General features: G+C 66.7%; 56 protein-coding genes (2 of these 56 running past the window's edge). 40 read left to right on the forward strand and 16 right to left on the reverse strand.

The window, feature by feature from the left end; translation table 11 throughout:
• The 4 genes from MSM1_RS18730 to MSM1_RS18745 form a co-directional block, all read left to right on the forward strand.
• Positions 1-223: the 3' portion of an SRPBCC family protein gene (locus MSM1_RS18730; protein ID WP_213445190.1), read on the forward strand. It extends 215 nt beyond the left edge of the window; the window shows 223 of its 438 coding nt (coding positions 216-438); its start codon lies beyond the left edge, outside the window; its stop codon occupies positions 221-223.
• The gene (locus tag MSM1_RS18735) at positions 216-1,478 is read left to right on the forward strand and encodes an ArsA family ATPase (RefSeq protein WP_213445761.1); all 1,263 of its coding nucleotides are present in this window, start codon (positions 216-218) and stop codon (positions 1,476-1,478) included. Before MSM1_RS18730 ends, MSM1_RS18735 begins: the two co-directional genes overlap by 8 nt.
• 46 nt (positions 1,479-1,524) lie before the next feature.
• On the forward strand, positions 1,525-1,887 hold the full coding sequence (locus MSM1_RS18740) for a hypothetical protein (protein WP_213445192.1): 363 nt from the start codon (positions 1,525-1,527) through the stop codon (positions 1,885-1,887).
• A gap of 193 nt (positions 1,888-2,080) precedes the next feature.
• Complete coding sequence (locus tag MSM1_RS18745; protein WP_213445194.1) at positions 2,081-2,806, forward strand: 1-acyl-sn-glycerol-3-phosphate acyltransferase; 726 nt, start codon at positions 2,081-2,083, stop codon at positions 2,804-2,806.
• A 96-nt stretch (positions 2,807-2,902) separates the two neighbouring features.
• Here the strand turns inward: MSM1_RS18745 and MSM1_RS18750 are convergent, their stop codons facing one another.
• Positions 2,903-4,201, reverse strand: a complete 1,299-nt coding sequence (locus MSM1_RS18750) for a glycosyltransferase 87 family protein (RefSeq protein WP_213445196.1) — start codon at positions 4,199-4,201, stop codon at positions 2,903-2,905.
• Between the two features lie 90 nt (positions 4,202-4,291).
• On the opposite strand from MSM1_RS18750, the gene MSM1_RS18755 reads away from it, so the two are divergent.
• The 3 genes from MSM1_RS18755 to MSM1_RS18765 all read left to right on the forward strand — a co-directional run bounded on the left by MSM1_RS18755 (position 4,292) and on the right by MSM1_RS18765 (position 7,156).
• Positions 4,292-5,173, forward strand: a complete 882-nt coding sequence (locus tag MSM1_RS18755; protein ID WP_213445198.1) for a hypothetical protein — start codon at positions 4,292-4,294, stop codon at positions 5,171-5,173.
• A 29-nt stretch (positions 5,174-5,202) separates the two neighbouring features.
• Positions 5,203-5,682: a polyadenylate-specific 3'-exoribonuclease AS gene (locus tag MSM1_RS18760; RefSeq protein ID WP_213445199.1), complete on the forward strand. Its 480-nt coding sequence runs from the start codon at positions 5,203-5,205 to the stop codon at positions 5,680-5,682.
• 85 nt (positions 5,683-5,767) lie between these two features.
• Positions 5,768-7,156: a class II 3-deoxy-7-phosphoheptulonate synthase gene (locus MSM1_RS18765; protein WP_213445200.1), complete on the forward strand. Its 1,389-nt coding sequence runs from the start codon at positions 5,768-5,770 to the stop codon at positions 7,154-7,156.
• Between the two features lie 73 nt (positions 7,157-7,229).
• Here the strand turns inward: MSM1_RS18765 and MSM1_RS18770 are convergent, their stop codons facing one another.
• Positions 7,230-8,492: a protein kinase gene (locus MSM1_RS18770; RefSeq protein WP_213445201.1), complete on the reverse strand. Its 1,263-nt coding sequence runs from the start codon at positions 8,490-8,492 to the stop codon at positions 7,230-7,232.
• A 94-nt stretch (positions 8,493-8,586) separates the two neighbouring features.
• Here MSM1_RS18770 and MSM1_RS18775 point away from each other — a divergent pair, with 94 nt between their 5' ends.
• Positions 8,587-8,991 carry an Rv2175c family DNA-binding protein gene (locus MSM1_RS18775; RefSeq protein WP_213445202.1) on the forward strand — a complete coding sequence of 135 codons (405 nt, stop codon included), beginning with the start codon at positions 8,587-8,589 and terminating at the stop codon, positions 8,989-8,991.
• Between the two features lie 21 nt (positions 8,992-9,012).
• Here MSM1_RS18775 and MSM1_RS18780 read toward each other — a convergent pair whose 3' ends face one another.
• Positions 9,013-10,557: an alpha-(1->6)-mannopyranosyltransferase A gene (locus MSM1_RS18780; RefSeq protein WP_213445204.1), complete on the reverse strand. Its 1,545-nt coding sequence runs from the start codon at positions 10,555-10,557 to the stop codon at positions 9,013-9,015.
• 5 nt (positions 10,558-10,562) lie between these two features.
• Entirely contained in the window at positions 10,563-11,612 is a 1,050-nt protein-coding gene (idsA2, locus tag MSM1_RS18785) for a bifunctional (2E,6E)-farnesyl/geranyl diphosphate synthase (protein WP_213445763.1), read from the reverse strand.
• A gap of 274 nt (positions 11,613-11,886) precedes the next feature.
• On the opposite strand from idsA2, the gene MSM1_RS18790 reads away from it, so the two are divergent.
• Positions 11,887-12,780, forward strand: coding sequence for a mycobacterial-type methylenetetrahydrofolate reductase (locus tag MSM1_RS18790; RefSeq protein WP_213445206.1), 894 nt, complete (start codon positions 11,887-11,889; stop codon positions 12,778-12,780).
• Between the two features lie 42 nt (positions 12,781-12,822).
• On the opposite strand, the gene MSM1_RS18795 is transcribed toward MSM1_RS18790, so the two are convergent.
• Positions 12,823-13,533, reverse strand: coding sequence for a DUF3153 domain-containing protein (locus MSM1_RS18795; protein ID WP_213445208.1), 711 nt, complete (start codon positions 13,531-13,533; stop codon positions 12,823-12,825).
• A 90-nt stretch (positions 13,534-13,623) separates the two neighbouring features.
• Positions 13,624-14,223 carry an N-acetyltransferase gene (locus MSM1_RS18800; RefSeq protein ID WP_213445210.1) on the reverse strand — a complete coding sequence of 200 codons (600 nt, stop codon included), beginning with the start codon at positions 14,221-14,223 and terminating at the stop codon, positions 13,624-13,626.
• A gap of 226 nt (positions 14,224-14,449) precedes the next feature.
• On the opposite strand from MSM1_RS18800, the gene MSM1_RS18805 reads away from it, so the two are divergent.
• The 9 genes from MSM1_RS18805 to MSM1_RS18845 all read left to right on the forward strand — a co-directional run bounded on the left by MSM1_RS18805 (position 14,450) and on the right by MSM1_RS18845 (position 23,879).
• Complete coding sequence (locus MSM1_RS18805; RefSeq protein WP_213445212.1) at positions 14,450-14,848, forward strand: DUF3040 domain-containing protein; 399 nt, start codon at positions 14,450-14,452, stop codon at positions 14,846-14,848.
• A 455-nt stretch (positions 14,849-15,303) separates the two neighbouring features.
• Positions 15,304-15,735: a division/cell wall cluster transcriptional repressor MraZ gene (mraZ, locus tag MSM1_RS18810; protein ID WP_213445215.1), complete on the forward strand. Its 432-nt coding sequence runs from the start codon at positions 15,304-15,306 to the stop codon at positions 15,733-15,735.
• Positions 15,710-16,891, forward strand: coding sequence for a 16S rRNA (cytosine(1402)-N(4))-methyltransferase RsmH (gene rsmH / locus MSM1_RS18815; protein ID WP_213445217.1), 1,182 nt, complete (start codon positions 15,710-15,712; stop codon positions 16,889-16,891). Before mraZ ends, rsmH begins: the two co-directional genes overlap by 26 nt.
• Positions 16,888-17,856 carry a hypothetical protein gene (locus tag MSM1_RS18820; RefSeq protein WP_236056900.1) on the forward strand — a complete coding sequence of 323 codons (969 nt, stop codon included), beginning with the start codon at positions 16,888-16,890 and terminating at the stop codon, positions 17,854-17,856. The genes rsmH and MSM1_RS18820 overlap by 4 nt, the downstream gene beginning before the upstream one ends.
• Before the next feature lie 164 nt (positions 17,857-18,020).
• The gene (locus MSM1_RS18825; RefSeq protein WP_374101744.1) at positions 18,021-19,886 is read left to right on the forward strand and encodes a peptidoglycan D,D-transpeptidase FtsI family protein; all 1,866 of its coding nucleotides are present in this window, start codon (positions 18,021-18,023) and stop codon (positions 19,884-19,886) included.
• A gap of 248 nt (positions 19,887-20,134) precedes the next feature.
• Positions 20,135-21,232, forward strand: coding sequence for a maleylacetate reductase (locus MSM1_RS18830; protein ID WP_213445222.1), 1,098 nt, complete (start codon positions 20,135-20,137; stop codon positions 21,230-21,232).
• Positions 21,229-22,140 (forward strand): intradiol ring-cleavage dioxygenase, encoded by a 912-nt coding sequence (locus MSM1_RS18835; protein WP_213445224.1) that lies wholly within the window; start codon positions 21,229-21,231, stop codon positions 22,138-22,140. Before MSM1_RS18830 ends, MSM1_RS18835 begins: the two co-directional genes overlap by 4 nt.
• 22 nt (positions 22,141-22,162) lie before the next feature.
• Entirely contained in the window at positions 22,163-22,945 is a 783-nt protein-coding gene (gene ygiD, locus MSM1_RS18840) for a 4,5-DOPA dioxygenase extradiol (protein ID WP_213445226.1), read from the forward strand.
• A gap of 139 nt (positions 22,946-23,084) precedes the next feature.
• Entirely contained in the window at positions 23,085-23,879 is a 795-nt protein-coding gene (locus tag MSM1_RS18845; protein ID WP_213445228.1) for an SDR family NAD(P)-dependent oxidoreductase, read from the forward strand.
• Between the two features lie 178 nt (positions 23,880-24,057).
• Here the strand turns inward: MSM1_RS18845 and benC are convergent, their stop codons facing one another.
• From benC to MSM1_RS18880, 7 genes are all read right to left on the reverse strand, one after another.
• Positions 24,058-26,637, reverse strand: coding sequence for a benzoate 1,2-dioxygenase electron transfer component BenC (benC, locus tag MSM1_RS18850; protein ID WP_213445231.1), 2,580 nt, complete (start codon positions 26,635-26,637; stop codon positions 24,058-24,060).
• Positions 26,638-26,647: 10 nt separating this feature from the next.
• Positions 26,648-27,172 (reverse strand): benzoate 1,2-dioxygenase small subunit, encoded by a 525-nt coding sequence (gene benB, locus MSM1_RS18855; RefSeq protein ID WP_213445233.1) that lies wholly within the window; start codon positions 27,170-27,172, stop codon positions 26,648-26,650.
• Positions 27,169-28,554 (reverse strand): Rieske 2Fe-2S domain-containing protein, encoded by a 1,386-nt coding sequence (locus MSM1_RS18860; protein ID WP_213445765.1) that lies wholly within the window; start codon positions 28,552-28,554, stop codon positions 27,169-27,171. The genes benB and MSM1_RS18860 overlap by 4 nt, the downstream gene beginning before the upstream one ends.
• Before the next feature lie 251 nt (positions 28,555-28,805).
• On the reverse strand, positions 28,806-29,876 hold the full coding sequence (locus MSM1_RS18865) for a 2Fe-2S iron-sulfur cluster binding domain-containing protein (protein ID WP_213445235.1): 1,071 nt from the start codon (positions 29,874-29,876) through the stop codon (positions 28,806-28,808).
• A 26-nt stretch (positions 29,877-29,902) separates the two neighbouring features.
• The gene (locus tag MSM1_RS18870; protein WP_213445237.1) at positions 29,903-30,754 is read right to left on the reverse strand and encodes an alpha/beta fold hydrolase; all 852 of its coding nucleotides are present in this window, start codon (positions 30,752-30,754) and stop codon (positions 29,903-29,905) included.
• A gap of 49 nt (positions 30,755-30,803) precedes the next feature.
• On the reverse strand, positions 30,804-31,892 hold the full coding sequence (locus MSM1_RS18875; protein WP_213445767.1) for an amidohydrolase family protein: 1,089 nt from the start codon (positions 31,890-31,892) through the stop codon (positions 30,804-30,806).
• Positions 31,893-31,946: 54 nt separating this feature from the next.
• Positions 31,947-33,017 carry an extradiol ring-cleavage dioxygenase gene (locus MSM1_RS18880; RefSeq protein ID WP_213445239.1) on the reverse strand — a complete coding sequence of 357 codons (1,071 nt, stop codon included), beginning with the start codon at positions 33,015-33,017 and terminating at the stop codon, positions 31,947-31,949.
• A 159-nt stretch (positions 33,018-33,176) separates the two neighbouring features.
• On the opposite strand from MSM1_RS18880, the gene MSM1_RS22170 reads away from it, so the two are divergent.
• From MSM1_RS22170 to MSM1_RS18915, 7 genes are all read left to right on the forward strand, one after another.
• The gene (locus MSM1_RS22170) at positions 33,177-33,803 is read left to right on the forward strand and encodes a MarR family winged helix-turn-helix transcriptional regulator (RefSeq protein WP_213445241.1); all 627 of its coding nucleotides are present in this window, start codon (positions 33,177-33,179) and stop codon (positions 33,801-33,803) included.
• A gap of 221 nt (positions 33,804-34,024) precedes the next feature.
• Entirely contained in the window at positions 34,025-35,491 is a 1,467-nt protein-coding gene (locus MSM1_RS18890; RefSeq protein WP_213445243.1) for an aldehyde dehydrogenase, read from the forward strand.
• A 21-nt stretch (positions 35,492-35,512) separates the two neighbouring features.
• Positions 35,513-36,610 (forward strand): NAD(P)-dependent alcohol dehydrogenase, encoded by a 1,098-nt coding sequence (locus tag MSM1_RS18895; protein ID WP_213445246.1) that lies wholly within the window; start codon positions 35,513-35,515, stop codon positions 36,608-36,610.
• A gap of 71 nt (positions 36,611-36,681) precedes the next feature.
• Complete coding sequence (locus MSM1_RS18900) at positions 36,682-37,815, forward strand: fatty acid desaturase (RefSeq protein WP_213445248.1); 1,134 nt, start codon at positions 36,682-36,684, stop codon at positions 37,813-37,815.
• Positions 37,816-37,938: 123 nt separating this feature from the next.
• On the forward strand, positions 37,939-39,204 hold the full coding sequence (locus MSM1_RS18905) for an SRPBCC family protein (protein WP_213445250.1): 1,266 nt from the start codon (positions 37,939-37,941) through the stop codon (positions 39,202-39,204).
• Positions 39,201-39,722: an aromatic-ring-hydroxylating dioxygenase subunit beta gene (locus tag MSM1_RS18910; RefSeq protein ID WP_213445252.1), complete on the forward strand. Its 522-nt coding sequence runs from the start codon at positions 39,201-39,203 to the stop codon at positions 39,720-39,722. Before MSM1_RS18905 ends, MSM1_RS18910 begins: the two co-directional genes overlap by 4 nt.
• Complete coding sequence (locus tag MSM1_RS18915) at positions 39,719-40,501, forward strand: SDR family NAD(P)-dependent oxidoreductase (protein ID WP_213445254.1); 783 nt, start codon at positions 39,719-39,721, stop codon at positions 40,499-40,501. The genes MSM1_RS18910 and MSM1_RS18915 overlap by 4 nt, the downstream gene beginning before the upstream one ends.
• 189 nt (positions 40,502-40,690) lie before the next feature.
• Here MSM1_RS18915 and MSM1_RS18920 read toward each other — a convergent pair whose 3' ends face one another.
• Together MSM1_RS18920 and MSM1_RS18925 are read right to left on the reverse strand one after the other, a co-directional pair.
• The gene (locus tag MSM1_RS18920) at positions 40,691-41,383 is read right to left on the reverse strand and encodes a Type 1 glutamine amidotransferase-like domain-containing protein (protein WP_213445255.1); all 693 of its coding nucleotides are present in this window, start codon (positions 41,381-41,383) and stop codon (positions 40,691-40,693) included.
• 301 nt (positions 41,384-41,684) lie between these two features.
• Entirely contained in the window at positions 41,685-43,994 is a 2,310-nt protein-coding gene (locus MSM1_RS18925; protein ID WP_213445258.1) for a molybdopterin guanine dinucleotide-containing S/N-oxide reductase, read from the reverse strand.
• Between the two features lie 452 nt (positions 43,995-44,446).
• Here MSM1_RS18925 and MSM1_RS18930 point away from each other — a divergent pair, with 452 nt between their 5' ends.
• Positions 44,447-44,872 carry a heme-binding protein gene (locus tag MSM1_RS18930; protein ID WP_213445260.1) on the forward strand — a complete coding sequence of 142 codons (426 nt, stop codon included), beginning with the start codon at positions 44,447-44,449 and terminating at the stop codon, positions 44,870-44,872.
• Between the two features lie 48 nt (positions 44,873-44,920).
• Here the strand turns inward: MSM1_RS18930 and MSM1_RS18935 are convergent, their stop codons facing one another.
• Positions 44,921-45,694 carry an IclR family transcriptional regulator gene (locus MSM1_RS18935; RefSeq protein WP_236056902.1) on the reverse strand — a complete coding sequence of 258 codons (774 nt, stop codon included), beginning with the start codon at positions 45,692-45,694 and terminating at the stop codon, positions 44,921-44,923.
• A 126-nt stretch (positions 45,695-45,820) separates the two neighbouring features.
• Here MSM1_RS18935 and MSM1_RS18940 point away from each other — a divergent pair, with 126 nt between their 5' ends.
• The 14 genes from MSM1_RS18940 to MSM1_RS19005 form a co-directional block, all read left to right on the forward strand.
• Complete coding sequence (locus MSM1_RS18940) at positions 45,821-46,639, forward strand: 2-keto-4-pentenoate hydratase (protein ID WP_213445264.1); 819 nt, start codon at positions 45,821-45,823, stop codon at positions 46,637-46,639.
• Complete coding sequence (locus MSM1_RS18945; protein WP_213445266.1) at positions 46,636-47,550, forward strand: acetaldehyde dehydrogenase (acetylating); 915 nt, start codon at positions 46,636-46,638, stop codon at positions 47,548-47,550. Before MSM1_RS18940 ends, MSM1_RS18945 begins: the two co-directional genes overlap by 4 nt.
• Entirely contained in the window at positions 47,550-48,596 is a 1,047-nt protein-coding gene (gene dmpG, locus MSM1_RS18950; RefSeq protein WP_213445268.1) for a 4-hydroxy-2-oxovalerate aldolase, read from the forward strand. The genes MSM1_RS18945 and dmpG overlap by 1 nt, the downstream gene beginning before the upstream one ends.
• Positions 48,593-49,375 (forward strand): 2-keto-4-pentenoate hydratase, encoded by a 783-nt coding sequence (locus MSM1_RS18955; RefSeq protein ID WP_213445271.1) that lies wholly within the window; start codon positions 48,593-48,595, stop codon positions 49,373-49,375. The genes dmpG and MSM1_RS18955 overlap by 4 nt, the downstream gene beginning before the upstream one ends.
• Position 49,376: 1 nt before the next feature.
• Complete coding sequence (locus MSM1_RS18960) at positions 49,377-49,586, forward strand: 2-hydroxymuconate tautomerase (RefSeq protein ID WP_213445273.1); 210 nt, start codon at positions 49,377-49,379, stop codon at positions 49,584-49,586.
• The gene (locus MSM1_RS18965; protein WP_213445275.1) at positions 49,586-51,028 is read left to right on the forward strand and encodes an aldehyde dehydrogenase; all 1,443 of its coding nucleotides are present in this window, start codon (positions 49,586-49,588) and stop codon (positions 51,026-51,028) included. The genes MSM1_RS18960 and MSM1_RS18965 overlap by 1 nt, the downstream gene beginning before the upstream one ends.
• Positions 51,029-51,153: 125 nt before the next feature.
• Positions 51,154-51,885, forward strand: coding sequence for a hypothetical protein (locus tag MSM1_RS18970; RefSeq protein ID WP_213445278.1), 732 nt, complete (start codon positions 51,154-51,156; stop codon positions 51,883-51,885).
• Entirely contained in the window at positions 51,882-52,682 is an 801-nt protein-coding gene (locus MSM1_RS18975) for an IclR family transcriptional regulator (protein ID WP_213445281.1), read from the forward strand. The genes MSM1_RS18970 and MSM1_RS18975 overlap by 4 nt, the downstream gene beginning before the upstream one ends.
• Before the next feature lie 263 nt (positions 52,683-52,945).
• Complete coding sequence (locus MSM1_RS18980) at positions 52,946-53,986, forward strand: phenol 2-monooxygenase (RefSeq protein WP_213445283.1); 1,041 nt, start codon at positions 52,946-52,948, stop codon at positions 53,984-53,986.
• Positions 53,983-54,279: an MmoB/DmpM family protein gene (locus MSM1_RS18985; RefSeq protein WP_213445286.1), complete on the forward strand. Its 297-nt coding sequence runs from the start codon at positions 53,983-53,985 to the stop codon at positions 54,277-54,279. Before MSM1_RS18980 ends, MSM1_RS18985 begins: the two co-directional genes overlap by 4 nt.
• A gap of 10 nt (positions 54,280-54,289) precedes the next feature.
• Positions 54,290-55,798 (forward strand): YHS domain-containing protein, encoded by a 1,509-nt coding sequence (locus tag MSM1_RS18990; RefSeq protein ID WP_307857440.1) that lies wholly within the window; start codon positions 54,290-54,292, stop codon positions 55,796-55,798.
• Positions 55,795-56,121 carry a phenol hydroxylase subunit P4 gene (locus tag MSM1_RS18995; RefSeq protein WP_213445288.1) on the forward strand — a complete coding sequence of 109 codons (327 nt, stop codon included), beginning with the start codon at positions 55,795-55,797 and terminating at the stop codon, positions 56,119-56,121. The genes MSM1_RS18990 and MSM1_RS18995 overlap by 4 nt, the downstream gene beginning before the upstream one ends.
• Positions 56,118-56,486 carry a 2Fe-2S iron-sulfur cluster-binding protein gene (locus MSM1_RS19000; RefSeq protein WP_213445290.1) on the forward strand — a complete coding sequence of 123 codons (369 nt, stop codon included), beginning with the start codon at positions 56,118-56,120 and terminating at the stop codon, positions 56,484-56,486. Before MSM1_RS18995 ends, MSM1_RS19000 begins: the two co-directional genes overlap by 4 nt.
• Positions 56,487-56,527: 41 nt before the next feature.
• Positions 56,528-56,676, forward strand: partial view of a catechol 2,3-dioxygenase gene (locus MSM1_RS19005; RefSeq protein ID WP_213445292.1) — the beginning only. The gene runs 763 nt beyond the window's last position; 149 of the gene's 912 nt are visible here — the first part of the coding sequence; it begins with the start codon at positions 56,528-56,530; its stop codon lies beyond the right edge, outside the window.

Consider the following 56,676-nt stretch of genomic DNA (forward strand, 5'->3'; position numbering starts at 1 on the left):
CCCAGATCACGGATCGGTGCGCTGGTCGCTGGTGTCCAGTTCGTTGCTGAAGTCACTCGACGGAGCGTATCGCTTGGTGCCCAAGGGATCTGGTACCGATGTCACGTATGAGCTCACGGTCGACCTGGCCATCCCGATGATCGGGTTGCTCAAGCGCAAGGCTGAGCGCAGGTTGATCGACACCGCGTTGAAGGACCTAAAGAAGCGAGCCGAGGCTGAGTGAGTCTGCAGCGCCCACCCCGGCCAGGATCAGTCTGTTCGTCGGCAAGGGCGGCGTAGGCAAGTCCACCCTGGCGGCCGCTACCGCGGTGCGGGACGCGCGCGCCGGTGGGCGCCTGCTGGTGGTGTCCACCGATCAGGCGCACTCACTTGGTGAGGTGCTAGGCGTGGAAGTGCCACCGACCGCTCAGCGTCAGCCGATCCGGGTGCTCACGCACGACCCCGGCGCCGGCGGCGGATTCCTCGACGCGCTGGCACTGGACACCCTCGCGCTGCTGGAGGCTCGCTGGCGCGAGGTCGTCGACATGCTGGGCTGGCGATTTCCCGAGTCCGAGTTGGCCGCCATCGCCCCTGAAGAGCTCTCGGCCCTGCCAGGCGCTCAGGAACTGCTCGGCCTGCATGAGGTCGGTGGGCTGGCCGCAACCGGACAATGGGATCGCGTCGTGGTCGACTGTGCTTCCACCGCCGACGCGTTGCGGATGCTGACGCTGCCGTCGACTTTCGGGCTGTACGTGGAACGGGCGTGGCCGCGACATCGCAGACTGTCCATGACCGTCAACGACGCTCGGTCGGCCGCCCTGGTGGAGTTGGTCGAGCGCATCAGTGCCGGCCTCGAGCGGCTGAGCGCCCTGTTGACCGACGGTGAGATGGTCGGTGCGCATCTGGTGCTGACCGCTGACCGCGTCGTGGCGGCCGAGGCGCTGCGGACGCTGGGCGCATTGGCGCTCATGGGTGTACGCGTTGAGGAGCTAATCGTCAATCAGGTTTTGCTGCAAGATGATTCCTACGAGTACCACAATCTGCCCGACCACCCCGCGTTCGAATGGTATGCCCAACGTCTCGGTGAGCAGCGCGCGGTGCTCGACGAGCTGGACGCCAGCATTGGTGACGTGGCACTGGTGCTGGCTCCGCATCTGGCCGGCGAGCCGATCGGCCCCAAGGCGCTCGGCGAGCTGCTCGACAGCGCCTGGCGCCGGGGCGGATCGGCTCCGCCGGGGCCGATCCGCCCCGTCGTCGACCTGGAATCGGGGTCGGGGTTGGGATCGGTCTACCGGCTGCGGCTAGAGTTGCCCCAACTCGATTCCGGCGCGCTCACCCTGGGCCGGGCCGGCGACGACCTGATCATCGGTGCCGGCGGGGTACGACGCAGGGTCCGGTTGGCATCGGTGTTGCGCCGATGCACGGTGGTCGATGCGCACCTTCGAGGGAGTGAGCTGACGGTGCGCTTCCGACCCGATCCGGAGGTGTGGCCGAAGTGACCGCCGGCAACGAGGCAGAGCGCAGGGATGAGGAGGAGCGGCGCTGGTGACCGACGCCCACCGCGAGGTTGGCCCGGAGCTGCAAAAGCTGGCGCAGGCCATCCTCGACGGCATCGACCCCGCCGTGCGGGCAGCAGCGGTGCGGATGGTGGCCGGCGGCGCCGGCACCGGGAAATGTCAGCGGGCGTGGTGCCCGGTGTGCGCGCTGGCCGCGCTGGTGACCGGCGATCAGCACCCGTTGCTGACGGTGATCGCCGAACATAGCGTCGCGCTGCTGGAGGTGATCCGCGCCATCGTCGCCGACATCGAGCGATCGGGGCCTCCGCCCCCCGACCATCCGCGTGGCTGCGCCGCCGAGGACACCCCGAAGAGCCGATACCAGCCCATCCCGATCACCGTCGAGGACTAGGTTGCCCGCGCGGCGGTGAGGTGGACCCGATCGGTCTGGCGAGGCGCCGGCCCGGCGCGGGGTGGCCAACCCCGGCTGCGCCCAGCGGTTCACCGCAAAGCGGCGTCGAGCTTTTGTGGCAGGTGGTCGCCGCCACGCTAGGTGGGTACAGTTGGCGCAGAGCACCATCCGGTGTGGGTTCGAGGGAGGGTCCATGTGGTACTGGCTATTTAAGTACATCTTCATGGGCCCGTTGCTGGCCCTGCTCGGTCGACCGAAAGTCGAAGGGCTGGAGCATGTTCCGCGTTCGGGACCGGCAATTCTGGCCAGCAACCACTTGGCGGTGGCCGACAGTTTTTATTTGCCGCTGGTGGTGCCGCGCCGGATAACGTTTCTGGCCAAGAGGGAATATTTCACCGGCACCGGGCTGAAGGGGTGGTTCCTCCGCTGGTTTTACAGCACCACGGGGCAAGTACCGATCGACCGCTCCGACGCCGATGCCGCGCAGGCCGCGCTGGATACCGCTCAGCGGCTGCTGAACGAGGGCAAGTTGCTGGGGATGTACCCGGAGGGCACTCGCTCGCCCGACGGGCGGCTGTACAAAGGGAAGACCGGGCTGGCCAGGCTGGCGTTGCACACCGGAGTGCCGGTGATACCGGTGGCCATGATCGGCACCGACACAGTCAACCCGCCGGGAAAGAGGATGTGGCGGTTTGGCCAGGTCACTATACGGTTCGGCAAGCCGATGGACTTCTCGCGGTTTGACGGGCTGGCGGGCAATCGGTTCATCGAGCGGGCGGTCACCGATGAAGTGATTTACGAGTTGATGGGGCTCTCCGGCCAGGAGTACGTCGACATCTACGCCGCCAGCGTGAAAAACGGCTACCGCGGCACCGAATCGAACGACGAGGTCCGGATCCCCGAAACAGCGGCCGGCTAGCGGCGTGGGTCGATGACGCGGCGCAATGGTCCGACGCCGGCGGAGAAGGAACCGGCAATCGAGCAGGGCTACCCGTAACCTCGCTGCCCGCGAGGGTCAACCGGGTGCCGACACCGGTGTGGCGCGGGGCACAACAGATGCCCGGGACGCCGTGCGCGCGGCGAAGGTGAACCCGGTGGTGACGATCACCCCCAGCGCCCACCAGACGTACGAGGCCCCAGCGAGCTGACGCCACCAGGACGCGGCCGCCTCGTGGTGCTTGGGAAGCAGATCAATGGGCGTCCACACCATCAGCGCTATTCCCGCGGCGCTCACCGCGGCCATGACGGCGCTGCGCCGTCGCCAGGCCAGCGCCGAGGTCACCACCACCGATGGCAGCATCCATACCCAGTGGTGTGACCATGACACCGGCGAAACCACCAACCCGAACAGCGCGACCACGATCACCGCCAGCATCGGCTCACCGGCTCGCAGCGCGCGGCGCGCCGCCCACGCGGTGATCGCCAGGACAAGCAGGCACATCGCGGCCCATAACACGAACCGTTCCTGGTCCCCCAGCCGAAGCCGCGCCAGGACGCCGGCTACGTTTTGGTTGGTGTTCAACGATGCCGCCCCGATCCGCTCGGTGTTGCGCACCGTGTCGGTCCAGTATTCCCACGAGTCGCGCCAAGCCAGCATGAAACCCACCAGGGTCGCCGCCCCGAACGATGCGCCGGCCCGCACTATCGCGCCGAGGTCCCGGCGCAGCAGGAAGTACAGCAAAAACACCGCCGGGGTGAGTTTCAGTGCGATGCCCAATCCCAGCGCAATGCCGCGCGGCCACGGGGTGCGGCGCGGCACACAGTCGGCGATCACCAACGTCATCAGCACCACATTGATCTGACCGAACGCGAAGTTCGACCTGATCGGTTCCAGCCAGATCGCAGCCGGTGCGACGATGACGCCGGCCAGCCAGCATCGTCGCAACCACGCGGGTCCCGCAGCCAGCCGCGAGGTGGTCCAGACGCCGAGTCCGGTCAACACCATCACCATCGCCGCGATCAGCAGCACCAAGGTCAGCACCGTGATAGCCACACTGGCGGCCGGCATCTGCAACCACGCGAAGGGGCAGAACACGACCGCCGCGAGCGGGGGATAGGTGAACGGCAGGTTCAGGCCGATCGGAGTGTGAAACAGTGCGTCGTCGCTATACAGTGGACGGCCGTCCAGCCAAGCCTGACTGCCCATCCGGTAAATATCGACATCGATGCGATAGGGGGTGCGTCCCAGCAACCGCCAGGCGGTGTAGCCCAGCGCGGCGATCGCCGGCAGCCACAGCGCCCCCCACACCAGAGCCTGCCGAACGGCTAACCGCCCGCGTCGACTGCCCACGTCGGGCGACCGCCATTCACTCATGTTGGACAACAGCCTATCGGCGCCCCGGCGACGAGCCGAGCGGTATCGGGGTACGCCACCGGTGCGCAGGACGGGCGTACGTTTTTTAACGTGCTCCGCTGGCTGCAGCATGACATCATCGAGCGTGGCCGGCTGCCGCTGTTGTGTTGCCTGGTCGCATTCATTGTGACGTTTTTCGTGACGCGTACCTTCGCCCGCTACATCCGCTACCGCACCGAGCGGGGCCTGCCGGCAAAATGGTGGCAGCCCCGGAATATTTACATCGGGTCGCGCCACATCCACCACGTGGTGTTCGGGGTGGTTCTGGTGATGATCTCCGGCGTGACGTTGGTGTCGATTGCCGTCGGGGGCACTCAAACCGAATTCACCATCGCCGGGATTGCTTTTGGCATCGGCGCGGCGCTGGTGCTGGATGAATACGCGTTGATTCTTCACCTTTCCGACGTGTACTGGGAGGAGGATGGGCGCAGTTCGGTGGATGCGGTGTTCGCTGCGGTCGCGGTGACGGGACTGCTGTTGCTGGGTTTGCACCCGCTGATGCTTTTCATCGCGCTGTGGCACGACACCCGCGAGCCGCTGATGCGCGCGGTCGCGATTGCCGGCAGCGTGCTGACGTTGCCGCTCGCGGTGCTGGTCTTGCTCAAGGGCAAGGTGTGGACCGGCTTGCTGGGCATGTTCTTCGCTCCGCTGCTGGTCATTGGGGCAATCCGGTTGTCGCGTCCGCACGCCCCGTGGGCGCGTTGGCGCTACACCAAGCAGCCGGAGAAGATGCGCCGTGCGCTGGAGCGTGAACGCCGGCTGCGCCGCCCCATCGTGCACGCCAAGCTGTGGCTGCAGAACGCGGTCGCCGGCACGCCACGCTTTGCCGACGAGGTCACCGTCGACGCCCAGCTGGACCGCGAAGTCCACCCCGCGCCACCGCCCGACGCAACCCCGCACGCCCTGACGGCCGGTGGCATTGGCGGCGGCTGAGCGCCGTGCCGCCGGGTTAGGCTGCGCAGGTGCGGTACTTCTATGACACCGAATTCATCGAAGATGGCCGCACTATCGATTTGATCTCGATCGGGGTGGTGGCCGAGGACGGCCGTGAATATTACGCCGTGTCCACGGAATTCGATCCCGATCGGGCCGGGCTGTGGGTGCGGACTCATGTGCTGCCGAAATTGCCGCCGCCCGCTTCGCCGCTGTGGCGATCGCGCAGCCGGATCCGCGCCGATCTGGAGCAGTTTTTCGGTGTCGACGGCGCCGATCCGATCGAGCTGTGGGCCTGGGTGGGTGCCTACGATCACGTCGCGTTATGTCAGTTGTGGGGCCCGATGACGGACCTGCCGCCGGCGATGCCCCGCTTTACCCGGGAGCTGCGCCAGCTGTGGGAAGACCGTGGGTGCCCACCGATGCCGCCGCGCCCTCGTGACGTTCATGACGCGCTGGTTGATGCCCGCGACCAGCTGCGCCGCTTCCAGCTCATCACCGCCCGGTGATGCGGGCGGGCCGGGACGGCCCGGGGGCCGGGTACGGCCGCGCTGTGCGCCCGCTCGGCCCGCGGCGCCCGGTTACCATGGACCGATGAACTGGACCGTCGACATCCCCATCGACCAACTGCCGCCGCTGCCGCCGTTGCCGCCGGATCTGCGGGCACGGCTGGACGCCGCGCTGGCCAAACCGGCCGCTCAGCAACCCAGTTGGCCGGCCGACGAAGCCCGGGCGATGCGCACGGTCCTGGAGAGTGTGCCGCCGGTGACGGTGGCGTCGGAGGTCGTGCGGCTGCAGGGCCTGCTGGCCCAGGTGGCAAACGGCCAGGCTTTTCTGCTGCAGGGCGGTGATTGCGCGGAGACGTTCGTCGACAACACCGAACCCCACATCCGCGGCACCATCCGCACCCTACTGCAGATGGCGGTGGTGCTGACCTACGCCGCCAGCGTGCCGGTGGTGAAGGTGGCCCGGATCGCCGGTCAGTACGCCAAGCCGAGGTCGGCCGACATCGACGCGCTGGGTCTGCGCTCCTACCGCGGGGACATGATCAATGGCTTTGCCCCGGACCCCGCGGCCCGAGAGCATGACCCGTCGCGGCTGGTGCGGGCCTATGCCAACGCCAGCGCGGCAATGAACCTGGTGCGCGCACTGACGTCGTCGGGCCTGGCGTCGCTGCACCTGGTGCATGACTGGAACCGGGAGTTCGTCCGGACCTCCCCGGCCGGGGCGCGCTACGAGGCGCTGGCCACCGAGATCGATCGTGGCTTGCGATTCATGAGTGCCTGCGGGGTGGCCGACCGCAACTTGCAGACCGCCGAAATCTATGCCAGCCATGAGGCTTTGGTCCTTGACTACGAGCGCGCCATGCTGCGGTTGTCCGACGAGCCCGAGGGGGCGCCCAAGCTCTACGACTTGTCGGCGCACTACTTGTGGATCGGGGAGCGCACCCGGCAGATCGACGGCGCGCATATCGCGTTCGCGGAGGTGATCGCCAACCCCATCGGCGTCAAGATGGGGCCGGCGATGACCCCGGAGCTGGCTGTGGAGTACGTCGAGCGCCTCGATCCGCACAACACCCCGGGCCGGTTGACGTTGGTGAGCCGGCTGGGCAACAACAAGGTGCGCGATCTGCTGCCGCCCATCGTCGAGAAGGTTCAAGGCACCGGTCATAAGGTGATCTGGCAGTGCGACCCGATGCACGGCAACACCCACGAGTCATCCACCGGATACAAGACGCGGCACTTCGACCGGATTGTCGACGAGGTGCAGGGTTTCTTCGAGGTGCACCGGGCGCTGGGAACCCACCCGGGCGGTATCCATGTCGAGATCACCGGCGAGAACGTCACCGAATGCCTGGGTGGCGCGCAAGATATCTCCGATGCCGACCTGGCCGGCCGCTACGAGACCGCGTGCGACCCGCGGCTAAACACCCAACAGTCGCTGGAGTTAGCGTTTCTTGTCGCCGAAATGCTGCGCGATTAACCCGCCCGGCTGGCCGTGAAGCGTCCCCGTTGCCCATCCTTGGGCGGCCCGCGCTAACCCACCAGCTGACCCACTATTGGAGCCGCTGGTGAATCCCGCTACCGAAAATCAGCCCGCTGCCGGCCGGTTCGAGCAGAGCGCTCAGGTTGCTGCCGATGGTCCACGCGGCGGCGGCGACCAGCCCGGTGACCGCGAGCACGACCGCCACCCACACCCACACCATCCGCCGGGCGTGTTGTCGTGCCCGGACGAACTCGCCCATTGCGATACCGGCAAACGTGTCCGATGCAGCGTGGTATTCGGGGCCCGGCGGCTCATCGTGCTCGCCCGGCCAGTCCCGCGGACCACGGGTCAGCCTCCGGGTGGGCTGCGGTGTCGATGTCCTGCCGGTGGGACGTGGGATGTGGTCGGCGGCCTGTGGTTCGCCAAGACGGCTGCCAGACAGCGCGGCCGCGCGGTGCTGGGCGGAGTTGCGCGGCGCGGGAACCCGGAATTCCGGTAGCGCCAGCTCTTCGGCGATTGCATCTAGTTCGGCGCCCAACTCGATCGCGTCGGCGTACCGGTCGGCGGGGTCGCGGGCGGTCGCACGCGCCACCAATTCGTCGAATTGCTCGGGCACACCGGGGATCACCGCGCCGGGCAAGGGCACATCGGTATCCAGACGCTGGTAGGCCACCGACAGTGCCGAGTCACCGGTGAATGGGGCGTGCCCGGTCAGTAGCTCGTAGACGAGTATCCCCACGGCGTAGACATCGCTGCGGAAACTGGCGGTTCCGTCGCGGATCTGCTCAGGGGCGAGATACGCCGCCGTGCCGAGCATCACGTTGGAGGATGTGATCGCGGCCGCCGCGACGGCGCGCACCAGCCCGAAATCGGCGATCTTCACCTCACCCTCGTCGGAGATCAGCACGTTTTCCGGCTTGACGTCGCGATGGACCAGGCCCGCTCGGTGCGCCGCCGCCAGCCCGCCCAGCAGGGGGCGCAGGACCGCGGCGACCGCATGCGGTGGCATGGGACCGCGTTCGCTGAGCAGCTCGCGCAGCGTGCCGCCCTCGATCAGCTCCATCACCAAAAACGGATGGCGGACATCCAGGCCCTGGTCGTACACCGCGACCACCCGGGGATCCCGCAGCCGGGCGACCGCGCGTGCCTCCCGCCGGAACCGGATCAGAAAGTGCTCGTCGTCGGCGTAGCGCGGATCCATCACCTTCAGTGCGACCGGGCGATCTAGCCGGACGTCAAGGCCGCGGTAAACCGTTGACGTGCCACCGGAAGCGATCTTCGTCAACACCCGGTACCGGCCGTCCAGCAATGCGCCGCACGCAAGGTCCGACATCACGGGGCTTATCGTAGGGGCGGCGCGATTGCGGTGCGCAAACCTGCGTGCAGTGTGCGCGCGGTAGTGGGGGCGGCGTTCTACACTAGGCGCGGTGAGCAGCATTCCGGCCGGCGACGACGTTCTGGATCCTGACGAGCCCACCTATGATCTGCCCCGGGTCGCCAAGCTTCAAGGTGTGCCGGTCAGCAAGGTGCATCAGCAGCTGCGGGAAGGTCAGCTGATCGCGATCCGGCGCGGTGGCAATGTGGTGGTGCCGCAAGCGTTTTTCACCGAGTCCGGTGAGGTGGTTAAAAGCCTGCCGGGGTTGTTGATGGTGCTGCGCGACGGTGGTTACCGCGACACCGAGATCATCCGCTGGCTGTTCACCCCCGACCCGTCGCTGACCCTCACCCATGACGGGACGCGTGAAGTCGCCGGCAACGTCCGCCCGGTGGACGCATTGCACGCCCATGAGGCTCGTGAAGTGGTGCGCCGGGCGCAGGCGATGGCTTACTAAGCCCGTACCAGCCATGGCCGATTAAGCCATGGCCGGCGGCCCGGTGGGCGCGGTGGCGGCGCGGTGCGGCTGCGGCGCTCGATAGAGCGCCCACCAGGCGACCACTGCGCAGGTGGTTGCCAGCACGACGTGGATCCACGAGTACATGCCGTGCGCTCCATCGGGTTTGAAGATCACCATGACCCAGGTCGAGGCCCCGGCGATGGCCGCGAGCGCCGCGTGCGAGCGAACCAGCGGGGCCACCACGGCCAGCGGCCAGCTGTAGTACCACGGCAGCGCCGCGGGCACGAACAGCACCACGATCAGCATCGACCACGCGATGCCGGTGAGGGCCGCCCGGTCGCTGTGCCGGAATCGCCACCACAGCAGCGGCAGGGAGACCGCAATGATCGCGATTCCGGCGATCCGGGTGACGTGCAGCACGGCGTAGAAGTTGACCGGAAAGAGCCACCTACCGACCGCGTGCAGCACGTTCGCCGTTGCCGTGGGCACGGTCAGCCAGTTGATGATCTTCACCGAGCCGGCCAGCGCGGTCAGCCATCCAAGGCCAACCCCTGCCAGCGCGGACAGCGCGGCGAACACCACCACGAAGATCGCCGTGGATGTTGTGGTGGCCGCGGTGAATGCCCGTGGGGGCCGGTATCCCCTGCGCTCGCGCAGGTGATGGGTCCACACCCACACCAGGAACGGCAACGCGATTCCCGCGGTGGCTTTGACCGCCGCGGCCACCGCGACCAGGGTGACGCCCGAGAGATGACGCCCCGCGAAGGTCAGCGCGATACCCGCGGCCAGCAGGCCCACCATGAGCATCTCGTTGTGTACGCCGCCGACCAGATGAATGATGACCAGCGGGTTGAGTGCGCAAATCCACAGCGCGGTCGGGCCGTCGGCGCCAAGATAGCGGGCCATCCGCAGGGTTGCCCACATCAGCAGCGCCATCCCGGGCAGCATGCACAACCTCAGGAGCATGGTGCCGGCGATCACGTGGTTGCCGCACACCGTCGTGACCAACCGCGCGACCAGGATGAACGCCGGGCCGTATGGCGCGGTGGTGATGGTCCAAATCGGACTTACGTTGTCCAGCAATTGATTCGGGTTATCGACGGGGGCAACTACATAGGGGTCTAAGCCATCGCGCAGCAGTGCGCCCTGGGCAAGATACGAGTAGGTGTCGCGGCTGAAGACCGGCACCGACAGCAGCAACGGCGCCAGCCAGAAGCCGGTGGTCGCCACCGTGGCGTATTCGCCGATCCGGCCGGCAATGACCCGACGGCCAAGGGAAAGCCATGCGAGCAGCATGAGCGCGACACCGAGCCACAACAGGATCGAGGAGAGCACCAGCCCATGCCCGAAACGCAGCCAGGACAGGTGGATCGACTCCAGCAGCGGGTCGTGCGGCTTTGTGCTGCCAGCGCCAAGCCCGCCCGCCGTGATGAGCACCGCGCCCAGGCATCCCCACAGCGCCGGCCGGCCTTCGGGCGCGACAGCAAACCTGTTCAGACGTGAGAGGTGTTGAGTCACAAGGGTTGCCGAGGCAGCCGTCGGTGTCGGCACGGGGGTGGCCATCAGTGTCAGGAGGATCGGTTCGCGGCCAGCCTGGCCAGTTCCGACAGGCCCGCCTTGGCCACCGGGTTGATCGGGGCGGCGTCCAGCGTCACCAGCGCCCGCCGGGTGAGCACGTCGATACGGTCCTCCACCGCGGCCAGCGCACCCACCGACTCGATGACGTCGCGCAATTCGCGCACTTGCCCATTCGTCAGCTCAGTGCCGATGGATCTGCGTAACAGGTTGGCCGCCACAGGATCCGACTTATCGGCTAACTCCAGCGCTTCCGCCACCAAGACGGTGCGCTTGCCGGAGCGCAGGTCGTCTCCGGAGGGCTTTCCGGTGACCGCCGGATCCCCGAAGACACCCAGCACGTCGTCGCGCAACTGGAACGCCAGGCCGAGGTTGTGACCGAGCTGATGAAAAACGGCGTGGACGTCGGGCCGATCCGCGGCCGCGGCCGCCCCCAGTTGCAATGGCCGCGACACCGTATAGGAGGCGGTCTTGAACGTGTTGACGGTCATCGCCGAGGCGATCGACGGGGCGGCGCTGGCCGCGGCGACGATGTCGAGGTATTGCCCGCCCAGCAGTTCGGTGCGGATATCGGCCCACACCCGCCGGACCCGGGCATGTGCATCAGGCGGAAGATCCACAGCGGTGACGATGTCGTCGGCCCAGGCCAGCGCCAGATCCCCGAGCAGGATGGCCGCCGATACGCCGAACCGCTCCGGTGAGCCGCGCCAGCGCCGGCCTTGATGCAGGTCCGCGAACTGCACGTGGGTGGTCGGCCGGCCGCGGCGTGTCGCCGATCCGTCGATCACATCGTCGTGCACCAGCGCGCTGGCGTGCAGCAGCTCCAGCGCCGAAAACAGCAGCAAGACACCGGGATCAGCGTCGCGGGTGGTCACCGCGCGCCAGCCCCAGTAGGCGAAAACCGGCCGGAGTCGTTTGCCGCCATGCAGCACAAACTCTTCAAGGCCCGCGATCAGGCTGTCGTAGTCGGCGCCGATGGGGCGGGCATCGCGACGGCGGCCGCGCAAATATTCCCTCAACCGATCGGTGATCACGCCGGCCAACTCCGCGGTTGCCGGTGCTTCGACGCTCAGCGCGGCGCCCCTTTCCGCCATGGACGGCCCCGGGCTTAGGGCCCACATATCTTCAGCGTAGAGCGTAAGACCAAGTCGCCCTAATCCAGATTGCCCAGCTCATCGAGTTGTCGTGTCAAGCCCGAGGGCGAGACGCTGCCGCTTCGACGGGCCGGCGCCCGCGACACCTATGCTGGCCGACGAGGTACGCCAATTGCCGCGGCGGCTTCGGGCGTTGCCGCCGAATGAGACGTGGAGGAGCCCTGTGGGTCTGAACACCGTAGCCCTCGAGCTTTTGCCGACGGCCGTGGCGGGTGGTCGGGAGCGGGCCGTCGAAGATGCACGCAAAGTGCTGCGAGTCGCCGCGGAAACGGGTCTCGAGGGCCGTATCGGTCATGTGATGATCCCCGGGATCATCGCCGAGGAAAGCGATCGGCCCGTCGAGATGAAGCCCCGGCTGGACGTGCTGGAGTTCTGGTCGATCATCAAACCGGAGTTGCCCGGGATGGGCGCGCTGTGCAGCCAGGTCACCGCTTTCACCGACGAGCGGTCCTTGCGCCAGCGGCTCACCGATCTGGTGGCCGCCGGGATCGAGGGTGTCGTTTTCGTCGGTGTGCCCCGCACCATGCACGACGGTGAGGGCCCGGGCGTCGCGCCGACCGACGCGCTGTCGATCTATCGGGATCTGGTGGCCAACCGCGGGGTGATCCTGATTCCCACCCGGGAGGGCGAACACGGCCGGTTCGGTTTCAAGTGCGATCGGGGTGCGACCTTCGCCCAGACCCAGCTGCTGTATTCCGATGCGATTGTGACTTTTTTGACCGAGTTCGCGCGGCGCAGCGATCATCGGCCGGAACTGTTGCTGTCATTTGGCTTCGTGCCGAAGGTGGAGAGCCGGATCGGCCTCATCAATTGGCTGATCCGGGATCCGGGGAACGCCGCGGTGGCCGATGAGCAGGAGTTTGTCAAGAAGCTGGCCGGCAGTGAACCCGCGGAAAAACGCCGGCTCATGGTCGACCTGTACAAGCGGGTGATCGATGGCGTCGCCGACCTCGGTTTCCCGTTGAGCATCCACCTCGAGGCGACCTACGGCGTTTCGGTTCCGGCTTTCCAGACGTTCGCGGAAATGCTCGCCTATTGGTCGCCCGCCAAGTCCTGAACGGACCTCCGAGCAGCAGGTGGCAATGGGGCTCAGCCCGGGCTAATCGGCCGATCGGGTAAACCGTGGGGAGCGGTCGCGGCTGTGCCAGGCCAGCACCGCCACGACAGCGGCGACCGCGAACGCGGTGATGCCCAGCCACATGGCCGCACGGGTGAACGAGCGGGTGCTGGGGTCGGTGTAGCGCGCCTGAGCGGTCATGGTGCTCACCACGCCGGGTTTGAGTTTCCATTGCACCACTTCGGGTTCAGCGCGATCCCCGTTGGTTGAGGTCACCGTACCGGGGAAGGCGACGCTCAACTCGATGTCGGCGTCCGGATCATGCAACGAGGTCAGATCGGCGCGGCCCTCCAGGATCACCAAATCGCCGGCCCGCCGCAGGTCGAGATTGACTCCCTGGGCGTCGGGATTCATGTTGGCCAACTGCGGCAGTTCGGCAAAGGTCAGGCCGGAAAACCACGCCTCGGATCCCACATAGCCGTCGCGGTCATACTTCGAGACCGCCACTTTCTGGCTGAACGGCAGGCTGTTCGGATCAAGCTGTGGCCCGGGATCTTTATTGTTGCGTGGTTTCGCCGCAGCGACAATCTGCCCGGACACCAGGTCATCGGGGGAGATGGTAAGGGATGTCTTGACGCGCACGCATCCGGTGGCGATGGGCAGTGCCAACAGCAGCGCCGCGCCCGCCAGCACGCGGCGGCGCCGGTGGGGATCGCGCCCTCGTCTGGCACACCGGGGCAATGTCGTGCGCATCAGGTCATCGTGCCAGACATCACTCGCCGCGGGCATCGAGCCGAGCCCCCTGACCGCTGAGCGCCGAGACATTGCCAACGGTGAGTCGCATCACAAGGGCAGCGTGCGGCCCAGGATCGCGAACGCTCGAGGATCGCCCGCGAAGTGGTGCCCACGGATGATGTCGGTGAAGCCCAGCCGCCGGTACAACCGCCACGCGCGGTTGGCTTCACCGTTGATCTCCGGCGTCGAGAGCAGCACGTGTGCCTCGCCACGCCGCGCGAGCAGGCGCCGGGTCAACGCTTCACCCAGGCCGCGACCTTGGGCGCGGGGGTGAATGTGCAATTCGGTCAACTCGAAGTAGTTGGACATCAGCCGGGCGATCTCCGCGTGCGCAAACCCGCCGCGCTGCAAGCCCCGCACCACCTGCTGCTGCCACCACTGATCGGGCGCCCCGCAATAGCCGTAGGCCACACCCAGCAGGGGCGCATTGCGCAACTGCGCGGCCGACGGCAGGTCATCGGCGTCGCCGTCGGCTTCCACGGCGGCCACGGCCTGCCAGCCGCTCCGACGGGTGTGCTCCAGCCACATTGCCGCGCGCTGACTCTCGGTGCCGTGCGGATAGCGCATCGCGTCGACGTACACAGCGAGGGCGTCATCGAGGCGGCGCTGCATATCTTGCGGGGCCAGATCGATGAGGAACGTCGTCAACTCGCGTTGCCCTCCTCGGCAGGTAATTGTGGTGCGGGCCTTCCCCATTATCGGACCGGATTACCGGACTGGGTGGCGGCTTTCGACGCACGTGGGGCCGCCGCTAGAATCGCTGGCGAACCAGTGGTATGGCGCTGGCTGACCTCGTATCATCTGAGTTAGTTGTTCACAGCGGGCGGGCACGTGCGGCGGTGGTGCGTGACAGCCTTTCGGCAAGGAGGGACGAATGCCACTCTCCGATCATGAGCAGCGGATGCTCGAGCAGATCGAGAGCGCTCTCTACGCCGAAGATCCCAAGTTCGCCTCGAGTGTTCGTGGGGGTGGGCTGCGTGCGCCGACCACACGGCGGCGACTGCAGGGTGCGGCGTTCTTCGTCATCGGCCTGGGGATGCTCGTCTCCGGGGTGGCATTCAGGGCCACGATGATCGGAAGCTTCCCTATTCTTAGCGTCTTTGGTTTCGTCGTGATGTTCGGTGGCGTGGTGTTCGCCATCACCGGTCCGCGGCTGCCCGGTAGGCGCGATCATTCCGGCGCGTCGTCGGCACGCCAGCGGCGCAGCAAGGGCGCCGGCGGCTCCTTCACCAGCCGCATGGAAGATCGGTTCCGGCGCCGCTTCGAACAGTAGCCGGACTCCGGGCGGAAGGGGCCTCACGTGCCGGGGGCGGCGAAGGCCGCCCCCGCTCGTTACCCAGGTGGCTCCCTAAACCGGATCGCCCGGTGCTACGGGAGCGGAGCCCGGAAATTGCCCCACTTTCCCCCACCCAAGGCCACACTTGCGTCCAGCCTTGACCGGTTGGGGGTGGATTGGGTTGTGCTCGGCGGGTGTTTTCCCGGAGTTCGTGCGAATCCAGGGCGTTAGCGGACCCGACCAAAGCAGCACGGGAGTCGGGACCGCTCCCCAAGAGCTAACCCGAAACCCGCCCGAGACTAGCGCAAAAACAGCCCCAGAGCAGCCAGAAAGCATTGCATTAACGATCTGTTACCCCGAAAATGGGGAGAAGTGGGGAAGTGTGGGGTATGGTGGCAGAAGTCGGGTGAGTGGGAGCGCAGTCGCTTCGTGTCGCGGCGGGAGGTGGCCTGATGTTTCTGGGCACCTATACGCCCAAGCTCGACGACAAGGGGCGGCTGACACTGCCCGCCAAGTTTCGCGACGCACTAGCAGGAGGGTTGATGGTCACTAAAAGCCAAGACCACAGCCTGGCCGTCTACCCGCGGGCGGAGTTCGAGCAGTTGGCGCGCCGCGCTAGCAAGGCGTCGCGGAGCAACCCCGGCGCGCGGGCGTTCCTGCGCAACCTCGCCGCCGGCACCGACGAGCAGCATCCCGACGCCCAGGGCCGGATCACGTTGTCGGCCGATCATCGTCGCTACGCCAACCTGTCGAAGGACTGCGTCGTGATCGGGGCGGTCGACTATTTGGAGATCTGGGACGCCCAGGCGTGGCAGGACTACCAGCGGACCCACGAAGAGAACTTTTCCGCGGCCAGCGATGAAACGCTCGGCGACATCATCTAAGGCGCATGCCGGTGCAGCGTGGCCTCTGCCCGAACCGACCCTGACGTACTTCCCCAACGCCAGGTTCGCGCTATCGGACAGGGACCTCGATGCACAGGCGGCCCGTCGGCCCGCCGGTAGCCAAAGCGGGGGAGGTGTGCCCGTGGCCGACCAGCCAGGCGATTTCGGGCATGTGCCGGTGCTGCTGGCCCGTTGCGTCGAGTTGCTCACCCCGGGGCTCACCCGGCATCATCCAGACGGGTCGGGGGCGCTTCTCGTCGACGCCACCATCGGCACGGGCGGACACGCGGAGCGCTTCCTTACCGGGCTGCCGGGCCTGCGCCTGCTCGGCCTCGACCGCGACCCGGCCGCGCTCGACATCGCTCGCACTCGGCTGGCCCGATTCGCCGACCGGGTGACGCTGGTGCCGACCCGCTATCACGACATCGCCGCAGCGTTGACTGGAGCTGGCTACGCCGCAACGGAATCAGTGGACGGGGTGCTGTTCGACCTCGGTGTGTCGTCTATCCAGCTCGACCGCGTCGAGCGAGGGTTTTCCTATTCTCACGATGCGCCGTTGGACATGCGGATGGATCCCGGCTGCCCATTGACCGCGGCCGACATCGTCAACACTTACGACAAAGCCGCTCTGGCCGACATCCTCTGGCGCTACGGCGAGGAGAGGTTTGCCCGACGAATCGCCGCGCACATCGTGCGCCGCCGCACGCGTGCGCCGTTCACCTCGACCGCTGAGTTGGTCGAGGTTGTCTACCAAGCGGTCCCGGCACCGGCCCGGCGCGCCGGCGGGCATCCGGCCAAGCGCACATTTCAGGCGTTGCGCATCGAGGTCAACGACGAGTTGGGTTCGCTGGGAAACGCGCTGCCTGCGGCGCTGGACGCGCTGGCCGTTGGCGGCCGGATGGTGGTGTTGTCCTATCAGTCACTGGAGGATCGCATGGTCAAGCGGGTGTTCAGCCGGGCGACCGCCGCCCGCACCCCGGAGGGTTTGCCGGTTGAGCTGCCCGGTCACGAACCACGATTCCGGTGGTTGACTCACGGCGCCGAGCGCGCCGACGCGGCCGAGGTGAAACGCAACCCGCGCAGCGCGTCGGCGCGGTTGCGCGCGGTGCAGCGCGTACAACCGGGGCCGTGGGCCGCACGGAGGGGCGATCGATGAGAGTCAAGCACGAGCCGCCAAGCCGCCGCAGCAAAGAGCGCCGGCGCGCAGAGCGGGTCGCCGCACCCGCCCGCGAGCCCCGAGGGGTGCGTTCGGGACCGCAGACTGCGCCGATGCCCCGCCCCGCCGAGCGATTGGCCCGGCCCAAAAACACCCGCCAAGCCAAGGCACGCGCAAAAGCCCGGAAAGCTAAGGCACCCAGGGTTGTTCGGGTTCCGCTGCGGGAGCGTCTCATCGCCAGGCTGGCGTCAATCGACCTACGGCCGCGCGCGCTGGTGAGCAAGGTGCCCTTTGTGGTGCTGGTGATCGGTTCCCTCGGTGTTGGGTTGGGTGTCACGCTGTGGCTATCCACCGATTCCGCGGAACGCTCCTATGAGCTGGGCAACGCCCGTGAGCAAGCCCGGATGCTTCGACAGCAAAAGGAAGCGCTCGAACGCGACGTGCTGCAAGCCCAAGCCGCACCGGCGCTGGCCGAGCAGGCCAGAAACTTGGGCATGATCCCGACGAGGGACACCGCGCACCTCGTCCAAGACCCCGCCGGTAACTGGGTGGTTGTCGGGACTCCCAAGCCAGCGGAGGGGGTTCCGCCGCCACCACTGAACACCAAGCTGCCCGACGAAAACCCGACGCCGCCACCGCGGCAGGTGAATTCGGTGGAGTTGCCGGTGCGGGTGTCGCCGGGCGCGGCCGCGCCCCCGCCGGAGGTGCTGGTTCGCGCTCCGGACGGCGCGACGACACTGGGAATCCAGCACCTTCCGGCTCCGGCGGGTTCCCCGGGGCCCTCGCCGTCAGATGGGGCTCCGGGAGGGCAACCGGGTTCCTTGCCGGCCGCCGGCGGGCCGGACCCGGGCGCCGGGGTGCCGGCCCCGGCTGCCGCCGCCCCGGACGGTGGCGCCCCCACCGTCTCGCCCGGTGGCGAACAGTTCGGTCCGCTGACCATCACAGCCCCCGGTGACCGCCGATGAGGCATGGCGCGAAAATAGCCAGCCGCCCGGTGCCGCGGACATGGCCGGCGCGCCGCGTTCGCAACGCGGCAGACGTTCAGGACAGCGACGGGTACAAAGCGAAACGCAACGGGGCAGGTGGGTCGGCAAAGCCGAAAAAGCAGCGCCGGCAAGGGCACGGCAGCATGGTTGCGCACGGCCACCCGGCATCCGACCGGCGTACCCGGCACGCGGTCGATCTAGGCGCCCGCGGTGCCTCGTTCGTGTTTCGGTACCGAGCCGGAAATGCGGTTATTTTCACGGCGCTGATTGTGGCGGTGGCGCAGTTGTTCTACCTGCAGGTGCCGCGCGCGGCCGGGTTACGCGCCGAGGCCGCAGGGCAATTGAAGGTCACCGACATTGAAAAGGCGGTGCGCGGCGCCATTATAGACCGCAACAACGACCGGTTGGCCTTCACCATCGAAGCACGCGCGCTGACGTTTCAGCCCCGCAGGATCGGCAAGCAACTGGCCGAGGCGAAACGCAAGAACGCCACCGCCCCCGACCCGCAACAGCGGCTGCGTGAGATCGCCACGGAGGTCTCGGCGCGGCTCAACAACAAGCCGGACCAGGCCACCGTGCTGAGAAAGCTGCGCAGCAACGAGACGTTCGTCTACCTGGCCCGTGCCGTGGACCCCGCGATCGCCAGCGCGATCACCAAGAAATATCCCGAAGTCGGCGCCGAGCGCCAGGACCTGCGCCAGTACCCGGGCGGATCACTGGCGGCCAATATCGTCGGCGGCATCGACTGGGACGGTCACGGCCTGTTGGGTCTGGAGGACGCGATGGATGCCGTGCTGGCCGGAACCGACGGCTCGGTCACCTACGACCGGGGCTCCGACGGGGTTGTCATCCCGGGGAGTTACCGCAACCGGCATAAAGCGGTCAACGGGTCGACCGTCCAGCTCACCATCGACGACGACATCCAGTTCTATGTGCAGCAGCAGGTACAGCAGGCCAAGAACGCCTCCGGCGCGCGCAACGTGTCGGCCGTGGTGCTGGACGCCAAGACCGGCGAGGTGCTGGCCATGGCGAACGACAACACCTTCGACCCCTCGCAGGACATCGGGCGCCAGGGTGATAAGCAGCTGGGCAACCCCGCGGTGTCCGCACCATACGAGCCGGGCTCGGTGAACAAGATCGTGACCGCGTCCGCGGTCATCGAGTACGGGCTGAGCGATCCCGGCGAGGTGCTCTCGGTGCCCGGCTCAATCCACCTCGGCGGAGTCACCGTGCATGATGCCTGGGGTCACGGTGTGATGCCCTATACCACCACCGGGGTATTCGGCAAGTCGTCTAACGTGGGCACGCTGATGCTGGCGCAGCGCGTCGGCCCGGAACGCTATTACGACATGCTCAAGAAGTTCGGGCTGGGCCAGCGCACCGGGGTGGGGCTGCCGGGGGAGAGCGCCGGGCTGGTACCTCCGATCGACCAGTGGTCAAGCAGCACGTTCTCCAATCTTCCTATCGGCCAGGGACTTTCGATGACATTGCTGCAGATGACCGGGATGTATCAGGCCATTGCCAACGACGGGATGAGGATTCCGCCGCGGATCATCAAGGCGGTCATCGCGCCCGACGGCACCCGAACCGAAGAGCCGCGCCCGCAGGGGGTTCGGGTGGTCTCCCCGCAGACCGCGCAGACCGTGCGCAACATGCTGCGCGCGGTCGTGCAGCGCGACCCGCGCGGCTACCAGCAGGGTACCGCGCCGGCGGCCGCGGTCGACGGCTATCAGATTGCCGGCAAAACCGGTACCGCACAGCAGATCAACCCGGCCTGCGGCTGCTACTACGACGACGTCTACTGGATCAGCTTTGCCGGCATGGCGCCCGCCGACGACCCGCGCTATGTCATCGGGATGATGATGGACAACCCACGGCGTGCTGCCGACGGGTCCCCGGGATCCTCAGCGGCACCGCTGTTCCACAACATCGCGGGCTGGCTCATGCAGCGCGAAAATGTCCCGCTGTCACCGGATCCCGGACCCCCCCTGATACTGCAAGCCGTGTGAAGGCGCCAGGGGACACGCTGGATGGCGTGGCCGCGACCCCGTCCCGTCGGCAGGAGTTGGCTGTTTTGTTCCGCGTGCGGGAACAACTACCCTGGTGACCGTTGTCAACCCGTAAGTTATCTGGCAGCGTGCGCATCTGACGGCGAGGTTTGCCGGTGCCCAGTGCCCACACACCACTCATCGGATCAACCGTAGCCGACTGGCTCAAGCGCGCAACGCTGCTCGGTCGTGTGAAAGGGTTGTGCGTATTGCGTTTCCAGCACGAATTTCTGCCACAGCGAGTGTGCTTCGCCTCGGGTGAGGCGCAGTCGATGCTGGCGCGCGAGGTGACAAGGCTGGGCGCTTCGCGGGTGATGGTGATCGCCTCGCCGGGCGCGTTGCGGCGGGCGGGCAGGATTACCGCCGGCCTACCGGTGGCGCATCGTCACGAGGAGGTGGTGATGCATGTGCCGGTCGAGGTGGCCCAGCGGGCCCGCGACGCCGCTGCCCGCCACGGGGCGGATGTGCTGGTCGGCATCGGCGGTGGTTCGGCGATCGGACTGGCGAAAGCCGTCGCGCTGACCAGCGCACTGCCGATCGTTGCGGTGCCTACGACCTACTCCGGCTCGGAGGCCACGAACGTGTGGGGGCTGACCGATGGCAACGGCAAGACCACCGGGGCGCACGTGGGGGTGTTGCCCCGCGCGGTGATCTACGACGCGGAGCTGACCCGTTCGTTGCCGGTCGCGATGAGTGTGGCCTCGGGGATGAATGCGTTGGCGCACTGCGTGGATTCGATGTGGGGACCGCACGCGGACCCGATCGGTCAAGTCCTGGCGCAAGAGGGGATCCGCGCGCTCGGGGTTGCGTTGCCGCGGATCGCGGCCGACCCGATGGGCTTAGGCGGCCGCGAGCATGCCCTGTACGGGGCGTACCTGGCGGCGGTCGCGTTCTGCTCGGCCGGATCGGGGCTGCATCACAAGATCTGTCACGTCCTCGGCGGCGTCTACAACCTTCCGCACGCCCCAACCCACGCCATCGTGTTGCCTTACGTACTGGCGTTCAACGCCAGCGCCGCACCGCAGGTCGCACAGCGAATCGCGACCGCGCTGGATGCAACGACCGCGATCGAGGGCCTGCAACGCTTGCGGGTGCGGCTTCGGGCGCCGCGGGCGTTGCGCGACTACGGGTTTGACGAACGCGACATCAGTGGTGCCGTGGACGCAATCTTGCCGGTGGTGCCGCCGGGTAATCCGCGCCCGGTCCACGCCGACGATCTGCGCCGCCTACTCACCGCGGCATGGCGGGGAGCCGATCCGAAAATCGTCATTGATGACACCACGAAAGACATGGAGAAGACACGATGAACACGCCGGGCAGCACCGTCACCGGAATCTCCCCTGAGCAGCAGGCCGTGGAGGACGACGTCGTCGCCCGGGTCGTCGATGCATTTGCCGCTGCCCCAGACCCGCGGCTGCGCCAGCTGATGCAGGCGCTGACGCGGTATCTGCACGCCTTCATCCGCGAGGTCCGTCTCACCGAGGCGGAGTGGGCGAAGGCGATCGAGTTTCTCACCGCTGTCGGGCACATCACCGACGACAAACGTCAGGAGTTCATCTTGCTCTCCGATGTGTTGGGCGCCTCGATGCAAACGGTGGCCGTCAACAACGAGATTTACAAAGGAGCCACCGAGGCGACGGTGTTCGGACCGTTTTTCGTCGCCGACTCCCCGCAGATCCCCCTGGGGGGCGATATGGCCGGCGGCGCTCCCGGGGAGCCGTGCTGGGTGGAGGGCAGCGTCACCGACACCGACGGCAACCCCGTGGCGGGCGCCCGCATCGAGGTGTGGGAAGCCGATGCGGCCGGCTTCTACGATGTGCAATACCCCGACGGCCGGGTCGCTGCCCGCGCCCACCTGTTCACCGATTCCGAAGGCGGATACCGCTTTTGGGGGCTCACCCCGACTCCGTACCCGATTCCGCATGATGGGCCGGTTGGCGCGCTGCTGGCGGCCACGGGACGCTCCCCGATGCGCCCGGGGCACCTGCATTTCATGGTCACCGCCGACGGGTTGCGCACCCTGGTCACACACGTATTCGTCGCTGGAGATCCCCAGCTTGAGATCGGCGATGCGGTCTTCGGTGTCAAAGATTCGCTGATTAAAGAGTTCACCCGCCACCGCCCCGGCACCCCTACCCCGGATGGCCGGGATGTGGGCGATCGCGAGTGGTCGCGGGTGCGTTTCGACATCGTCTTGGCCCCTGCGGCCGCCTGATCGGCTAGCGGGAGTGTCAGACATGCAAACCGCGCTGATGCCGGCCGTGTTCGTCGGGCACGGCAATCCGATGAATGCGATTGAGGATAACCCCTACAGCGCGGCCTGGCGGCGATTGGCCGCCGCGCTTCCCCACCCGCGGGCGATCCTGGTGGTCTCGGCGCACTGGTATGGCCCGGGCGGGCGGGTCACGACCGCCGAGAAGCCGGTGACCCTGCACGACTTCGGCGGCTTTCCCCGCGCGCTGTTCGAGGTCAGCTACCCAGCCCCGGGTTCGCCCGAACTCGCCGGGCGGGTAGCGGACATGCTGGCGCCCACCCCCATCGAACCCGACACCGGCTGGGGGCTGGACCACGGCACCTGGTCGGTGCTGGTGCAGATGTACCCGGCCGCCGACATTCCGGTGCTGCAGCTGGGTATCGATGAAACCCTCACCCCCGAGCAGCATTTCGATATCGGGTACCGGTTACGCCGGCTGCGCGAGGAGGGGATCCTGATCCTGGGCTCCGGCAACGTCGTGCACAATCTGCGCGTCTACGCGTGGGACCGGCGCCCCGTCGCCCCGTTCGAGTGGGCGGTTCGCTTCGAAGCCTGGCTGCGGGAGGCGATCATGGCGCGCCGCTTTGACGACGTGATCGCCTACGAGCGCGCCGGCGCGGATGCGGCGTTGGCCGTTCCCACCCCCGAGCACTACCTGCCGCTGCTATATGTGCTGGGCACATGTGCCGAAGACGAGCCCATCTCCTTGCCGGTCGAGGGCTTTGACGGGGGCTCACTCTCCATGCTCGGCGTCCGGGTGGGGTAACTGCACACTGCTCAAGCCGCTGGGTGGGCTCACCGGTGCGAGCGTTCCGGTGCCCGGAATGCGCCCCCAAGGGCCCGCTGGTGTTCGGGATGATTACCGCGGGCTGCGGCTATCGGGGGTCTTCGCGGAAGGAGCAAGCATGCGGATCGATTTGTCGGGCCGACGGTCGCTGGTGACCGGGTCAACCGCCGGGATCGGCTACGCGATTGCCCGTGGGCTTGCCGGGGCGGGGGCTGCGGTAGTCATCAACGGCAGGACAGATGACCGTGTCCACCAAGCGGTGACCCGGTTGCAAGACGAGGTTCCCGGAGCCCGGGTTTGCGGTGTGGCGGCCGATGTCGGTACCGCCGGTGGGGTTGCCAAACTGCTCGACCACGAGCCCGACGTCGACGTACTCGTCGCCAACGCCGGGATTTTCGCACCGAAGCCGTTCGCGGAGATCACCGACGAGGAGTGGCAGCGCTTTTTCGATGTCAACGTCATGGGGGCGGTTCGGCTGGCCCGCCACTACGTGCCGCGGATGGCAAAGCGCGGGTGGGGGCGTGTGGTGTTTATCAGCAGCGAGTCCGCATTGCACATCCCCGTGGAGATGGTTCATTACGGGATGACGAAGACCGCCTTGATCGCCGTCGCTCGGGGCCTGGCCGAGTCCTACCCGGCGAGCGGGGTGACGGTGAACTCTGTGCTTCCCGGGCCGACGCGATCTGAGGGTGTCGTCACATTCCTGGAAGAACTGGCCGGCCGGCGGGGTCAAAGCACCGAGGATGTCGAGAAGGAGTTTCTTGCCACCATGCGACCGACCTCGTTGCTGGGCCGATTTGCGACCACCGAGGAGGTGGCGAACCTGGTGGTCTACGTCTGCTCACCGCAGGCCGCGGCGACCACGGGCGCGGCCCTGCGGGTGGATGGCGGTGTCGTGCGGGCCATTCCGTAACGCATGTCGTAGAAATCGGTGACGTCAGTGACGGCTGAGTCGTGGCGGTAGACCAGACCGATTTAGCCTGATCAGGGAAACGCTCGAAGATCGTGCCATAACTGCCGCTAAAGCCGCCCTAGAGCAATTGGCCACGCACCCCCGGGCACCCACCCCCCGCGCCGTCCGGCCCCAGGGGTCATCCCTGGTCACCACCGGCCACGGGGAGTACGGTGCCGGTGATATAGGAGGCCTCCTCGGAGGCCAGGAAACAGATCGCGGCGACCTGTTCGTCAAGGGTGCCGTAGCGCTTCATCAACGATGAGTCGAGCGTCTGGTCGATGTGGGCCTGGAACCAGGCGCGCTCGGTGTCGGTGCTCGGCTCTGGGGTGCCACGCGAGATCCGCCGCGGCGGTGCCTGCGTGCCCCCGGGAGCGGTGGCCACCACGCGAATCCCCGCTGCGGCGTACTCCATGGCCAGCGAGGCGGTGAGCGCGTTGACCCCGCCCTTGGCTGCCGAGTACGGGATGCGATGAATGCCGCGGGTGGCAGCCGAGGAGATATTGACGATGACCCCATGACCGCGCCGCACCATCGACGGCAGCACCGCGTGGCAGCAATACAGCGTAGTCAGCAGCGAGCGTTCGATCTCCGCACGGATCTCGGCGTCGGTGAACTCGGTGAACGGTTTGAAGTTGATCGCACCACCCACGTTGTTGATCAGCACATCGACGCGTCCAAACGCGGCCAGCGCCTGCTGGATCAGGTTTTCGGCCCCGTTCGCCGATTCGAGGTCAATCGTGACCGCCAGCGGATGCGCCCCGAAGCACGACAGCTCCTCGGCGAGTTCCTTCACCAGCGCGGAGCGGTCGGCCAGCACCAGGGTGCCGCCCTCGGCACTGATCCGCCGGGCCGTGTGCTCGCCGATGCCTTGGGCCGCTCCAGTGATGATGACGACCTTGCCGGTGAAACGACCGGGTGTGGCGAATTTCGGGTGCCGCTCGGCATGCGCGTCCGCGATGGCGCGGCGCATCGTGCGCTTGGATCGCTCGGCGTGGGCGATGATGAGCGCCCGCGCGGCCTCGCGGTCGCCGGCCTCGACCGCGTCGACGATGTCGACGTGGTCTCGGGCGATCAGCGGGTGACACCAGGTCGCGTCACGCAGCACTTCGCTCATCCGGCCCTTGATATCGAGGGCGTGGTAGGCCTGTAACAGGTGCTGGTTGCCGCTCAGCGTGAACAAATAGTCGTGAAACGCGGCGTTGGCTTCGGTGTATTGGGCGGCGTCGGTCAATCGGTCGCCGTCGACGTAGCGCAGCGTGGACTCGGCGAGCAACCGGTAGCCGGCCAGCTGCTGGCTGGTCAAACGGCCCAGGGTCAGGTCCAGCACGCCGAGTTCGAAGGCCTGCCGGGCTTCGAACAGGGCGTCGGAGGCGTGCACCGGCGGGTGTTCCTCGCCGATCTGGTAGCCATCCGGGCTGACCGTGGCAGGTAATGGGGGAAGCGTCGGTGGTGTGGCGGCATCGGGCGCCGACCTACCTGGGGGTGGGAAGATCTCCTGTCCCGCCACTTGGCGTATCGCGTGGCTGTCCTCGGTAACGGTTACCGGCCCGGCCCAGGCGCCGATGTCCTGGGCAGGCAGCATGATCTGACCTCCGACCGCTCGGGCATCGGCTGCGGGCAGCAGCTGTTCCTCATGCGAAGACGCGGCGGCAGAAGGCGCTGCGGCGGATTCGTCGGTGGCGGGCACGGCGAGCGCGAATTTCTCGTAGTAAAAGCCGAATGGTTCAAATCCGGCGGCGCTGAAGTGGTCCCGCACGGCGTCGACCATCGGCGGCGGGCCACACACGTACACGGCGACGTCGCCGTCGTTAAGATGCGCCGGCTGAAGCAGGCTGGTGACGTAGGCCTTGTCCGGCCCCTTGTTGGGCGCCGTGCTGCCCGGGTCGGCGACACAGTAGTCCCAGCTGAAGCCGGGTAGCTGGACGGAAAACCGGGCCAATTCGTCGAGCGCCACCAGATCATCGTCGGTGGTCACCCCATAGATCAACCGCACTGTGCGACGGCTGGACTGCTCGCGCAGCCCGCCCAGCATGGACAGGATCGGCGCCAGGCCGGTCCCGCCGGCCAGCATCAGCACCGGCCGGTCCGCCTCCCGCAGGAAAAACGAGCCATGCGGGCCGGTGAAGGTGATCGTGTCGCCGAGGGCGGCCGTGCCGGTCAGGTAACTCGACATCACACCGCCCGGCGTCAATTTGATCAGAAAAGTCAGCCGCCGTTCGGCCGGGGAGTTGCTGAACGAGTAGGACCGGGTGAGTTCGGTTCCGGGCACGGTGATGTTGACGTATTGACCGGGCAGGAACGCCAGCTCAGAGCGGTTGGGGATGTCGATGCCGATTTGCATAGTGGTCGCTGAAAGCTGGCGTAGGGCCGTGAGTGTGCCGCTGTAGCGGGCCGCCGCTATCTTGGCGGCCTCGGAGGTGCTGGCGATCTGTAGAACCAGATCCGAGCGGGGTTTCATGCTGCAGGGCAGGCAGTATCCGGCCGCGGCCTCCTCGGGGGACAACGCGTCGGCGATGTAGGCTCCGCCGTCGTAGCGGCCGGATTCGCAAAACGCCTTGCAGGTGCCGCAGGCGCCGTCGAGGCAGTCCACCGGGATGTTGACGCGCTGGCGATACGAGGCGTCGGCGACGGTCTGACCCTCCCGGCAGGTGATGAATCGGGTGACCCCGTCTTCGAACGAAAGCGCAACCCGGTAGGTTGCGGCATCGGCAGCCATGTGCGCACCTTCAGAAGTGGTAGATGTCCACCACATGGTGGATGTAGTCGTTTTTCAGCACCACGGTCTTGCGCCGGATCAGTGGCTGCTCACCGGAGAAGTCGATGGTGTAAAACGATGTCCCGTAGTAAGCGTCGACGTTCTGGTAGCGGAAATACATGGTGTGCCAGTTGAATCGCACATCGACCAGGTCACCGCGGCGCTCAATGACCTCGACGTTGGTGATGTTATGGCTGGTGCGTGGCTCGGGCAGTGACGTGGCCGAGGAGCGCTCGGTGCGGATCCGAAAAACCCGGTCTTCCAGGCCACCCTTGTTGGCGTAGTACATCAGGGAGATGTCGCGCTGTGGGTCTTCGACCAGTCGGTCGTCGTCGCCCCAGGTGGGAACCCAGTAGATGACGTCGTCGGCGTAGCACTCCAGCCATTTTTCGAACTCGCGGTCATCGAGGTAGCGGGCTTCGCGGTAGAGGAACTGCTCGACCGTGTTCTGGGTGATTAATTTGCTGCCGGCATCGGCGTTCTGCGCGGTGGTCACCTGATGTTCTCCTGCTGCCGGGCCGCTTCTTGGGCCAGAGCGGCCTGCATGGTCCGCAGCCAATAACTGTGCTGCGTCACGTAGAGTCCCTCGTCCTCGTTGCGGGTGCCAGATGAGATAACTCCTCGCATGCCCAGTGATGCGGCGACGTGGTCGGGGCCGGATAGCCAATTCTCGGCACCGCGGCTGATGTCGTTCCAATGCGCGGCGGTCGCGTGAAAGCCGCGCTGGCACGAGCGGAACTCCTCCAAGTCGTCGGGTGTTGCCATACCGGAGGCGTTGAAAAAGTCCTCGTACTGGCGGATGCGGCGAGCCCGGTCCCGGGGACTCTCGCCCTTGGGGGCGATACAGTAAATGGTCACTTCGGTCTTGTCTGGCGCGATTGGCCGGAAATGTCTTATCTGCGTGGACATTTGGTCCATCAAATAAACATTGGGATAGATGCCCAAGTTGCGGGACCCTTTGATCATGAACTCGCCCTTGGCCGCGCCCAGGGTGGCTTTTAGGTCATCGAGCTTATCCCACAGCGGCCGGTCCTGAGGATTGGCAGCCCAGGTCCATAGGCACACATGCCCGTTCGGGAACGACCAGTAACCGCCGCCGTTTTTGCCCCAGCTGCCAGCGTCGAGCACCTTGGTGCCGGTTTTGGATTCGCCGGTACTGCGCCGCGAAGTGGTGGCCACATAATTCCAGTGCGTGGCCGAGACGTGGTAGCCGTCGGCGCCGTTTTCGGCCTGCACCTTCCAGTTGCCGTCGAAGGTGTAGGTCGATTTACCACGCAGCACCTCCAGGCCGTCGGGGGATTGGTCGACGAGCAGGTCGATGACCTTGGTGGCGTCGCCGAGGTGTTCGGTCAAGGGCAACACGTCGGGATTGAGGCTGCCGAACAAAAAGCCGCGGTAGCTATCGAAACGGGCGACCCTTGTCAGATCATGTGAGCCGTTGGCGTTGAACGACGGCGGGTAGCCTGCGTCCTCGGGGTCTTTCACTTTCAGCAGCCGACCGTCGTTGCGAAATGTCCAGCCGTGGAACGGACAAGTCAGCGTCATTCGGTTGTCGGTCTTTCGGCGGCAGAGCATGGCGCCGCGGTGCGCGCAGGCGTTGATCAGGCAGTGCAGTGCACCGTCCTTATCGCGGGTGATGACCACCGGCTGGCGCCCGATGTAGGTGGTGAAGTAGTCACCTGGGTTGGGCAGTTGGCTTTCGTGGGCCAGGTAGACCCAGTTGCCTTCGAAGATGTATTTCATTTCCAGTTCAAATAGCTCGTCGTCGGTGAAGATCCGGCGGTTGACCCGGTAGCGGCCGGCGCGCGGGTCTTCGATCACCGCGTCGGCAAGCAGGGTTGCGAGGCGGTCGAGGTTCTCCGTCATCGATGTGGTCATCATTGCCTCCAGTGGGTGTTTCCTGAAACCATCGCACGTCGCAGCGGTCATCACACTAGATAAATCGCTAGCCCTGGCCTGACATGGCTTCGGCAATCTGGCTCGTGGCGGAAGCGGACAATCGGTTGGCGATTTCGGCTGCGGTGCAGAGCAATCGGACCCGTGGCCAGCGTCTGTGACTTTGATGTCGGCATTGGACCTCCGAATGTTGGGGCGGCGACACGTTCGGGATACATGGATTCATGGATTTCTCACAGGGTTTGTGCGGCCCCGGGTATGCGGGTGACGAATCGATCGGCATAGAAGTGCTGCGTGTCGGCCCGGATCTCGCGTAAGGCGCCCTCTAGGGCGTCGATCATCACGGGAGGACCGCACGTGTAGACGTGGCAGTCGTGAGCGAACTGGCCCGGTAGCTGGTGCAGCACGTCGGTGACGAGGCCACGGGCACCCGTCCAGGCCGATTCCACTGGCTCCTCGGAGAGGACGGGGTGGAACTCAAATGGCCCGTTCCAGGAGCGGCGCAAGGCGTCTAACTCCGCCAGGCAGTACAGGTCCCGCCACCTCCGGGCCCCGAAGAGCAGGATCGTTTGTCGCTTACAGCGTTGGCGCGCGGCATCTTCGAGCAGCGCCTTGATCGGCGCGAGTCCGCTGCCACCGGCCACACACAAAATAGGTTCCTCGGCCGGGCGCAGCCACAGGTCACCGAAGGGACCGGCCAGCTGAAGCTGTGCGCCTTGCCTATTGGTGTCGAACAGCCAGTCGGTGAACTGCCCACCCGCCACGTGGCGGACATAAAATGTCGCTTGGCGCAAATTTGTCTCGTCCGGGGCGGTGGCAAAAGAATATGACCGCGGGCCGGTCACCCCGTCGAGGCGCAGTTCGGCGTATTGGCCGGCGGTGTAGTCGAGATCGGTGTCGAGGGTGACGGTGACCTCGGCGATGTCGTGGGTGAGGGCCCGGTGCGCGCTGATCACCGCCTCGGCGTGCACCAGCGGGTGATCCGGGATGTCGGTTAGGCCGGCGACGTCGAGTTCGATGGAGGTCCGGGCGATGCTCTGGCACGGCAGGATGTAGCCCTCACGCAGCTCTTGCGCGCTTAACGCGATGGCGGAATCGACGATTTCGCGAACCTTGCCGTGGACGAGTTTGGATTTGCAGGTGCCGCAGGTGCCGACCGTACAGCTGTGTGGGAACGGGATACCGGCGGCCAATGCTTCGTTGAGGATGGAATCCTTGCCGGGAACCTCGAACACCTTGCTGGTGCCGGTGATCGTGGCGGTGCGCGGCCCGTGGGTGTTGGCACGGGAGAACAGTTTCACCATGGTCTCTTCTCGTGCTCAGCAGGGGCTCATTGCTGTTCTTCGGCAAGAAACGACGCGACGAGACGGTTGAAGGCCGCCGCATGCTCGATTTGGGTCCAATGCCCGCATTTTCCGAACATGTGCAATTGCGCGTTGGGGATCAGCTCGAAAAGCCGCCGCGAGGTGTCGGGCGGGATGACCCGGTCCTCCCGGCCATGGACGATCAGGGCGGGGCACTGGATGTCACGAATGGCGTTGTCGTCGGTGACCATCGCGTCGACCCAGCGCTGGCGGGGAGCGGGGAACATCGCCGCGTAGGACTCGTGAAAACCCGGTTGCACACTGGCCTGATAGCGCGCCGTCGCCAGGTCGTCGGTGATCAGCTCACGGTTGTAGGCGAAAAAATCCAGCACGCGGCGCATCGCCGGCACCGAGGGCTCATAGCCCCACACCACGTCCAGGCCCTCGGTCAGCGGGAAGGGAACGCCGACGCTGCCCATCAGCACCAGCCGGCGGACCTGATCGGGGTGTCGGGTGGCCAGCCGCAGCGCCAACGCGCCACCGAAGCTGTTGCCCACCAGCGCATACGCTTGAAGTCCCAGCGCGGCCAGAAACGCCTCGACGTGGGCGATCCAGTTGTCCATGGTGTAGTGGTAGCCGGCGGGCCGTTGGGTGTAGCCGAAGCCGACGAGGTCGGGCGCCAAGACGTGCTGGGTGGCGGCCAGTGCGGGGATGGTCAGCCGCCAGTTTGCGTAGGCCGACACCCCGGGGCCCGAGCCGTGCAACAACACCACGGGCTCTCCCGCCGGGTCCCCGGCGCGCAGGTAGTTGGTGATGATCCCGCCGGCGTCGACGGACGCGCCGATAGCGGGGTTCGTGGTGTTGGTGTCGGCGGTCATCGCTTGGTGCTTCCCTTCCGGTTTGCGACGTCGACGTCGGTGCGGCTCATCATGTGACCAATGGTGGCTGATCGGTTAGCTGTCCCGTCTGCTGCGTCCGGACACCTGAGGAGGGCTGGGGTGTCTTGATGCCCGAGCACAGCGCGCAGGCGTTGGTCGCACCGATACGGTGCCGCAGCTGGGGATCGAGGTGCGCCAGGACTTCTCCGGCGGGGCATTCACGTGCCGCGAAGGGGTAGTCGGTGCCCAGGACCACATGCTCGGCGCCGAACCGTTGCAGCGCCAGCCGCAGGCTCGCGGCGTCATACGTCAACGAGTCGCACCACAGTTGACGTGCGGCAATCGAAAGCGGCTCAGCAGCGGCCGGGCCGACAGCCAGGCGCTGCCCGCGGTCCAGACGCGGTAGCAGGGCGGGAAGCGCGCCGGCGCCGTGGGCGAGCACGAAGCGCGCGCCGGAGCTGGCCTGCACGATTCCGGCCGACAACAGCGCGGCCGCGGCGATCGCCGTCTCGGTGGGCATGCCGATCCCAAACCCCAACCCCATGTTGGTCACCCGCGGATCCAGGTCGCGGTCGACCGGGTGGAGGAAGATCACCGCCGACAGTGATGACGCGGCGTCGAAGAACGGCCGGAACCGGGCGTCGGTGAGGTCGCATTCCCCGACGCGGGTGCCAATCTCGACGCCGAGGAACCCGAGTTCGGTGACGCACCGGGTCAATTCCCGAATCGCCAGCGGCGGATCCTGCATCGGCACCGCGCCGAGGGCCAGGAATCTCCGCGGCGCGGACGCGACCAGGGTTGCCAAAAAGTCGTTCTGGGCGTGCGCCAGGATCGCCGCGCCCGACGCCGGCTGCTCGTGACACAACGTCACCGGGATCGGGGAAAGAACCTGCACGGCGATGCCCTCGCGATCCATATCGCGGATCCGGGCGTTCGCCGACCAGCAGGTGTCGTCGATGTTGCGATACACGCGGTCATCGACGATGATCCGGGCGCTGCGCTCACCGGCGCGCTCGACACGGGGAAAGGATCCCTGATGCGTTGCCCCGACGTCGGGCAAATCGGGGTCGATCGCGTGGGTGTGAAAGTCGATGGTGCCGTGGGCAAGCCGTTCCGGCCGCATCGTCGGTGATGTCATCACACCGGATACCTCAGAAACCGGGCCTTGCTCTCGACGGCGGGCTTGCTGTCGTCATGGCCGATAGATCGCGAACACTTTGTTGGAGTTGAAGACATCGGTCTCAACAAAATCCGACCATGACGGTGCCGGCGAGCCCACCGCTTCCATCGCCCCCAACAGCGCAAACCAGTTCAGCAGCTCCTGCTGGCCCGATTCCTCCAGATCGGTCAGCGACACCGCCCGCCACGCGTCGACATCGCCGGCGATGAGCCGGTCATAGAGATAGCGGTCGGCGGCCGTGTCCGGCCGCAGCCGCCAGGTCTTGTCGCACAAGAAGGCGTGCGACCAGCTCGAGGACGCCACCAGAGCGACCCGCCATGGCGACTCGGCCATGATCTGCCCGACCGCGGCGCCGACGGCCACCAGGCGAGCCGGATGCGGTGAGGGCGGATCGAGTTCCCGCGTGTCGTCGAGCCGGCTGGCAAAACCCCGGTAGCTGATCACGCGACGCCCGTAGCAGTTGACCGAAAACGGGATGACGGGATAGTCGAAACCCGTGCGGTGATAGTCCAGGTACAAGATGGCGTTGAGAAATGCGTGCGGCAGCCCCAGATGGTGCAGCGGCTCATACGCGTAGGCGACGTCGATGCCGCGATCCAGCAGCGAGGTGACGAGGTGTTTGGCGATGTCGCGGCGGCCGCGCACCTTGAACACCGTGGTGTCGGCGGGTTCGTTCCAGACGTTGGCACGACCGAGCATGTTCGAAGAGTGATCGGCCTGCACCCAGGGCCGGACCTCCATGTCCTCGTAGGCCTGAACCGAGTAGGCGGGGATGATGTCTTCGCGGAAATTCTCGTATTGGTCGTCTCCCCAGATCAGCACGGCGTCCGGGGCGAACTCATCCAGGGCCGCACGGGCGCGCTCAAATCCGGCCACCAGAGCGGCGCGGTGCGCGGCCGCAGCCGAGCGGCCCTCGTCGGAACCCCATTCCCGGCGCATCAGCTCGGGCCAGTGTGCCGGGTCCTTCGCCGCCGCCGGGATGGCCGGATCTTTGAGGGCAGCCCGAAGCAGGCCGGCCATGTCCTCGTCCCGGCCACTGAGCGGTGGGTAATGCGACAACCCGATCCCCAGCACCTCACCCATGGCCGTCCTCCTGTGGTTGCGTTCCGCGCGGTTCTCCGGCAGCTCAGATCGCCCATTGATAGTAGGTTTTGATAGTACAGCAGTATAAATATCAGGGTCAACAAGCTTCCCGTGCTAAACTTTGCTGACAATACCGGTTCCACCCGCGAGGGAGTGCAGGTGAGCGCACAGCCAGCAGGTCGCAATCGCGGCGTCGCGGCCGGCCGGGCAGGTTTGTCGGTGGCCGAACAGGTCACCCGGAGCGCGCGCGAGGCCGGCGACGATTTCGACCCGGAGTCGCTGACCGTGATGATGATGCTCTACCGCGCCGTGGCGGCGGTAGATCGCACGCACGCGGCAGAACTGGCCCCCTACAAACTCAGTTTGAGCCAGTTCCAGGCGCTGAGTGTGCTGCACCGGGTGCAGGAGCCGGTCACGATGGGAGAACTCGCCGAGTTACTTTCCGTTCGTCGCGCCAACCTGACCGGTCTGATTGACACCCTCGCGCGGCGGTCTTTGGTGCGCCGGGTGCTTAATCCCCACGACCGGCGCTCGTTTCTGGTCGAGATCACCCCGGCCGCGGAGGCGTTTTTAGCCGGGTTCCTGCCCCACCACTGGCGCTACCTCAAGGTCCTGACCAGCGGGTTGACCAGCGATGACCTGCACCAACTGGCGGTGCTTCTGGATCGCCTGCGGGTGTCCATCGAAACCGCCCCGCCGTGCCCGCCACCGGCGGTGCAGCCCACTGTCGGCAATGGCGGCCGGACCGACGCGCTCGACGGCGCGGACGTCTCGACAACGGCTTGATTCCGCATTCCGCGCCCCGATCCGCTGCCCGGCCGCAGGTCGTCTCGGCTCGGCATCGTGATCCTGCCGTCCGGGCATGCGGTGGCGCTCGCACAAAATTCCTTCTAGTTATAGATCTTGACTATCACGGTTAAAAACCTCTAGTCTGTGCGTGATCTGGTTCACACCGCGGCCCGGCGGGTGAGCTGGCTCATCTGCTGCGCTGCCCTTAAGGAGACGACATGTCGTTGGCGTACGACGAGCTGTTCATCGGTGGAGACTGGGTCAAGCCGCCCGCGGCGACGCCGATCACCGTGGTGTCGGCGAGCACCGAGGAAGTGCTGGGGCAGGCACCCGAGGCCACCCGGGCAGAGGTCGACGCGGCGGTGGGCGCCGCGCGCGACGCATTCGATGACCCGGCGGGATGGCCGCGGTGGGAGCCGGCGCGGCGGGCCGAGGCGTTGGAGAGGCTGGCGGACGCACTCGACAAGCGTGCGGAGGAGATCGCGCAGCGCGTCAGCGGCCAAAACGGCATGCCGATCACGGTGTCGCGGCAGTTGGAAGCGGTGTTTCCGGCGACATTGCTGCGCTATTACGCGGCCATGGTTCGCGACCGCGATCCGGAGGAGAAGCGCCCCGGCTTGTTCGGCGGGACGACCCTGGTGCGGCGCGAGCCGGTCGGGGTCGTCGGCGCGATCGTGCCATGGAACTTCCCGCAAACGTTGGCCGCCTTTAAATACGCTCCGGCGTTGGCGGCCGGCTGCGCCGTCGTCATCAAGCCCTCACCGGAGACGGTGCTCGACAGCTACCTGCTGGCCGAGGCCGTGCAGGAGGCCGAGCTGCCGCCGGGTGTGGTCAACATCATCACCGGTGGGCGCGAGATCGGCGCCTACCTGGTGTCCCATCCCGGGGTTGACAAGGTCGCCTTCACCGGGTCGACCGCAGCGGGCCGCCAGATCGGCGAGGTGTGTGGCCGGCTGCTGCGCCCGGTCACCTTGGAGTTGGGCGGCAAGTCGGCGGCGATCATCCTCGATGACGCCGATCTGGACTTGGCGGCCACGGCGCAAAACCTGTTCGGCGCGACGCTGCTCAACAACGGCCAGACCTGCTACCTCTGCACCCGGGTGCTGGCCCCGCGCAGCCGCTACCGGCAGATCGTGGACGTCTTCACCGATTTCGTTGCGGGTCTGACCGTTGGTGATGCGCTCGATCCCGGCACCCAGATCGGCCCGATGGTCAGCGCCGAGCACCGGCGACGCGTGGAACGGTACATCGCGAAAGGGCTCGACGAGGGCGCCAAGATCACCGTAGGTGGGGGGCGACCGGCGCAACTGGAGAAGGGATGGTTCGTCGAGCCGACGGTGTTTGCCGACGTGGACAATACCTTCACGGTGGCGCGGGAGGAGATCTTTGGCCCGGTGCTATCGGTGATCGGCTACACCGATCTCGACGAGGCGGTGACTATCGCCAACGACTCCGACTACGGGCTGGGCGGCACCATCTGGACGAGCGACCCCGAGCGCGCGGTCCAGGTGGCCCGCCGGGTTCAGACCGGCACGATCGGCATCAACAGCTATCTGCCCGACCCCACCGCGCCGTTCGGCGGGGTGAAGGCCAGCGGTTTGGGCCGCGAGCTCGGGCCGGAAGGGCTGGCCGCCTACGAGCAGCAGAAGTCGGTCTACTTAGGCGCGCCGGCGGCGGGCAACTGAGCACGCCACGAGGAGATGACGATGACAACCGGCGTGGCCGCCGTGCTCCGGGAAAAAGGCGGGCCCTTTCACATCGAAGACGTCGAGATCGGCGAGCCGCGCGCCGACGAGGTTCTGGTGCGCATGGTGGCAAGCGGGATCTGCCACACCGATATCACCGTGCGCGATCAGGTGCTGCCCCCCGGCCCGCCGGCGATACTGGGGCACGAAGGCGCGGGTGTGGTGGAGGCGGTGGGCTCGGCTGTGCATGCGCTGGCGCCGGGTGACCACGTGGTGCTCGCGCCGGCGTCGTGCTCCAGGTGCCGCAACTGCCTGCGCGGGCATCCGATGCATTGCGATGCCTTTGTAGGGCTGAACTTCGGTGGCCGCCGCGCCGATGGTTCCACGGCCTATCGCGACCGCCACGGCGCCGAACTCAACGGTCATTTCTTCGGCCAGTCCTCGTTTAGCAGTCACGTGGTCGTGGCGGAACGCGACGCGGTCAAGGTTTCCGAGCGGGCGCCGCTGGAGTTGCTGGGGCCGTTGGGCTGTGGGCTGCAAACCGGCGCGGGCGCGGTGCTCAACGCGCTGGCGCCGCCCGCGGGCGCGAGCATCGCCGTGTTCGGTGCCGGCGGTGTCGGCCTGGCTGCGGTCATGGGTGCGGTGATCGCCGGCTGTGACCCGATCATCGCGGTCGACCTCAGCGCGTCGCGACTGGACATGGCGGTCGAACTGGGGGCCACCCACGCCGTGAAAGCCTCCGGCGACGCCGTGGAGCAGATTCAGGCCATCAGCGGCGGCGGAGTGGATTTCACGCTGGACGCCGTCGGGCTACCGGCGACCCTGCGGCAGGCCGTCAGCGCGCTCAACGTTGGTGGCACCGCCGGGTTGGTCGGCGCCAACGCCCTGGGGCAAGAGGTGTCGTTGGATCTGATGCACCTGCTGTTCGGGCGTGCGGTCAAAGGCATCATCGAGGGCGACAGTGTGCCGAGCCTATTCATTCCCCGCTTGATCGACTTGTACCTGCGCGGCCGATTCCCGTTTGACAAGATCGTGCGGCGCTACCCGTTTACCGAGATCAACACCGCCATCGCGGACGCCGAAGCCGGCCGCGCCATCAAGCCGGTGGTGGGGTATTAATGCGCGCGTGACGTGCGTCGACCGTGGAAAAGTCAACTGTGAGAAGAACTGTGAGTAGAAAGGAGCCGAACATGGACGCCGCACGGTATTACCTGGTCAGCCTGGTCGCCGGGGCGGCCGTGGCCGGATTGTGGCTAGGAGGCGGCTGGGTATGGGCCGGCATTGCAACCTTCCCGATCCTGATGTTCTTGGACATCGTGTTGCCCGCCGACCACAAGATCCGCAACATCCGGGCGGCATGGCTAGCCGAAGTGCCGCTGTACTTGCATCTGCCGCTGCTGGCGGCGTTATGGACGCTGTTCGCGCTGCGGCTGGGCGCCTGGACGGGGCACAGCGCGGTGCCGCTGCCGGGCGGGACGGTCAACGCGGCCGGGGTCATCGGCATGGTGTTGTCGGTGGGGTGGATCGGCGCGGTCCCCAACCTGCCGATCGCCCATGAGCTGATGCATCGGCGTGCGCTGTTCCCCCGCGCCGTGGCCAAGGTCTATAGCACCGTCTACCTGGATCCCAATCGCGACGTGGGGCACAAACTCACCCACCACCTCGACTTGTGCACCGAAAAGGACAGCGACACACCCAAACGCGGGCAGAGCATCTACGCGTTCATGTGGCAGGCGTCCTACGGGGCGTGGAAGGACGGGGTGGTCACCTCGGTGACCTCGCTGCGCAAGCGGGACTTGTCGATCTTTCATCCGAAGAACGCGGTGTACGTGGAGATAGGGCTGCTCGCGCTGCTGTTCGCAGCGGTGCACGCCGTCGCCGGGCCGGTGGGAATGGCGGTGGCCGCCGCGGCGATGGTCTTTTCGAAGCTGCTGGTGGAAGGTTTCAACTATCTGCAGCATTACGGCCTGGTCCGGGTGCCGGGCTCGCCGATCCAGCTGCAGCACGCCTGGAATCACCTCGGCACGATCATCCGCCCACTGGGTGTGGAGATCACCACCCATATCGAGCACCATCTCGACAGCCGGTACAAATTCCACGAGCTGAAACCACGCCCGGACGCGCCACAGATGCCGAGCGCCTTTTTGTGTTTCGTGTGCGCCCTCATCCCGCCGCTGTGGGAACGGCTGATCGCCCAGCCGCGGTTGCGGCACTGGGACGAGCGTTTCGCCTCCCAGGCTGAAAAAGAGCTGGCGACGGCGGCCAACCGCAGGGCCGGCTGGCCCCAATGGCAGGTCACGTCGAAGGCGCCGCAGAGCGCTTAGCGGCCGTGCCGGATTCGCCCGCAGCCCGCGGTGGCGCCGGCGTGGCGGAACAGGTAGTCAGCCGGCCGCCCGGCGTCGATGGGCTCGCGTAGTCTTCGGGAAGTCGGGAAAGGGTGACGGATCATGATCACGGCTGCAACACAGCTGATCATCGACGACCCGGACAACGGCGTGTTTCGGGTGCACCGCTCGGCGCTGACCTCACCGCAGATTTTCGAAGCGGAACGCGACCTTGTCTTCGACCGCTGCTGGCTGTACCTCGGTCACGAGTCGGAGATCGCCGCTCCGGGTGATTTCGTGAGACGGTCGGTGGGGGGCCGGCCGCTGATTTTCGTGCGCAGCGCTAACACCGGTCAGATCCGGGCATTCCACAACACCTGCCCGCACCGGGGGGCACTGGTGTGCCGCACTGATTCGGGCAACGGCAAAGTGTTTCAGTGTTTCTACCACGCGTGGTCGTTCAACACCGACGGCGAACTGGTCGGTGTGCCGGACCGCCAAGGCTACGGGCCGGCGTTCCGCGCGGAGGAGATGGGGTTGCGGCCCGTCGCGGGGTTGCAGTCCTATCGCGGCTTCGTGTTCGTCACCTTCGACACCAATGCCGAAAGCCTTGTCGACTATTTGGCGGGCGCCCGCGATTACCTCGATTTGATCGTCGACGAGTCGGAGTCGGGCTGGGAGATCCTCAAAGGCTCCAACCAGTATTCCATCAATGCCAACTGGAAGCTTTTGGTGGAGAACAGTATTGACGGCTACCACGCGGTGCCCACCCACGACACCTACATGAAGTATCTAAGCTCCATGGACATCCGGGTGGCCGGCGGGATCGCCGGGCGGGGCCGGGCATTAGGCCACGGGCACGCCGTTATGGAATACAAAGCTCCTTGGGGCCGGCCGATCGCCAAATGGGAGAAGCAATTTAGTGAGCAAGCGCGACCCGAAATCGAGAGGCTGCGGGCCCGGCTCGTCGACCGGTACGGTCCTGAGCGCGCCGAGGTGATGGCCGAAAACAACCGCAACTTGTTCATCTACCCGAACCTCATCGTCAACGATATCCAAGCGGTCACCGTGCGCACTTTTATGCCCACCGCGGCGGACCACATGGAGGTCAGCGCCTGGCACCTTGCCCCGAAAGCCGAAATACCGCAAGCACGGGCACTGCGGCTGGAAAGTTTTTTGAGCTTCCTCGGTCCGGGGGGTCTGGCTACGCCCGACGACATCGAGGCCCTCGAGTCGTGCCAGGAGGGGTTCCGCAGCGGCGGGGTTGAGTGGAACGATCTTTCCCGCGGGATGACGCGTGAGCCCAAAGCCACCGACGAGGAGCAGATGCGGGCCTTCTGGCGGCGCTGGCGCGAGCAGGTCAGCCCGCAGCGGGAGGTAGTGGCATGACACTCGAACGGCAGGCCATCGAGGTTGGTGGCGGCACCACGCCGGTGCAGCGCTGTGAAGTCGAGGATCTGCTGTATCTGGAGGCGCAGCTGCTCGACGAATGGCGCCTGGACGAATGGGCGCAGCTCTACACCGACGACGCCCAATACATCATTCCCGCCAACGATCTGCCCGATCCGATGCCGGATCGCGACCTGGTTCTGGTCAACGACAACAAGTTTCGGCTACTGGCGCGGGTGGAGCGGCTGAAGAGCCGCAAAGCACACCGGGAATACCCCCATGCGAGCACTCGTCATCAAGTCAGCAATGTGCGCATCCTCGATCAATCAGGTGAGGATATCGTAGTCAGCGCGTATTTCACGGTGTGGCGCTTTCGCAGCGGACGCGACGACCACTATGTCGGGCGCTACGACTATCGGCTCCGCCGCTCCGATGGCGCTCTGCGGATCTGCTATAAGCGAGCGGTCATGGATATGACGGTGCTGCGGCCCGCCGGCGCTGTGAGCATCATTCTGTGACCGCCGGCCGGCTCGCCGGGCGCCGTGCCGTGATCACCGGCGGCGCGACCGGGATCGGGTTCGGGGTGGCCCGCCGGTTCCTTGCCGAAGGGGCCGCGGTGCTGCTCGCCGGGCCCGACGATGCGGCGATGAGGGCTGCGACGACACGCCTGGCGGCCGATCCCCGGCGGGTGGTGGCCGGACACGTCGACGACCTGAGCCGTCCCGGGGCTGGAGAGCGACTGGCGCGCGCGGCCCTTAAAGAGCTGGGCGGCATCGACATTCTCATCAACAACGCCGGTGGCGGCGTGATCACCGCCACCGATCACCACACCGACGAGACGATTCGGCGCACGATCGACAACAATCTGTGGACCACGCTTAACTGCACGCTGGCCGTGCTTCCCCACATGATCGCGTCACGCTACGGGCGAGTGGTCAGCATCGGCGCCGAGTCGGTGCGCAACGGCCTGAACGGGCACGCGATCTACAACGCCGCCAAAGGCGGTGTGCATGCGTTTGCGGTGGGTCTGGCCCGGGAGTACGCCACCAGCGGTGTCACCTTCAACACGGTGGCCCCGGCTTACACACTCACCCCCGAAATCGAAGCGGCCCTGGCCGACGGGACGTTGCCCGAGGAATTCCGGTCGATCACCGAAATCGCGGTCAGCCTCATCCCGATGCGCCGCCCGGCAACGGTGGACGAAGTCGCCGCCGCGGTGCTTTTCCTGGCGTCCGAGGAGGCCAGCTTTATCACCGGGCAGGTGCTCAGTGTCAACGGCGGAAGCAGCATGGGCTGACCAGGAGTCGTAGCGCGTACGCCGCGCTTCGTTACCGCATGCCGCGGATCGCGGGGCCTTTTCGCCCGCCGTTTCCGCGGGCCATGGGAGCGTCGGACCAGGACTCCTAATCCGGCGGTCGCGGGTCCGAGCCCCGCCCGCCCCCACGACTCAAAAGCCGTTGAGGGCCCTACAGGCCGGCCTGGGCAGTCAGCTGTCCGCGTCGGCGCACAACAGTGCGTGCGTGACGACAGTGCCCTCGAAGCGGAACTCGTGCGCGGGACGCCGCAGCGGCTCGATGGTGGTATCAGGGTGCACGATGACTCCGCCACCGGAGGGGATCCCCAGCCCGGTAGCCGCCCCTTTCAGCCGATGAATCGTGTGCGACAACCGTGCCCACTCGGCTCGCTCGTCGTGCGTGTCGATGACCATGGGGACCAGCTTGAACACATCGAGCAGCTCGGTCGTGGGGGATCCCGGTGTCCCGAGGATTCCATAGCGTCCGAGCTGGACCGCGCCGGCGGAGATGCCCACCAGGACCGCTCCTTGGGCGTAGCGGTCTAGGATCGCCTCCTTCATGCCGGTTTTCTCGAACGTGTCCCAGCCCAGACGCACATCGCCGCCCGCGAGAACGATCAACTGGGCGCGCTCCAGGAAGGCGCGGTCGGCGGGGCCGAACGCCGACCCGATCATGCGATGAGCGGTGATGCCGCTCGCATCCATCGCGGCTTCGAAGATCTCGTAGAATTCCGGACGATCCTCGTTGGAGGCACCGATGTAGGCGCCGCTGAGGCCTGCGTGCCCACCCAATCCATCGAGGGCGGTCTCCAGGAGCAGTCGGTCCCGCCGCCGCCAGAACAGCAGCTGGCTATCCGCCAGCAGATACAGCGGTTGAAATGACATTAGAGCCTGCTGAGCTAGCTACTCGTTCGAATATCGATGTCTGCATATCGGTGTCCCGGTAGGGAGCGGGGCGTGGCACACCGAAGGCGGAAACGTGAACTTGTGTGGTGTCGGGTTGCGGTTCCGGCCCTGGTCAATGATTCGGCGTCTGGGCCGCCGCCCCGCTCGCCGGGTAGTAAATGATCCACCAGGCCGCCCTGGCCGTCCGCGCCCGCATCCGCATCGACATCTTCCGCAACGGCAGCACCCAATTTCCCACCTACGGCAAGGCATAGCGCGCGGCCACCGAACATCTCGACCTCTACAAGCGCACCAGTGCAGGCGGTTCATGTGCGCGCAGCGCAGGCAGATCGCCGGTGAACTTCTCGATTTGGACCAACACGTGCTGGCCGGTGCTGCCGTGCGCCAACGTTGACGTCCCGCAGTCGTTGGTCAGCACGTTGGGGTTGCCGTGCACGCACATCGAGTCCGGATCGGCCGGGTCGGCAGGATCGAACCACGCCCCCGTGGACAGCTGCACCACCTGGGGCCGCAGATTGTCATCGATCACCACAGCAGCCAGGCAGGAACCGCGGTCGTTGAACACCCGCACAATGTCGCCGTCGCTGAGCCCGCGCGCACGAGCGTCCACGGGATGAATGCGGATCGGTTCTCGCCCACGGATTTTCGAGGCCATGCTGGCGCCCCCCTGATCGAGCTGGCTGTGCAGCCGGGTGCGCGGCTGGTTAGCGATCAGATGCAGCGGAAACAACTGGGCCCGCGGGCCTCCCAGCCATTCGCTGGGCTCATACCAGCGGGCGTGGCCGGCGCAATCCGGCAACGCGAAGCCGTCGATGGTGGTGGAGAAAATCTCGATGCGCCCGCTGGGGGTGCCCAGGGGATTAGCGCCGGGGTCGGCTCGGAAATCGGCGAGCATCGTCACACCTGGTCTGGTCGGCAGCTCCAGCTGGCCGGCACGCCAGAAGTCAGCGAACGACGGCACCGGAAAGCTCTGTTCCACCGACCATTTGGTGTAGAGGTGTTCTAGCCACTCCCGTGCCGTACGATCCTCGGTGAATTGCGGGCCGAACCCCAGCCGGTGGGCAAGCGCGGAGAACGTGTCGTAATCGTCGCGGGCCTTCGCATACCGCGGCACCAGCGCCTTCATCGCGACCAGCATGGGATCCGTGCTGCTGCCCGCGAAATCGTCGCGTTCGAAGCTGGTGGTGACGGGCACCACGATGTCGGCGTGCTTGGCCATCGGGGTCCAAAACTGCTCGTGCACCACGATGGTGTCGACCCTAGACAACGCCCGGCGCAGCCGGGGCAGGTTCTGGTGATGATGGAAGGGGTTTCCCCCGGCCCAGTAGACACACCTGATATCGGGCAAATCCAGCAGCGTGCCGTTGTAGGGGAGCCGCCCCCCGGGCCGCTCCAGCAGTTCGGTGATAGCCGCCACCGGGATGAACTTGCGCACTGGATTGGTTCCCTGCGGTAGCCGCGGCAGCCGGCACGCCAGGGGCGGGTTGCCGACGCCATTGGCGCCGTAGCCGTGCCCGTATCCCCCGCCGGGAAGCCCGATTTGGCCCAGCATCGCCGCCAGGGTGGCACCCATCCACACGCTCTGCTCGCCATGTTCGATGCGCTGCAACGACAGGCTGGTGGTGATCAGCGTCCGGCTGGCCGCCATCTGGCGGGCCAGCTCCCGCAGCTCGCCGGCATCAAGTCCCGACAGCTGGGCGGCCCACTGGGGTGTCTTGGGTATCCCGTCATCATCGCCACGCAGATAGCGTTCGAAGCGCTCATACCCGGTGCAGTAGGTGTCCAGGAAGGCGCGATCGGCGAGGGACTCGGTAGCCAGCACGTACGCCAGCCCCAGCATGATCGCCACATCGCTGCCCGGCACCGGCGCAAGCCAGCGGCACCGGTCATCGAGCGGGCCGGCGATGGCGGTGATGTCGTCGCGCAGCGGGCTGACGGACACCAGCCGGCCGCCGCGGGCCCGGTATCGGGTGACGTAGTCGCGGTCCAGGTGACGGGTGACCCCGCCGGGCCTCACCGCGGTGTTCCTGAGCGGCAAACCGCCGAACGCCACCAACAGCTCGGTGTGCTCGACGATGACGTCCCAGGTGGTGGCGTTGGCCTGGGCTTCGAATAGCTCCGCGCCGAAAATATGGGGAAAGATCACTTCCGATGCGCCGGCGCTGTAGGTGTGCCGGGATGCCGTGTAGCCGCCCAGCAGATTGAGGAAACGGTGCAGCTGGCTTTGCGCGTGGTGAAACCTGCCGGCGCTGGCCCAGCCGTAGGAACCGCCGTAAATCGCCTCGTTGCCATAGCGGTCGACGATGCGGCGCAATTCAGCGGCGAGCAAATCGAGCAACTCGTCCCAGCTGACCTCGACGAACTCCTCGGCGCCCCGCGTGGAACTGGGCCCCGGACCGGCGCGCAACCAGCCGCGCCGCACCGCGGGGTTAGCGACGCGACTGCGATGCCGCACGGCACCGGGAAGATTCTGTAGCTGCGGTGCCGGGTTGGGATCGCCGCCCAGTGGGGTCACGGCCACGATGTCGCCGTCGTGCACCCGCGCGGTAAACGCGCCCCAATGGGTTGCCGACGTCAACTCCCGCGTCATATCGCCGGGCTCACCGCTGGAAGCGCCGATCGTGCGGTGCCCCGGCGCTCGGCCACCTGCGCGCTAGGGAGTCTCGCCGGGCGCGGCACCTGGCGCACCGCGACCGCTCCACGTCGCGGTCCGCCCGTTCGCCTCTGACCGCCATGACCGCGGCCGCACCCAGACACGTCCATCGACGCTACTGTAAGCGAACAGAGGCTGCCAGGCCGGCTTTTAGCGCGTGAGACGGCGCTTGCGGTGACCACTGTAGAGAGCGTGACTATGGTGTTCCGTCATGAGGAACGTTTCCGGTTGTTGCGCGGACATTCTGGTCACCATGGCGCCGTGGCGCTGAGCGCTCGGATGTCCGGCGGGCGGGATCGTCGCTTTGCCCGGGTCGTCTTCCGAAGCATTCTTTGATGGGTTCGTTAACCGGATCTATCCCGAGAACCTGAAGGGAGCATCTTCGCGCGATGGCTGAGGATGTCACGACGTGGTCCTCGCTGACCATGGCAGGCGCGCGGCGGGTGATTGACGCCGCCGTGGCCCACGCGGAACGCATCGGTGTGCCGGTGTGCGCGGCGGTGACCGATCGGGCCGGGCAGCTGCTGGCCTACCTGCGGATGGATGGCGCCCCGTTGCTCTCGGAGCAACTCGCCCGGAACAAGGCCTACACCGTGACCGCCTTCAACGGGCGGCCGACCCACGAATGGTGGGATGCGATCGCCGATGATCCGCCGGTGCGCAACGGGATCGTGCACGCCGAGCGGTTGGTGATCTTCGGCGGCGGGGTGCCCATCCGGGTGTCCGGGGAACTCGTCGGCGCGATCGGGGTATCCGGCGGTTCCGCTGAGCAGGATCGCGACATCGCCAACGCCGGCGCGGCCGCTGTGGCCTGACCCCTGTCTTGACCACGTATGGCACCGACCACGGGTGACGACGTGCGGCTACGTGCCCGACGACGCGAGGTCTCGCGAGAGGGCGAGCGCAGCGGTGCGAACGGCGGGCCCGAGCCGCCGGACATTCAGACGCCCGGCCCATCCCGATACGGACAATGCGCCGACAACAGCGCCGTTGGCGGCGGTGATCGGGCTGGCGGCGCACACCAGCCCGGCCTGGGATTCCTCGTAGTCGTAAGCGATTCCGTGGGTGTGCGTCACCGTGAGATTGCGCCGCAGCAGGCTGGGATTGGTGATGGTGCGCTCGGCCAGGCGGGGAAGCCCGCCGCGCAGCACTTCCTCGACGACATCGGGTGCCGAGAACGCGAGGATGGCCTTGCCCACCGCGGTCGCGTGCGCGGGAAGCCGTCCACCCACCCGCGACGGCAGCGGTGGGGCGTCACTGTGGCGAAGGATTTCAACGTAGACCACCTCGGTGCTGTCAAGCACGGCGAGGTGCACGGTTTGCCTGGTCGCGGCCCGCAGATCGGCCATGTAGGGCAGCGCGGCCTCGCGGAGACCGAGTTGGCGGGGCACTAATTCACCCAATTCAAATAACCGCAACCCCAGGACCACGCCCTCGCCCCGGCGTTCCAGCAGGCCGTGCTGGGTCAACTCAGCGGTCAGCCGGTGCACGGTGGACTTGGCCAGCCCGGTGCGTCGGGCCAGCTCCGATATCCCCAGCGGGCGGCGCTCGTGCCCAACGGCGGCGAGGATGGCCGTGGCGCGGGCCAACACCGAGGGCGAAGAATTCGAGTCCTCGTTCCGTGCAGTGGAACGCATGCCTTGCATTGTGCGGCGCCGAGGACGACTGTCAAGTGGTCAAGGGCGTTCCGCGCTCGAGAACGCTGCAACCCACACGACGGTTGATGGCGATAGCGTTTGGGCCAGGAAGACAGGTGGCACACCATGACACCAAGCGAGGACGCTAACAGCCGGGCGCACGCGGAGTCGGTTGAGCTGCTGCTGTCCGCCTACCGCCGCGGCGAGCCGATCGACCCGCTGACCGACCGTTTCCCCGGGTTGAACGTCGACGACGCCTACGCGATCCAGGTGGCTCAGGTGCAGCGGTGGACGGCCGACGGCGCGGTCATCAAGGGGCACAAGGTGGGGTTGAGTTCGGCGGCCATGCAGCGCCAACTGGGTGTCGACCAGCCCGACTTCGGACATCTCACCGACAGCATGTTTTTTCTCGAGTCGCAGCCCATCGACTCATCGCGGTTTTTGGCTCCGAAGGTAGAACCCGAGATTGCGTTCGTTCTGGGCAGGTCACTGGCCGGGCCCGGGGTAACGGTGGCCGAGGCGATGGCCGCGGTGGCGTTCGTGACCCCGGCGCTGGAGATCATCGACTCCCGGATCCGGGACTGGAAGATCAAGCTGGTGGACACCATCGCCGATAACGCGTCCTCCGGCGGAGTGGTGCTGGGCAGCAGCGCCGTCCCGTTGTCGCAGGTGGACGTCCGGTTGATCGGCGGGGTGATCTACCGCAATGGGGAGCTGGCGGGATCCGGTGCCGGCGGCGCGGTGCTGGGCTCACCGCTGAACGCCTTGGTCTGGCTGGCCAACATCCTCGGGGCGCGTGGGGTCGTCTTAGAGGCCGGTCACGTGGTGCTGCCGGGATCGATCACGGCGGCGGTGCCGGTGGCCGCGGGCGATGTGGTGACGACGACGTTCGCCGGGCTGGGCTCGGTGACTGCGCGGTTTTCAAAGGGCGGTGGACTCCAGTGACAACGGTAGGCAACGCGTCTCGCAAAGCGACTGCGGCGATCGTCGGGCCCGGCAATATCGGTACCGATTTGCTGGCGAAGCTGCAACGAAGCGAGCACATCGAGGTGCGTTACATGGTTGGCGTGGATCCGGCCTCCGAGGGCCTGGCCCGGGCGGCGAGGCTGGGTGTGCAGACCTCGGCGGCGGGTGTGGACTGGCTATTAGCCCAGGAGCCGCCGGACCTGGTTTTCGAGGCCACCAGCGCCAAGGCGCACGCCGCTAACGCGGTTCGCTACGCCGAGGCCGGCATTCAGGCTATTGACCTGACCCCGGCGGCGGTGGGCCCGTTTGTGTGCCCGCCGGTGAACCTGCCCACCCACATCGACGCTCCGAACGTCAACATGATCACCTGTGGGGGCCAGGCCACGATCCCCATCGTCGCCGCGGTGTCGCGGGTGACCCCGGTGCCGTATGCGGAGATCGTGGCGTCGATCGCCTCGCGCTCGGCCGGACCGGGAACCCGGGCAAATATCGACGAGTTCACCGAGACGACCGCCAAGGCCATCGAAGGCGTCGGCGGGGCGGCCCGCGGCAAGGCGATCATCATTCTTAACCCGGCTAAGCCGCCGATGATCATGCGTGACACCGTGTTCTGCGCGATCGATCCGGATGCCGACCGCGATTCGATCAGCGAGTCGGTGCACCGCATGGTCGCCGAGGTGCGCCGCTACGTGCCGGGCTACACGCTTCGCGCCGACCCGCAGTTCGACGATCCCCGCGAAGGCTGGAACGGCCATGCGCGGGTCGGTGTCTTTTTGGAGGTGCGGGGAAACGGTGACTATCTGCCCGAGTGGGCGGGCAATTTGGACATCATGACGGCGGCCGCCGCGCGAGTGGGCGAGCTGTTGGCAGCGGCGAAGGTGGCGATCTGATGAGCGTGCAAGACAACGACCAGCGCATCGACGTGCGGATCACCGATACGACGCTGCGCGATGGCAGTCATGCGATGTCGCATCGATTCACCGAGCAGCAAGTGCGCGACGTGGTGCGGGCGCTGGACCGCGCGGGGGTGCGCGTCATCGAGGTGACCCACGGTGACGGCCTGGGGGGTTCCACATTCAACTACGGCTTTTCCGGCGAGGACGAAATCAAGCTGGTCGCCGCGGCCGCAGACGAAGCGGAAAACGCGCGGATCGCGGTGCTGCTGCTGCCCGGTCTCGGCACGGTGGCCGACCTGAGGCAGGCGTATGACGCCGGAGCCCGGGTGGCCCGCATCGCCACGCACTGCACCGAGGCCGACGTGTCGATCCAGCATTTCGGGGCCGCGCGTGACCTCGGCATGGAGACCGTCGGCTTTTTGATGCTCTCGCACATGATCGAGCCCGCCGAGCTGGCGGCGCAGGCTCAGATCATGGTTGACGCCGGTTGTCAGTGCGTGTACGTGGTGGACTCGGCCGGCGCGCTGCTGCCCGATGACACGCGGGCACGGGTGGAGGCGTTGGTCGCGCGGATCGGTGAGCGGGCCGAGGTCGGCCTGCACGGCCACCAGAACCTGTGTTTGGGGGTGGCCAACTCGCTGGTGGCCTACCAGGCCGGTGCCCGGCAGATCGACGGCACACTGTGCGCGTTGGGCGCCGGGGCGGGCAACTCTCCGACAGAGGTGCTGGCAGCGGTATTCGCGAAACTGGGGGTGCGCACCGGGCTGGATCTGCCCGGGCTGCTCGCCGCGGCCGCGGAGGTCGCGCTGCCGTTCATTCCGCGACTGCCGTGGGCCGAGCGCAACGCCATCGTGCAGGGCTATGCCGGAGTGTATTCCTCGTTTTTGCTGCACGCCGAACGCGCCGCCGAGCGTTACGGGGTGCCCGCGCACGAGATTCTGCAGCGGGTCGGCGAGGCCGGCTATGTCGGGGGCCAAGAGGACATGATCATCGATATCGCGCTGCAGCTGGCGGGCGAGCGCGGGGAGGGTGTCGCGTGACCGAGTGGGATGTGGCGCGGGCGGCGACGGTGCTGTTGGATGCCGAGGCCGCGCGTGTCGACCGCGGCCCGGTGAGCGCCGAGTGGCCGGGTCTGGACCTGGAGACCGCGTATCGGGTGCAAGACGAGATCGTGTGCCGCAAGGTCGAGGCCGGACAGCACATCGTCGGGGTGAAGCTCGGGCTGACCTCGCGGGCCAAGCAGCAACGCATGGGGATCGACTCGCCGCTCACCGCGTGGTTGACCGATCGGATGGCCCTGCCGGCGGGCGCACCGCTGGTCGTGGGGCAGCTCATTCATCCGCGGGTGGAACCGGAGATCGTGTTCGTGCTCGGCCAGCGGCTGGCCGGGCCCGGGATTACCGCGGCGCGGGCGATGGAAGCGGTGTCGCACGTGTACGGCGGGCTGGAGGTCATCGACAGCCGCTACACCGACTTCAAGTTCACGCTGCCCGACGTGGTCGCCGACAACGCTTCGTCGGCGCGTTTCGTCGTGGGAGGGGTGGCCCGCAGGCCCGACGAGGTGGACCTGGCGCTGGAGGCCTGCTTGCTAGCGGTGGACGGCGACGTTGTCGACTCGGCCACCGGCGCCGCGGTGCAGGGCCATCCGGGTGAGGCGCTGGCGTTGGCGGCCAACGCGCTGGCCAAGCGGCAGCAGGCGCTGGAGCCGGGGTGGATCGTGTTGACCGGCGGGCTGACCGACGCGGTGTTCGTCCAGCCGGGCAGCCGGGTCAGCGCCGAGTTCTCCAGCCTGGGCGCGGTCACGTTGAGGTGCGAGTGAGATGCCGCTGGTGGAAATCACCCTGGTCGAGGGCCGCCGCGCCGAGCAGATCCGGGCGTTGTTGGCCGAGGTGCACGCCGCGGTGCACCGCGCGATCGGGGCGCCGGAGGCCAGCATCCGGGTGGTGGTGCGAGAGGTCCCGGCCACCCATTTCTCGGCCGGCGGGGTGACCTTGGCCGAACGAGCTGCGATGACATCAAAGGAGACCTGATGGGCATGGAATTTTTTGGGCACGTCATCGACGGTGAAGAAGTCAAGTCGGTCTCGGGTGCGACGTTCCCCTCGGTTGACCCCTACACCCGTCGTCAGTGGGCGGAGGCGGCGCTCGGCGACAGCACCGACGCCGGGCGCGCGGTGGCCGCGGCGCGACGCGCATTCGACTCCGGGCCGTGGCCGCGCATGGGATACGCCGCCCGCGGCCGAATACTGCACCGGCTGGCCGATCTGATCGAGGAACACGCCGACGAGCTGGGCATGGCCGATACCCGCGACATGGGAAAGCCGATCAGCCAGTCGCGCGGCAACGATGTGCCCCGTGCGGCGATGAACTTTCGGTTCTTCGCCGATCACGCGCGGCTGGCCACCGCGGACCTGTTGCCCATGGACTCGGGGCATCATGCCTACACCCGGTTCGAGCCGGCCGGTGTGGTGGCGGCGATTGCGCCGTGGAACTTTCCGCTGATGCTGGAAACCTGGAAGGTCGCGCCCGCGCTGGCGTGGGGCAACACCGTGGTGCTCAAGCCCGCCGAGGACACCCCCGCCTCGGCCACTATGCTGGGCCGGCTTGCGATCGAAGCCGGCATGCCGCCGGGCGTGCTGAACGTCGTGCACGGCTACGGACCTGACTCCGTCGGGCAGGCGCTCACCGAACACCCCGACGTCGACCGGATCACCTTCACCGGCGAATCCGGCACCGGCCGGGCCATCGCCCGGGCGGCGGCCGCGAACCTGACGCCGGTGAGCCTGGAGCTCGGGGGTAAGGGCGCTAACGTGGTGTTCGCCGACGCCGACCTGGACGTCGCCGTCGAGTGGTCCGTCAAGGCGATCTTCACCAACACCGGCCAGGTGTGCCTGGCGGGATCCCGATTGTATGTGCAGGGCGACGTCTACGACGAGTTTCTGCGCCGGTTTACCGCCGCGGCCGAAGCCATGGTCATCGGGGATCCGAAGCAGCAGGCCACCCAGATCGGCCCGCTGGCCTCCGAGGAGCACTACCGCAAGGTGCGCGGATACGTCGAAACCATTGAGTCCGAAGGTGGCTCAATCATCACCGGTGGGCTGGGGGAGGGCTGGGGTGTGCGGCCCACCGTGGTGACCGGACTGGGTCAGCAGGCCCGCTGCTCTCGCGAGGAGATCTTCGGCCCGGTGGTGGTGGTAATGCCATTTGACACCGAGGCCGACGCGATCCGGTTAGCCAATGACACCCGCTACGGGCTGAACGCGATGCTGTTCACCGAGAACGTGCATCGCGCTCACCGGGTCGCGGCCGCGCTGCGGGCCGGCACGGTGTGGGTGAACTGCTTTTTCATCCGCGATCTGCGGGCCCCGTTCGGCGGGGTCGGCGATTCCGGCATCGGGCGGGAGGGCGGCAACTTCAGCCGCGAGTTCTTCACCGAGCCCAAGGCCGTGGTGATGCAGATCAACGCGGGCTAAGCCAAGCGGCTAGGACGCGCCACTGCGATTCTCATCTGTGAATGATTTCGCCACCGATTTCGGCGGGGGCTCCGCGGCCATTCGGCGATATCTCTTGATCTCTTGTTCTGCATGCTGGAACAGCGATGTTTGCTCATCGCCTGCTGCCTAGCGTGGAAGATGTGGAGTCCGGGGCGGGTCACGAGGCTCGGATGCGTCAGGCAACGGCGTTTTTTGTCGACTCGATCCATCGCGCATACGCCGCCGAGCTGCGGTCGCTTCCGCCCGCCGCCCGCCGGCGCTTGCCACTGATCTCTGGGGGGCCCTTTGAAGTCGCCGCGGTCGGGCTGCGCAATCTGCACATCGTCGCCACCCGCGACCAGCTGGCCGGATGCGACGACGAGACCATCGAAATCGGCGGCTGGTCACCACCGCTGTCGTGGACGCTCCGTTTCTACGATGCGAGTGTCCTGCCTGCCTTGCACGCGCTCGCCGAGTCGACCGGTCCGGCGGTCGACGGCGTGCGGCGGGCGCTGGGGGTCGGTGCCACGCTGTATCACCTCGTGGTGCAGCAGGGCGCGGCGCTGGACTACCACCGGGCCGAGCACCTCGGCGCCGGGCTGGCACACAGTCACGCAGCGGCCGTGACCGATTTCGCGACGATGCGCCGGCATGCCAGCGGGCGCGAAGACCTCGTCGACGAGATGGAGGTGGCGGCGATCGCGGGCCTGCGCCAATGCCAGCGGCTGCTCGCCCTGGCGTTGGCACCCGAGGACACCCGGGTCGCCGAGCTTGCCGCCGGCGAGCCGCTGGACCCGGTGCAGCTTCGCCGGGCCGTCGTGTCCGCCCTGCGTGCCCGCGGTCCGGTGACACGGTGACGGGGCCACCGGAGAGCACCGCGGACCGGAGGTCCGCGGCGCGGAACACCGCGCGGGTGCTCATGGCGTTCAGTCATCATCCCGGCCCGCGGGGAGTAACCGAGCTCAGTCGCGAGCTTGGTCTTGGCAAGAGCACCGTGCACCGCATCCTTAGCGCGCTCGTCGCCGAGCATCTGCTGGAGCATGATCCGGTGACCCGCACCTATCGCCTCGCCCTGACCTCCATCGACCTCGCCACGGCGGCCACTGCGCCGCTTCGGCTGCACGAGGCGGTGATGCCCAGCCTGGTGCACCTTCACCAGCGCATCGGCCAGGCCGTGCACTTGGGCGTGCTGGAGGGCAGCGACGTGGTGTATATCGAACGGCTCGAACAGCGCAACGGTCGGCAGGGGGTGAGCACGCACGAAACCCGGCTGCCGGCGCATTACTCCAGTTGCGGCAAAGCGATCATGGCCTACCTGCCCGACGCCACCTTGGGGGCCCTGTTGGCGGTGCATCGCTTCGATGCCCGCACAGCGGACACGATTATCGACCCGACTCAGTTTCGCCGCGAACTGCGCATGGTTCGGGCGCGCGGGTGGGCGCACACCGTGAACGAGCGCGAGCACGGTGTCGCCTCGATCGCCGCCCCCGTGCGTGGCCAATGCGGGCAGGTCGTGGCGGCCGTCGGCATTGTGCGCCGGATCCGGTATGGCCGAGCAGACGAGTTGCGCAGCTATGTCGAGCCGCTGCTGCGGACCGCCACGGCGATTTCACGTGGCATCAGGGCCGCCGTGCCGAAGCCGAGACGCGACTAACGGCGGGCGGACCAGGGCTACACCAGGGCAACCGGGCCGACGGGCATAGCCCGGCTGAGCCCGGCCTAGCCCGCCGTCCTGGTCCGGCTACGGTGCCCGGTTACCGGCGCGATTCGGCTGAACCGCCGCCGGGTTGGGCGATCACGGCGCGGATTCCGCCATGCGGAACAACTCATTGCCAAAGACCCCGGGTTCGCGCAGCGTGAGGTCGTGGGCGACACCACGGTGCGTGCCGATCCGGAGCGGCGCCGAAGGGAGAGGTGATGGTCGGATACGAAATACGAACCCAGGCGGTTGAGCCGATCCGCAACACCTATCAAAACCTGATCGACCGGTTCGGCGACAAGCCGGCAACCCGGTATCAGGAAGGCACCTACAACATGCAGGCGATGGAGAATTTCCATTACCGCCCGCTTTGGGACCCGCAGCATGAGATTTACGATCCCGACTACTCGGCGGTGAAACTCGCCGACCCGTATAGCTACACCGACCCCAGGCAATACTATTACGCAACCTATGTGGCCAACCGGGCCACTCACTACGAGGCGTTCGCCAACGACTTGAAATACATCGAGCAGCACGACCTGTTCGACAGGCTTCCAGAGAACTGGCACGCATTTGTGGCCCACGCGATTGTACCGTTGCGCCATTACGAATCGGGCGCCCAGCTGGCATTCATCAATGGTGCCCGGTTCGCGTGGGGCACGGCGGTGGCCCAGCCGGCGGCCTTCGCGTCCATGGACCGGGTCGGCAACGCTCAGCTGCTGAGCCTGATCGGCCTGGCGATGGGCGGCGGCTCGGGCGACAAGCTCGCCGAGGCCAAGCGGTTCTGGCTGGAGCAGCCCAGCCTGCAGGCACTGCGGGAACTCGCCGAGCAGGCGCTCGTCGAGCCCGACTGGGTCAGCGGGGTGCTGGCGTTCGAACTGACCGACGCGCAACTGTACCCGTTGCTGTTCCGGCACACCGACGATCGCGCGCTGTTCCGCGGTGCGATGGCCTACAGCCTGCTCGCCCAGCACTTCAGCCGCTGGTACACCGACCACCAGAAATGGCTGACGGCGTTGCTCAAGGCGTGGGTCGAGGACCCGTCATACGGCCAGGCGAATCGAAAGGCGCTGGGCGCCATGGCAGATCGGTGGTACCCGCAGGCGTGTGAAGCGGTGCGCCGCTTGGCCGAGGGAATCGAAGCCAATTTTGCCTCGACCTCGATCATGTCCGCCGCCACCCGTTACGCGTCCGAGCTGGCGGCCAGCCTGGAGAAGATCGGCGTTCCCGTTACCGCGCCGGGCGGAGTTCGGGCATGACCGAGACACGAACCCGGCGGGTTCGCCCGGTGGGTGTGGACCTGCAGGACACCGAAGACAATCGCGTGATCATCGACGCGATCGAGCGGGACAATCCCGGCGCTGACGTGCTGCGGATGCCCGGGCTAGTCAAAATCACGTCCCCCGGGCATCTGGTCATCCGGCGCAGCACGGTCGAGGAACTTCTCGGCCGCCCCTGGGAGACACACGAATTTCAGCTGGCGATCGTGTCCTACGTGGGCCACATCGCCGAGTGGGACGAAGACGAGATCCTGATCAAGTGGGAGCACTGAAGGAGGAATTGTGGCCAAGGCGTCGATGCGGGAGCGATACCGGCTCCTGACCCGGGATTTGGACTGGACGCCGACATATGTCTCGGAAGAGCAGCTTTACCCCTATACCCGATTCGAAGGCATCAAGATCCATGACTGGGACGCCTGGGAGGACCCGTTCCGGCTGACCATCGACGCGTACTCCAAATACCAGTCGGAGAAGGATAAAAGGCTCTACGCGGCGATCGAAAGCTTTGCCCAGGGCCAGGGGCACCTGCAGGTGGCTGACGCGCGTTACCTCAACGCGCTCAAGCTGTTCCTGCAAGGGGTGATGCCCCTGGAGTACACGGCGCACCGCCTTTTCGCCTATCTGGGACGCTATCTCAACGGCCCGGGGCCGCGGTTCGCGGCACTGTGCCAAAGCATCGACGAGCTGCGGCACGCTCAAACCCAGACGCACGCGATCTCGATGTACAACAAGTACTACGACGGGTTGCACTCACCCTGGAAAATGCATGACCGGGTGTGGTATTTGAGCGTGCCGAAGTCGTTCTTCGACGACGCGCTCTCGGCCGGGCCGTTTGAAGCCCTGACCGCGATCTCGTTCAGCTTCGAGTACTTTTTGACCAACCTGTTGTTCGTGCCGTTCATGAGCGGCGCCAGCTTCAACGGCGACCTGCCGACCATGACCTTCGGCTTCTCCGCGCAAAGCGACGAAAGCCGGCATATGACCCTGGGTCTGGAGGTGATCAAGTTCGTCCTCGAGCAGGACGAGGACAACGTGCCGATCATGCAGGACTGGATCGACAAATGGTTCTGGCGCGGCTATCGCCTGCTGGGGCTGGTGGCCGCCATGATGGACTATTTCCTGGTCAAAAAGGTGATGAGCTGGAAGGAGGCCTTCGAGCTGTACCTGGAGCAGCAGATGCTCGAGGGCCTGTTCCCCGACCTGGAGTACTACGGCATCAGGCCGCCGCGTCACGTCCAGCAGGCCATCGTGGAGAAGGACTACGTCAGTCACCAGGTGCACTGGATTCTCTACCAGTTCTCCCACGCGGCGGCGTTCACGACGACGATCCCACCGGAGGCCGAGCTGGATTGGTTGTCGCAGCGATACCCCGACACCTTCGACCGCTACTACCGTCCGCTCTACGAGAAGGCCGCCAGGATGCAGGCGAGCGGCAATCGGTTTTTCTTCCCGGGATTGCCGCAACTGTGCCAGGTCTGCCAGATCCCGATGGGGTTCACCGAAGTCGGGGATCCGACGACCATCAGCCAGCGGCACAGCGTCTACCGTGGGGAGCGCTACAACTTCTGCTCGGACGGATGCCAATGGATCTTCGACCGGGAGCCCGAGAAGTATGTGCAGGCGTGGTTGCCCGTGCACCAGATCTACCAGGGCAATTGCGGCGGGCCGACGATACCGGACGTGCTCGCCTGGTACGGCATCGTCGATGGTCGTGACAACGGCGAGTACACCACCTCCGAAGACGCCAAGCGGTGGGCGACTTGGCACGCACCCCTGGGAGTGAGCACATGAGCGTTAGGGCACTGGGGAGCTATGACTTTCCCGCGAAAGACCGCCAAGAGCTCTACGGCGACGACCAGCTGGTCCACGTCCTTTGGGAAGACAACATGTTCTTCTGCTCCGCCGCGTGCTTCCGGGTGCCAAAGGCGATGACCTGGTCGGATTTCAAGACACAGATGATCGACCCGTGGGCGTCTGCCGACCCGGACTACCGGCCCAACGACGCCACCGACTGGCGCATCGACCAGGAGGAGATCAACCCCAAGCCAACGGAGACCATCGCCGACCTGGGCATAGCGCACAAAGGCTTGATCCGCTTCCGAGTGCCGCGATGACGCTTCTTCGCCTGCTGCCCCGCGGCGTCGAGCTTTCGGCTCACCCCAACGAGTCGATCCTCGAGGTGATCCGCCGCAACGGCTTCACCTACTGGTACGGGTGCCGTCGCGGCGGCTGCGGGATCTGCAAGGCGGATCTGGTGTCCGGCGAGGTGCGGTATCACAAGGCGGTCGCCTACAGCGTGCTCAGCGAGCAGGAGCGGGCAGCCAATGTGGTGCTGACATGTCGCGCCTGCCCGGCCTCCGACGAGGTCGTCTTACAGCTGCGCCACGCCGAGAGGCTGAAACTGAACGTTCCCATAGCCTTTGCCATCGGGCAACGGGAGGTCGCGGCCGAAAAGGCGCACAAGACCGCGAGCGCATAGCTCACAACACAGTCACCATTTTTCGACAAGGAGGCAGCGCGATGTCAGTGAACCGGATCGGTTATGTGCACGCACGGGTCACCGATCTTGAGGAGGCCATCGGCCACTACAGCAACACCCTGGGCCAGAGCATCGTCGCCCAGGAGGAGGGCAAGGTCTACCTGAAGTCCTGGGACGAATTCGACCATCA

Source organism: Mycobacterium sp. SM1, from assembly GCF_018361265.1.
Taxonomy (GTDB): Bacteria; Actinomycetota; Actinomycetes; order Mycobacteriales; family Mycobacteriaceae; genus Mycobacterium.

Excerpts from the sequence above, each read along its gene's own strand:
- MSM1_RS18745 (WP_213445194.1), top strand. The coding sequence starts at position 2,081 with ATGTGGTACTGGCTATTTAAGTACATCTTCATGGGCCCGTTGCTGGCC.
- MSM1_RS18750 (WP_213445196.1), bottom strand. The coding sequence starts at position 4,201 with ATGAGTGAATGGCGGTCGCCCGACGTGGGCAGTCGACGCGGGCGGTTA.
- MSM1_RS18765 (WP_213445200.1), top strand. The coding sequence starts at position 5,768 with ATGAACTGGACCGTCGACATCCCCATCGACCAACTGCCGCCGCTGCCG.
- MSM1_RS18770 (WP_213445201.1), bottom strand. The coding sequence starts at position 8,492 with ATGTCGGACCTTGCGTGCGGCGCATTGCTGGACGGCCGGTACCGGGTG.
- MSM1_RS18780 (WP_213445204.1), bottom strand. The coding sequence starts at position 10,557 with ATGGCCACCCCCGTGCCGACACCGACGGCTGCCTCGGCAACCCTTGTG.
- MSM1_RS18795 (WP_213445208.1), bottom strand. The coding sequence starts at position 13,533 with ATGCGCACGACATTGCCCCGGTGTGCCAGACGAGGGCGCGATCCCCAC.
- MSM1_RS18805 (WP_213445212.1), top strand. The coding sequence starts at position 14,450 with ATGCCACTCTCCGATCATGAGCAGCGGATGCTCGAGCAGATCGAGAGC.
- mraZ (WP_213445215.1), top strand. The coding sequence starts at position 15,304 with ATGTTTCTGGGCACCTATACGCCCAAGCTCGACGACAAGGGGCGGCTG.
- rsmH (WP_213445217.1), top strand. The coding sequence starts at position 15,710 with ATGAAACGCTCGGCGACATCATCTAAGGCGCATGCCGGTGCAGCGTGG.
- MSM1_RS18820 (WP_236056900.1), top strand. The coding sequence starts at position 16,888 with ATGAGAGTCAAGCACGAGCCGCCAAGCCGCCGCAGCAAAGAGCGCCGG.
- MSM1_RS18825 (WP_374101744.1), top strand. The coding sequence starts at position 18,021 with ATGGTTGCGCACGGCCACCCGGCATCCGACCGGCGTACCCGGCACGCG.
- MSM1_RS18835 (WP_213445224.1), top strand. The coding sequence starts at position 21,229 with ATGAACACGCCGGGCAGCACCGTCACCGGAATCTCCCCTGAGCAGCAG.
- ygiD (WP_213445226.1), top strand. The coding sequence starts at position 22,163 with ATGCAAACCGCGCTGATGCCGGCCGTGTTCGTCGGGCACGGCAATCCG.
- MSM1_RS18845 (WP_213445228.1), top strand. The coding sequence starts at position 23,085 with ATGCGGATCGATTTGTCGGGCCGACGGTCGCTGGTGACCGGGTCAACC.
- benC (WP_213445231.1), bottom strand. The coding sequence starts at position 26,637 with ATGGCTGCCGATGCCGCAACCTACCGGGTTGCGCTTTCGTTCGAAGAC.
- MSM1_RS18860 (WP_213445765.1), bottom strand. The coding sequence starts at position 28,554 with ATGACCACATCGATGACGGAGAACCTCGACCGCCTCGCAACCCTGCTT.
- MSM1_RS18865 (WP_213445235.1), bottom strand. The coding sequence starts at position 29,876 with ATGGTGAAACTGTTCTCCCGTGCCAACACCCACGGGCCGCGCACCGCC.
- MSM1_RS18870 (WP_213445237.1), bottom strand. The coding sequence starts at position 30,754 with ATGACCGCCGACACCAACACCACGAACCCCGCTATCGGCGCGTCCGTC.
- MSM1_RS18875 (WP_213445767.1), bottom strand. The coding sequence starts at position 31,892 with ATGACATCACCGACGATGCGGCCGGAACGGCTTGCCCACGGCACCATC.
- MSM1_RS18880 (WP_213445239.1), bottom strand. The coding sequence starts at position 33,017 with ATGGGTGAGGTGCTGGGGATCGGGTTGTCGCATTACCCACCGCTCAGT.
- MSM1_RS18890 (WP_213445243.1), top strand. The coding sequence starts at position 34,025 with ATGTCGTTGGCGTACGACGAGCTGTTCATCGGTGGAGACTGGGTCAAG.
- MSM1_RS18895 (WP_213445246.1), top strand. The coding sequence starts at position 35,513 with ATGACAACCGGCGTGGCCGCCGTGCTCCGGGAAAAAGGCGGGCCCTTT.
- MSM1_RS18900 (WP_213445248.1), top strand. The coding sequence starts at position 36,682 with ATGGACGCCGCACGGTATTACCTGGTCAGCCTGGTCGCCGGGGCGGCC.
- MSM1_RS18905 (WP_213445250.1), top strand. The coding sequence starts at position 37,939 with ATGATCACGGCTGCAACACAGCTGATCATCGACGACCCGGACAACGGC.
- MSM1_RS18910 (WP_213445252.1), top strand. The coding sequence starts at position 39,201 with ATGACACTCGAACGGCAGGCCATCGAGGTTGGTGGCGGCACCACGCCG.
- MSM1_RS18920 (WP_213445255.1), bottom strand. The coding sequence starts at position 41,383 with ATGTCATTTCAACCGCTGTATCTGCTGGCGGATAGCCAGCTGCTGTTC.
- MSM1_RS18925 (WP_213445258.1), bottom strand. The coding sequence starts at position 43,994 with ATGACGCGGGAGTTGACGTCGGCAACCCATTGGGGCGCGTTTACCGCG.
- MSM1_RS18930 (WP_213445260.1), top strand. The coding sequence starts at position 44,447 with ATGGCTGAGGATGTCACGACGTGGTCCTCGCTGACCATGGCAGGCGCG.
- MSM1_RS18935 (WP_236056902.1), bottom strand. The coding sequence starts at position 45,694 with ATGCGTTCCACTGCACGGAACGAGGACTCGAATTCTTCGCCCTCGGTG.
- MSM1_RS18940 (WP_213445264.1), top strand. The coding sequence starts at position 45,821 with ATGACACCAAGCGAGGACGCTAACAGCCGGGCGCACGCGGAGTCGGTT.
- dmpG (WP_213445268.1), top strand. The coding sequence starts at position 47,550 with ATGAGCGTGCAAGACAACGACCAGCGCATCGACGTGCGGATCACCGAT.
- MSM1_RS18960 (WP_213445273.1), top strand. The coding sequence starts at position 49,377 with ATGCCGCTGGTGGAAATCACCCTGGTCGAGGGCCGCCGCGCCGAGCAG.
- MSM1_RS18965 (WP_213445275.1), top strand. The coding sequence starts at position 49,586 with ATGGGCATGGAATTTTTTGGGCACGTCATCGACGGTGAAGAAGTCAAG.
- MSM1_RS18970 (WP_213445278.1), top strand. The coding sequence starts at position 51,154 with ATGTTTGCTCATCGCCTGCTGCCTAGCGTGGAAGATGTGGAGTCCGGG.
- MSM1_RS18980 (WP_213445283.1), top strand. The coding sequence starts at position 52,946 with ATGGTCGGATACGAAATACGAACCCAGGCGGTTGAGCCGATCCGCAAC.
- MSM1_RS18985 (WP_213445286.1), top strand. The coding sequence starts at position 53,983 with ATGACCGAGACACGAACCCGGCGGGTTCGCCCGGTGGGTGTGGACCTG.
- MSM1_RS18995 (WP_213445288.1), top strand. The coding sequence starts at position 55,795 with ATGAGCGTTAGGGCACTGGGGAGCTATGACTTTCCCGCGAAAGACCGC.
- MSM1_RS19000 (WP_213445290.1), top strand. The coding sequence starts at position 56,118 with ATGACGCTTCTTCGCCTGCTGCCCCGCGGCGTCGAGCTTTCGGCTCAC.